General features: G+C 65.6%; 59 protein-coding genes, 2 tRNA genes and 1 pseudogene (2 of these 62 cut by a window edge). 33 read left to right on the top strand and 29 right to left on the bottom strand.

Annotated elements, in window-relative coordinates; translation table 11 throughout:
* Nucleotides 1–2,822: the 3' portion of a SpoVR family protein gene (locus P0204_RS00595; RefSeq protein ID WP_276220907.1), read on the top strand. The gene continues 400 nt to the left of window position 1, outside the view; 2,822 of the gene's 3,222 nt are visible here — the last part of the coding sequence; its start codon lies off the left edge, out of view; it ends in the stop codon at nt 2,820–2,822.
* Nucleotides 2,823–2,885: 63 nt separating this feature from the next.
* Complete coding sequence (locus tag P0204_RS00590; protein WP_276220905.1) at nt 2,886–3,272, top strand: secondary thiamine-phosphate synthase enzyme YjbQ; 387 nt, start codon at nt 2,886–2,888, stop codon at nt 3,270–3,272.
* Between the two features lie 10 nt (nt 3,273–3,282).
* Here P0204_RS00590 and P0204_RS00585 read toward each other — a convergent pair whose 3' ends face one another.
* Nucleotides 3,283–5,262 carry an AMP-dependent synthetase/ligase gene (locus P0204_RS00585; protein ID WP_276220904.1) on the bottom strand — a complete coding sequence of 660 codons (1,980 nt, stop codon included), beginning with the start codon at nt 5,260–5,262 and terminating at the stop codon, nt 3,283–3,285.
* A gap of 74 nt (nt 5,263–5,336) precedes the next feature.
* Nucleotides 5,337–5,735: an Hsp20/alpha crystallin family protein gene (locus tag P0204_RS00580; RefSeq protein ID WP_276220902.1), complete on the bottom strand. Its 399-nt coding sequence runs from the start codon at nt 5,733–5,735 to the stop codon at nt 5,337–5,339.
* A 152-nt stretch (nt 5,736–5,887) separates the two neighbouring features.
* On the opposite strand from P0204_RS00580, the gene P0204_RS00575 reads away from it, so the two are divergent.
* The 5 genes from P0204_RS00575 (at nt 5,888) to P0204_RS00555 (ending at nt 9,987) form a co-directional block, all read left to right on the top strand.
* Entirely contained in the window at nt 5,888–6,733 is an 846-nt protein-coding gene (locus tag P0204_RS00575) for an NOP5/NOP56 family protein (protein ID WP_276220901.1), read from the top strand.
* Entirely contained in the window at nt 6,730–7,356 is a 627-nt protein-coding gene (locus tag P0204_RS00570) for a fibrillarin-like rRNA/tRNA 2'-O-methyltransferase (RefSeq protein ID WP_276220899.1), read from the top strand. Before P0204_RS00575 ends, P0204_RS00570 begins: the two co-directional genes overlap by 4 nt.
* A gap of 52 nt (nt 7,357–7,408) precedes the next feature.
* A complete protein-coding gene (locus P0204_RS00565) occupies nt 7,409–8,491 on the top strand; it encodes a glutamate--cysteine ligase (RefSeq protein WP_276220897.1) in 1,083 nt (360 codons plus the stop codon).
* A 395-nt stretch (nt 8,492–8,886) separates the two neighbouring features.
* On the top strand, nt 8,887–9,441 hold the full coding sequence (locus P0204_RS00560; protein WP_276220896.1) for a winged helix-turn-helix transcriptional regulator: 555 nt from the start codon (nt 8,887–8,889) through the stop codon (nt 9,439–9,441).
* A gap of 63 nt (nt 9,442–9,504) precedes the next feature.
* The gene (locus P0204_RS00555) at nt 9,505–9,987 is read left to right on the top strand and encodes a phosphopantetheine adenylyltransferase (protein ID WP_276220894.1); all 483 of its coding nucleotides are present in this window, start codon (nt 9,505–9,507) and stop codon (nt 9,985–9,987) included.
* A gap of 1 nt (nt 9,988) precedes the next feature.
* On the opposite strand, the gene P0204_RS00550 is transcribed toward P0204_RS00555, so the two are convergent.
* Nucleotides 9,989–10,297: a cyclin family protein gene (locus P0204_RS00550; protein ID WP_276220893.1), complete on the bottom strand. Its 309-nt coding sequence runs from the start codon at nt 10,295–10,297 to the stop codon at nt 9,989–9,991.
* A gap of 90 nt (nt 10,298–10,387) precedes the next feature.
* On the opposite strand from P0204_RS00550, the gene P0204_RS00545 reads away from it, so the two are divergent.
* A tRNA-Leu gene (locus P0204_RS00545) sits at nt 10,388–10,471 on the top strand.
* A gap of 296 nt (nt 10,472–10,767) precedes the next feature.
* On the opposite strand, the gene P0204_RS00540 is transcribed toward P0204_RS00545, so the two are convergent.
* Nucleotides 10,768–11,010, bottom strand: coding sequence for a DUF8028 family protein (locus tag P0204_RS00540; RefSeq protein WP_276220891.1), 243 nt, complete (start codon nt 11,008–11,010; stop codon nt 10,768–10,770).
* A gap of 176 nt (nt 11,011–11,186) precedes the next feature.
* On the bottom strand, nt 11,187–11,600 hold the full coding sequence (locus tag P0204_RS00535) for a DUF8009 family protein (RefSeq protein ID WP_276220889.1): 414 nt from the start codon (nt 11,598–11,600) through the stop codon (nt 11,187–11,189).
* Between the two features lie 145 nt (nt 11,601–11,745).
* Between P0204_RS00535 and P0204_RS00530 the strand changes: the two genes are divergently transcribed.
* The 3 genes from P0204_RS00530 to mce all read left to right on the top strand — a co-directional run bounded on the left by P0204_RS00530 (nt 11,746) and on the right by mce (nt 14,724).
* Nucleotides 11,746–12,321 carry a response regulator transcription factor gene (locus tag P0204_RS00530; RefSeq protein WP_276220887.1) on the top strand — a complete coding sequence of 192 codons (576 nt, stop codon included), beginning with the start codon at nt 11,746–11,748 and terminating at the stop codon, nt 12,319–12,321.
* Between the two features lie 116 nt (nt 12,322–12,437).
* Nucleotides 12,438–14,120: an acyl-CoA mutase large subunit family protein gene (locus P0204_RS00525; protein ID WP_276220885.1), complete on the top strand. Its 1,683-nt coding sequence runs from the start codon at nt 12,438–12,440 to the stop codon at nt 14,118–14,120.
* 214 nt (nt 14,121–14,334) lie between these two features.
* Nucleotides 14,335–14,724, top strand: coding sequence for a methylmalonyl-CoA epimerase (mce, locus tag P0204_RS00520; RefSeq protein ID WP_276220883.1), 390 nt, complete (start codon nt 14,335–14,337; stop codon nt 14,722–14,724).
* A 233-nt stretch (nt 14,725–14,957) separates the two neighbouring features.
* On the opposite strand, the gene P0204_RS00515 is transcribed toward mce, so the two are convergent.
* The 7 genes and pseudogenes from P0204_RS00515 to P0204_RS00485 all read right to left on the bottom strand — a co-directional run bounded on the left by P0204_RS00515 (nt 14,958) and on the right by P0204_RS00485 (nt 20,256).
* Nucleotides 14,958–15,350 (bottom strand): DUF8147 domain-containing protein, encoded by a 393-nt coding sequence (locus tag P0204_RS00515; RefSeq protein ID WP_276220881.1) that lies wholly within the window; start codon nt 15,348–15,350, stop codon nt 14,958–14,960.
* A gap of 180 nt (nt 15,351–15,530) precedes the next feature.
* The gene (locus P0204_RS00510) at nt 15,531–16,169 is read right to left on the bottom strand and encodes an NUDIX domain-containing protein (RefSeq protein WP_276223298.1); all 639 of its coding nucleotides are present in this window, start codon (nt 16,167–16,169) and stop codon (nt 15,531–15,533) included.
* A 172-nt stretch (nt 16,170–16,341) separates the two neighbouring features.
* Nucleotides 16,342–16,467, bottom strand: a pseudogene (locus P0204_RS00505) (Dph6-related ATP pyrophosphatase); the annotation flags it as partial.
* A 127-nt stretch (nt 16,468–16,594) separates the two neighbouring features.
* Nucleotides 16,595–17,314: a diphthine--ammonia ligase gene (locus tag P0204_RS00500; RefSeq protein ID WP_276220879.1), complete on the bottom strand. Its 720-nt coding sequence runs from the start codon at nt 17,312–17,314 to the stop codon at nt 16,595–16,597.
* Nucleotides 17,315–17,349: 35 nt separating this feature from the next.
* Complete coding sequence (locus tag P0204_RS00495; protein ID WP_276220877.1) at nt 17,350–18,474, bottom strand: DUF373 family protein; 1,125 nt, start codon at nt 18,472–18,474, stop codon at nt 17,350–17,352.
* A 40-nt stretch (nt 18,475–18,514) separates the two neighbouring features.
* A complete protein-coding gene (gene sppA / locus P0204_RS00490; protein WP_276220875.1) occupies nt 18,515–19,516 on the bottom strand; it encodes a signal peptide peptidase SppA in 1,002 nt (333 codons plus the stop codon).
* A complete protein-coding gene (locus P0204_RS00485; RefSeq protein ID WP_276220873.1) occupies nt 19,516–20,256 on the bottom strand; it encodes a proteasome assembly chaperone family protein in 741 nt (246 codons plus the stop codon). Before P0204_RS00485 ends, sppA begins: the two co-directional genes overlap by 1 nt.
* An 87-nt stretch (nt 20,257–20,343) precedes the next feature.
* Here P0204_RS00485 and P0204_RS00480 point away from each other — a divergent pair, with 87 nt between their 5' ends.
* Nucleotides 20,344–21,252, top strand: coding sequence for an RsmB/NOP family class I SAM-dependent RNA methyltransferase (locus P0204_RS00480; RefSeq protein WP_276220872.1), 909 nt, complete (start codon nt 20,344–20,346; stop codon nt 21,250–21,252).
* A complete protein-coding gene (locus P0204_RS00475; protein WP_276220870.1) occupies nt 21,249–21,749 on the top strand; it encodes a DUF7122 family protein in 501 nt (166 codons plus the stop codon). The genes P0204_RS00480 and P0204_RS00475 overlap by 4 nt, the downstream gene beginning before the upstream one ends.
* Before the next feature lie 60 nt (nt 21,750–21,809).
* Here P0204_RS00475 and P0204_RS00470 read toward each other — a convergent pair whose 3' ends face one another.
* Together P0204_RS00470 and P0204_RS00465 are read right to left on the bottom strand one after the other, a co-directional pair.
* Nucleotides 21,810–23,357: a DUF790 family protein gene (locus P0204_RS00470; RefSeq protein ID WP_276220868.1), complete on the bottom strand. Its 1,548-nt coding sequence runs from the start codon at nt 23,355–23,357 to the stop codon at nt 21,810–21,812.
* 60 nt (nt 23,358–23,417) lie between these two features.
* Entirely contained in the window at nt 23,418–24,755 is a 1,338-nt protein-coding gene (locus tag P0204_RS00465) for a DEAD/DEAH box helicase family protein (RefSeq protein WP_276220866.1), read from the bottom strand.
* Between the two features lie 93 nt (nt 24,756–24,848).
* Between P0204_RS00465 and P0204_RS00460 the strand changes: the two genes are divergently transcribed.
* Nucleotides 24,849–25,469, top strand: coding sequence for a hypothetical protein (locus tag P0204_RS00460; protein WP_276220865.1), 621 nt, complete (start codon nt 24,849–24,851; stop codon nt 25,467–25,469).
* Between the two features lie 11 nt (nt 25,470–25,480).
* Here P0204_RS00460 and P0204_RS00455 read toward each other — a convergent pair whose 3' ends face one another.
* The gene (locus tag P0204_RS00455; protein WP_276220864.1) at nt 25,481–27,247 is read right to left on the bottom strand and encodes a YndJ family protein; all 1,767 of its coding nucleotides are present in this window, start codon (nt 27,245–27,247) and stop codon (nt 25,481–25,483) included.
* A gap of 5 nt (nt 27,248–27,252) precedes the next feature.
* Entirely contained in the window at nt 27,253–28,155 is a 903-nt protein-coding gene (locus tag P0204_RS00450; RefSeq protein WP_276220861.1) for a DoxX-like family protein, read from the bottom strand.
* A gap of 160 nt (nt 28,156–28,315) precedes the next feature.
* On the opposite strand from P0204_RS00450, the gene P0204_RS00445 reads away from it, so the two are divergent.
* Both P0204_RS00445 and dnaK read left to right on the top strand, forming a co-directional pair.
* Nucleotides 28,316–28,999 (top strand): nucleotide exchange factor GrpE, encoded by a 684-nt coding sequence (locus P0204_RS00445; protein WP_276220860.1) that lies wholly within the window; start codon nt 28,316–28,318, stop codon nt 28,997–28,999.
* A 249-nt stretch (nt 29,000–29,248) separates the two neighbouring features.
* Nucleotides 29,249–31,162 carry a molecular chaperone DnaK gene (gene dnaK, locus P0204_RS00440; RefSeq protein ID WP_276220858.1) on the top strand — a complete coding sequence of 638 codons (1,914 nt, stop codon included), beginning with the start codon at nt 29,249–29,251 and terminating at the stop codon, nt 31,160–31,162.
* Between the two features lie 245 nt (nt 31,163–31,407).
* Here the strand turns inward: dnaK and P0204_RS00435 are convergent, their stop codons facing one another.
* Nucleotides 31,408–31,920 carry a hypothetical protein gene (locus tag P0204_RS00435; RefSeq protein WP_276220856.1) on the bottom strand — a complete coding sequence of 171 codons (513 nt, stop codon included), beginning with the start codon at nt 31,918–31,920 and terminating at the stop codon, nt 31,408–31,410.
* An 87-nt stretch (nt 31,921–32,007) separates the two neighbouring features.
* On the opposite strand from P0204_RS00435, the gene P0204_RS00430 reads away from it, so the two are divergent.
* The gene (locus tag P0204_RS00430) at nt 32,008–32,811 is read left to right on the top strand and encodes a hypothetical protein (protein ID WP_276220853.1); all 804 of its coding nucleotides are present in this window, start codon (nt 32,008–32,010) and stop codon (nt 32,809–32,811) included.
* Nucleotides 32,812–32,870: 59 nt separating this feature from the next.
* Nucleotides 32,871–34,028: a molecular chaperone DnaJ gene (gene dnaJ / locus P0204_RS00425; protein ID WP_276220852.1), complete on the top strand. Its 1,158-nt coding sequence runs from the start codon at nt 32,871–32,873 to the stop codon at nt 34,026–34,028.
* A gap of 28 nt (nt 34,029–34,056) precedes the next feature.
* On the opposite strand, the gene P0204_RS00420 is transcribed toward dnaJ, so the two are convergent.
* Nucleotides 34,057–34,362: a MazG-like family protein gene (locus P0204_RS00420; protein ID WP_276220850.1), complete on the bottom strand. Its 306-nt coding sequence runs from the start codon at nt 34,360–34,362 to the stop codon at nt 34,057–34,059.
* Nucleotides 34,363–34,440: 78 nt separating this feature from the next.
* On the opposite strand from P0204_RS00420, the gene P0204_RS00415 reads away from it, so the two are divergent.
* The gene (locus P0204_RS00415) at nt 34,441–35,196 is read left to right on the top strand and encodes a hypothetical protein (RefSeq protein ID WP_276220848.1); all 756 of its coding nucleotides are present in this window, start codon (nt 34,441–34,443) and stop codon (nt 35,194–35,196) included.
* Here P0204_RS00415 and P0204_RS00410 read toward each other — a convergent pair.
* The 3 genes from P0204_RS00410 to P0204_RS00400 all read right to left on the bottom strand — a co-directional run bounded on the left by P0204_RS00410 (nt 35,188) and on the right by P0204_RS00400 (nt 37,056).
* A complete protein-coding gene (locus P0204_RS00410) occupies nt 35,188–35,373 on the bottom strand; it encodes a DUF7333 family protein (RefSeq protein WP_276220847.1) in 186 nt (61 codons plus the stop codon). The two genes, P0204_RS00415 and P0204_RS00410, sit on opposite strands and share 9 nt — an antisense overlap.
* 59 nt (nt 35,374–35,432) lie before the next feature.
* Entirely contained in the window at nt 35,433–36,176 is a 744-nt protein-coding gene (locus P0204_RS00405; RefSeq protein ID WP_276220845.1) for a hypothetical protein, read from the bottom strand.
* Nucleotides 36,177–36,264: 88 nt separating this feature from the next.
* Nucleotides 36,265–37,056 carry an aldo/keto reductase gene (locus tag P0204_RS00400; RefSeq protein ID WP_276223297.1) on the bottom strand — a complete coding sequence of 264 codons (792 nt, stop codon included), beginning with the start codon at nt 37,054–37,056 and terminating at the stop codon, nt 36,265–36,267.
* A 151-nt stretch (nt 37,057–37,207) separates the two neighbouring features.
* Here P0204_RS00400 and P0204_RS00395 point away from each other — a divergent pair, with 151 nt between their 5' ends.
* Nucleotides 37,208–37,867, top strand: a complete 660-nt coding sequence (locus P0204_RS00395; RefSeq protein WP_276220843.1) for a halocyanin domain-containing protein — start codon at nt 37,208–37,210, stop codon at nt 37,865–37,867.
* On the opposite strand, the gene P0204_RS00390 is transcribed toward P0204_RS00395, so the two are convergent.
* Complete coding sequence (locus tag P0204_RS00390; protein WP_276220841.1) at nt 37,868–38,398, bottom strand: SRPBCC family protein; 531 nt, start codon at nt 38,396–38,398, stop codon at nt 37,868–37,870.
* Between the two features lie 142 nt (nt 38,399–38,540).
* On the opposite strand from P0204_RS00390, the gene P0204_RS00385 reads away from it, so the two are divergent.
* Nucleotides 38,541–38,816 (top strand): MarR family transcriptional regulator, encoded by a 276-nt coding sequence (locus P0204_RS00385; RefSeq protein ID WP_276220840.1) that lies wholly within the window; start codon nt 38,541–38,543, stop codon nt 38,814–38,816.
* 44 nt (nt 38,817–38,860) lie between these two features.
* The gene (locus P0204_RS00380; protein WP_276220839.1) at nt 38,861–39,934 is read left to right on the top strand and encodes a tubulin/FtsZ family protein; all 1,074 of its coding nucleotides are present in this window, start codon (nt 38,861–38,863) and stop codon (nt 39,932–39,934) included.
* Here the strand turns inward: P0204_RS00380 and radB are convergent, their stop codons facing one another.
* Together radB and P0204_RS00370 are read right to left on the bottom strand one after the other, a co-directional pair.
* Nucleotides 39,935–40,651 (bottom strand): DNA repair and recombination protein RadB, encoded by a 717-nt coding sequence (gene radB, locus P0204_RS00375; RefSeq protein WP_276220838.1) that lies wholly within the window; start codon nt 40,649–40,651, stop codon nt 39,935–39,937.
* Between the two features lie 42 nt (nt 40,652–40,693).
* Complete coding sequence (locus P0204_RS00370; RefSeq protein WP_276220836.1) at nt 40,694–41,533, bottom strand: hypothetical protein; 840 nt, start codon at nt 41,531–41,533, stop codon at nt 40,694–40,696.
* 133 nt (nt 41,534–41,666) lie between these two features.
* On the opposite strand from P0204_RS00370, the gene P0204_RS00365 reads away from it, so the two are divergent.
* Nucleotides 41,667–42,404, top strand: a complete 738-nt coding sequence (locus tag P0204_RS00365; protein WP_276223296.1) for a hypothetical protein — start codon at nt 41,667–41,669, stop codon at nt 42,402–42,404.
* Here P0204_RS00365 and larC read toward each other — a convergent pair whose 3' ends face one another.
* Together larC and P0204_RS00355 are read right to left on the bottom strand one after the other, a co-directional pair.
* Nucleotides 42,405–43,634 (bottom strand): nickel pincer cofactor biosynthesis protein LarC, encoded by a 1,230-nt coding sequence (gene larC / locus P0204_RS00360; protein WP_276220834.1) that lies wholly within the window; start codon nt 43,632–43,634, stop codon nt 42,405–42,407.
* Between the two features lie 32 nt (nt 43,635–43,666).
* Complete coding sequence (locus tag P0204_RS00355) at nt 43,667–44,083, bottom strand: universal stress protein (protein WP_276220833.1); 417 nt, start codon at nt 44,081–44,083, stop codon at nt 43,667–43,669.
* 129 nt (nt 44,084–44,212) lie between these two features.
* Here P0204_RS00355 and P0204_RS00350 point away from each other — a divergent pair, with 129 nt between their 5' ends.
* The 3 genes from P0204_RS00350 to P0204_RS00340 all read left to right on the top strand — a co-directional run bounded on the left by P0204_RS00350 (nt 44,213) and on the right by P0204_RS00340 (nt 47,691).
* On the top strand, nt 44,213–44,866 hold the full coding sequence (locus tag P0204_RS00350) for an L-threonylcarbamoyladenylate synthase (RefSeq protein ID WP_276220831.1): 654 nt from the start codon (nt 44,213–44,215) through the stop codon (nt 44,864–44,866).
* 106 nt (nt 44,867–44,972) lie between these two features.
* Nucleotides 44,973–47,201, top strand: a complete 2,229-nt coding sequence (locus P0204_RS00345; protein WP_276220829.1) for a CDC48 family AAA ATPase — start codon at nt 44,973–44,975, stop codon at nt 47,199–47,201.
* 103 nt (nt 47,202–47,304) lie between these two features.
* Complete coding sequence (locus P0204_RS00340) at nt 47,305–47,691, top strand: hypothetical protein (protein ID WP_276220827.1); 387 nt, start codon at nt 47,305–47,307, stop codon at nt 47,689–47,691.
* Nucleotides 47,692–47,744: 53 nt separating this feature from the next.
* On the opposite strand, the gene P0204_RS00335 is transcribed toward P0204_RS00340, so the two are convergent.
* Nucleotides 47,745–48,887, bottom strand: coding sequence for a CBS domain-containing protein (locus P0204_RS00335; protein WP_276220825.1), 1,143 nt, complete (start codon nt 48,885–48,887; stop codon nt 47,745–47,747).
* Between the two features lie 108 nt (nt 48,888–48,995).
* Here P0204_RS00335 and P0204_RS00330 point away from each other — a divergent pair, with 108 nt between their 5' ends.
* Together P0204_RS00330 and P0204_RS00325 are read left to right on the top strand one after the other, a co-directional pair.
* Nucleotides 48,996–49,310, top strand: coding sequence for a lycopene cyclase domain-containing protein (locus P0204_RS00330; RefSeq protein ID WP_276220823.1), 315 nt, complete (start codon nt 48,996–48,998; stop codon nt 49,308–49,310).
* Between the two features lie 178 nt (nt 49,311–49,488).
* Nucleotides 49,489–49,977 (top strand): HTH domain-containing protein, encoded by a 489-nt coding sequence (locus tag P0204_RS00325; RefSeq protein ID WP_276220821.1) that lies wholly within the window; start codon nt 49,489–49,491, stop codon nt 49,975–49,977.
* A 168-nt stretch (nt 49,978–50,145) separates the two neighbouring features.
* On the opposite strand, the gene P0204_RS00320 is transcribed toward P0204_RS00325, so the two are convergent.
* Nucleotides 50,146–50,220 (bottom strand) — tRNA-Val (locus P0204_RS00320).
* 176 nt (nt 50,221–50,396) lie between these two features.
* On the opposite strand from P0204_RS00320, the gene trpD reads away from it, so the two are divergent.
* The 4 genes from trpD to trpG are packed head-to-tail and all read left to right on the top strand — an operon-like array spanning nt 50,397 to nt 54,272.
* Nucleotides 50,397–51,392, top strand: coding sequence for an anthranilate phosphoribosyltransferase (gene trpD / locus P0204_RS00315; protein ID WP_276220819.1), 996 nt, complete (start codon nt 50,397–50,399; stop codon nt 51,390–51,392).
* Complete coding sequence (locus P0204_RS00310) at nt 51,389–52,024, top strand: phosphoribosylanthranilate isomerase (protein WP_276220816.1); 636 nt, start codon at nt 51,389–51,391, stop codon at nt 52,022–52,024. The genes trpD and P0204_RS00310 overlap by 4 nt, the downstream gene beginning before the upstream one ends.
* Nucleotides 52,021–53,637 (top strand): anthranilate synthase component I, encoded by a 1,617-nt coding sequence (trpE, locus tag P0204_RS00305; RefSeq protein WP_276220815.1) that lies wholly within the window; start codon nt 52,021–52,023, stop codon nt 53,635–53,637. The genes P0204_RS00310 and trpE overlap by 4 nt, the downstream gene beginning before the upstream one ends.
* Nucleotides 53,634–54,272, top strand: a complete 639-nt coding sequence (gene trpG / locus P0204_RS00300; protein WP_276220813.1) for an anthranilate synthase component II — start codon at nt 53,634–53,636, stop codon at nt 54,270–54,272. Before trpE ends, trpG begins: the two co-directional genes overlap by 4 nt.
* Before the next feature lie 33 nt (nt 54,273–54,305).
* Here the strand turns inward: trpG and P0204_RS00295 are convergent, their stop codons facing one another.
* Entirely contained in the window at nt 54,306–54,494 is a 189-nt protein-coding gene (locus tag P0204_RS00295; RefSeq protein ID WP_276220811.1) for a DUF8029 family protein, read from the bottom strand.
* Between the two features lie 446 nt (nt 54,495–54,940).
* On the opposite strand from P0204_RS00295, the gene P0204_RS00290 reads away from it, so the two are divergent.
* Nucleotides 54,941–55,411, top strand: the 5' end (the start) of a protein-coding gene (locus P0204_RS00290; RefSeq protein ID WP_276220809.1) for an adenosylcobalamin-dependent ribonucleoside-diphosphate reductase. It continues 2,676 nt past the right edge of the window; the window shows 471 of its 3,147 coding nt (coding positions 1–471); it begins with the start codon at nt 54,941–54,943; its stop codon lies beyond the right edge, outside the window.

The following is a 55,411-nucleotide window of genomic DNA, read 5'->3' as shown; positions in this document are numbered from 1 at the left end:
CGAGCGGTCGCGAGGGCGAGCGGCGAGTCCGCAGCCCCGAGGCCGCGGAGATGCTCTCCCGGCACGCCGATACCATCCGGGAGTACATGCAAGACCCCGAGATCGAGCGCGCGGCGGTCGAGCGGTTCATCGACCACGTCCTCTGTCTGGAGGACAACATCGACCAACACGAGCCGTACGCGCCGGTCGAGACCGGGCCCGAGGAGTTCGAGGAACTGGAGGGCGTCGACGTCGCCGACCAACTCGACGAACTGGACCTCTCGGACGAGGTCAAACGGCAGGTCTTCGACGACGAGTGGCTCGACGCACAGAACGGCGACGAGGACGGCGTCTCCTTCCCCGCCGAACCGGAGAAGGACATTCTCGGGTTCCTGCGTAAACACGGCAACCGCTACGACGAGGACACCGAGAAGGCGACGGAGTTCACCGACTGGCAGCGGGACCTGTTGGAGTTGCTCCGTCGAGAGGCGTACTACTTCGCGCCGCAGAAGATGACAAAGGTTATGAATGAAGGGTGGGCCTGTGTCGCCCCGGACACCCGCGTGTTCACCGAAGACGGTCTCGTCACGATGCGTGATGTCGTCGACAGGCATCCCGATGTCTCCGACGGGGAGACGACCAGATCTGTGTACGATTCAAACGTTATCCGGAACCACGACACGGTGACGATCGAAACACGTCGGGGATTCGAGGTGACTGGGTCGAACAACCATAGAGTCCGTCGGCCAGACGGAGAATGGGTCCGTCTCGACGAATTAGCCGCCGGCGATAAAATCGAAGTCAGTGCCGGAAACGGGCTCTGGCCCGACGAGTACAAGTCTATCGAGTGGACCTCCAGAGAGTACACCACACTCGAAGATGTCGCAGACGAAGCCGGCGTATCAGTCTGGACGGTGATGCGGTACCGGAAGACTGGCTCTGCCGAACGAGCGGATGCCATCGATGCGGCATTGAGTGGATACGACGAGACCGCCGACGCCGAAATCAACCAGCGTCAACCGATCCGTGTCCCGGAGACAGTTACCGAGCAGTTCGGACGGTTCCTCGGTCTCTTGGTCGGCGACGGTCACGTCCCATCTGATTCCCGCCACGTCGGGTTCACATCAGGCAAGGAAGCCAACGCCGAGGAGTTTGCTGGCCTCTGCTCGGAGCTGTTCGGTATCGAGGCGACCGTGGAAGAACAGGACGGTCGCTGGCGTGTCTATGCGTACTCGCTACACCTTCGGGAATTGCTCACCGAGACATTTGGACTACCGACCGGCGTCGCGGCTGCGGAAAAGCGGATTCCGGAACAGGTACTCCAGTCGCCCAAACCAGTCGTCGCCGAGTTCCTCCGTGGGTTGTTCGACGCGGATGGCTACGCTGGCGAGCAAGGCGTGATTCTCTCGACGAAAAGTGATCAACTGTCGAAAACTGTACAGTTGTTGCTCGCGAACTTCGATATACTGTCTCGACGCCGGAAACAGACAGACGGCTGTTATCATATCCATCTCACCGGCGAGTCCGCCTCGACGTTTGCCGAGGAAATTGGGTTCGGCTACCGCGCGAAATCCGATGCCCTCGAACAGTATCTCGACGATCTCGAGTGGTTCGAATCGGAATCCTGGACGGACGAAGTGACGGCCGTGGAAACGGGAATCGGAGATGTCTACGATATCTCCGTGGAAACCACCCACCGCTACGCAGCAAGCGGATTCGTCAACCACAATTCGTACTGGGAGTCGGTGATGATGACCGACGAGAACTTCGCCGGCGACGACGAGTTCGTCCTCTACGCCGACCACATGTCGAAGGTGCTGGGGTCGGGCGGGCTCAACCCCTACAGCCTCGGGCTGGCGATCTGGCAGTACGTCGAGAACACGGAGAACCGCCGGGAAGTGATCGAACGGCTCCTCCGAACCGAGGGTGTCACCTGGCGGAACTTCCACGACGTGGTCGACTTCACGGCGGTCCAGGAGCAGCTCGAACCCCCAGCCTGGTTGACCGACGTGCCGGGCCACATAGCTGAACTGGACCCCGAAGACCACCGCGTCGACGCCGACGGACTGGCGGCCGCTCGGGACGACGAGTTCGACGTCGGGACCTACCCCTGGAAGGTGCTGACCTACGAGGGACTCTGTGAACGCCACTACTCCCTGATCCGGCCCCAGAACCGCGGGTTCGTCTCGAACGTCGGCCAGGAGGAACTGGAACGGGTCTCGCGGTATCTGTTCGAACAGGACCGCTACGACGATATCGAGGCCGCGCTGGCAGACGTCGACTACACGAGCGGCTGGGACCGCATGCGGGAGGTCCGCGAGAGCCACAACGACGTGACCTTCCTCGACGCGTTCCTGACCCAGGAGTTCGTCGACAGCAACGACTACTTCACCTACGAGTACACCCACGCCTCGGGCGATTACCGGGTCACCTCGACCGACCACGAGGACGTCAAGAAGAAGCTGATGTTGCAGTTCACCAACTTCGGCAAGCCGACCATAGTCGTCGAGGACGGCAACTACCGCAACCGCAACGAACTGCTGTTGGCCCACCAGTACAACGGCGTCATGCTCGACATCGAGCAAGCCAGCGACGTGCTCAAACGGGTGTTCGAACTCTGGGGCTACCCGGTGAACCTCCTGACGATCGTCAAGGAGTTCGACGACCACGACGTGGAAGTCGCGAAACGCCGGGACCGTGAACCGGAGCCCGAACCGGTGGGCAAGCGCATCCGCTACGACGGCGAGGCGGTCACCGTCGAGACGACCGACTGGTCGGAGGTCGAGCACCTCACCGCGACCGACATCGACTACGACACGAAACCCGACGACTGGCTGGCCTGAGTCAGTTCGTCCGTGTCGGTTTCCGTGGCAAAGCTACTCACGGGAGCGGTCCCAACAGTCGATATGGGACGCGAACGGTTCACCGTCGAGACCGACGAGCGGACGACCGTGGTTGACATCACAGACCACGTCGCGGACGCGATACCACCAGAGGCGGACGGGACCTGTACCGTCTTCGTCAGACACACCACCGTCGGTGTCACGGTCAACGAGGCCGAATCACGTCTGTTGGGTGACCTCGCGGAGTCACTGGTCGGGTTGATCGACGACGACGGCTGGAAACACGATGCCCTCGACGGAAACGCAGACGCACACGTCCGAGCGATGCTCGTCGGGCCGGACGTGACGGTCCCCGTCACCGAGGGGTCGCTGGATCTCGGGACGTGGCAGTCGGTCCTGCTCGCCGAGTGTGACGGCCCACGCGAGCGGGCGGTGGACGTGCGGTACTGACCGAGCGGCCTCACTCGCTGTAGTCGTCGCCGTAGATCTCCCGGAGTTTGGCCTCGAACTCCGTCCTGATGTTCCGGCGTTTCTTTTTCATCGATGGCGTGAGCAGATCGTTCTCGGCGGTCCACTCCCTGGGAACCAGTTCGAACTGTTTGATCCGCTCGACTTTCTCCAAATCGGCGTTACACTCGTCGACGGCGACCTGGACCCACTCCCTGACTCGGTCGTCGTCGCAGCGCTCGTAGAGGTCGTCGGGGAGGTCGATCCCTTCGGCGTCGGCCCACCGCTGGAGTTCCTCGAAGTTCGGCACGATGAGCGCCCCGACGAACTTCTGGTCGTCGCCGACCACCATCACCTGGTCGACGCGGTCGCTCGTCACGAACAGATCCTCGATAGGCTGTGGTGCCACGTTCTTCCCGGTCGAGAGGACGATGATCTCCTTGATCCGGTCGTGATAGATCAGATAGTCGTCGTCCGTCCGTTCGATGATATCTCCCGTACGGAACCACCGCTTGCCGTCGATCTCGGTGAACGCACGCTCACTGGGACCGGGTTGGTTCCAGTAGCCGTTGGTGACGTTCGGACCGCGGACGAGCAACTCCCCGAGTTCGCCGGTCACGTCGTCGAACTGGCTGGCGTCGACCACTCCAGTGTCGATACGTACCTCGACATCTGCCACTGGGACGCCCAGTGTGCCCGGTCGGATATCCTCCGGGGGGTTGGTCGTGATGACCGGCGACGTCTCCGTGAGCCCGTACCCCTCCAGGATCGTCAGTTCCATCCCGACGAACGTCTCACAGAGGGTCTTCGAGAGGCTCCCGCCGCCGCTGACCATGAACTCGATGTTGCCCCCCATCTTCTCCTTGACCGTGTTGTAGACGAGCGTATCCGCGAGGCCGTGTTTCGCTTCGAGGACGATACCTGGGTCCTCAGTCCGAGCGTACTCTCTGGCGACATCGACCGCCCAGTCGAAGATCCGTTGTTTGATCGGTGACTCGCTGGCCTGTTCGCTCATCCGGTCGAAGATCCGCTCGTAGACCCGCGGAACGCTTGCGCCGGTCGTCGGCTGGATCAGTTGGAGGTCGTCGGCGAGGGTGTCCGGGTGCTCGACGTACCCGACTGTCGCGCCGGAAGCGAACATGAAGAAATGCCCCGCGAGCCGTTCGAAAACGTGTGCGAGCGGGAGAAAAGAGATCGACGTCGAGTCGGAGCCGATCGCCGGGACGTCGGGGTGTTTGTCCGGTCTGGGAGCGAGCCGTTTCCGCGATTGGTTGACGTTCGAACGGAAGTTCCGGTGGGTGAGTTGGACGCCTTTCGGCTGTCCGGTCGTCCCCGACGTGTAGATCAGACTGGCCAGATCACTCGGATCACGATCGGCGAGCCAGGAGCGGTAGGTGGACTCCTCGAAGGTGGCGACCCCACGGTCGTAGAGATCTCTGAGCGTATAGATGTCGTCTCGATCGGACTCGTAGTCGTCGATCAGAACGATACCTTCGAGAGAAAGATTCGATTCCACTTCGAGCACCCGGTCGAGGAGGTCGGCGTTCTCGACGATGACGAACTCGGCGTCAGGGTCGTCGAGTAGGTATTCGACCTGCTTGGCCGACGATTCGGTGTAGACCGTCGTGATTACGCCGCCCGCAGAGAGCACTGCGAAGTCAGCGAGTGCCCACTCCATCCGGGTCGAAGAGAACAGTCCGACACGAGTGTCGTCTCTCACGCCGATATCCCGCAAGCCCGTTGCGACGTGCTTGACGATATCGTGCATCCGCTCGTAACTGATGGCTGCGTATTCGCCGCTCGGCGCCGAAGGGATGACCGCCTCAGTGAGTGATCGGTCGTACGCGCCGCCTTTGTACAGTTGCGCGTTGTCGTCGGCGTTGCGCTGGGCGGTCGCAGCGAACATCTCACCGAGCGTGTCGTCGCCGATAACTTCGTCCGTGTACTCGGTCTCCGCCGTCCGCCACCCTGGCGTCGACTCGGGGCCTACCATACCCCGTAATTCTATGGGAACAGACAAATATATACGGGGATTTCACGGTTCCCCGGTTGTCGAACGTTTCTCGATCACTCGCCGATTTCGATCTTGGTTCCTTCGTGGGAATCGCGTTCGAGGAGGAGTCGGACTTCGAGGACACCGTTGCGGTAGGTCGCCGAAGTGTTTTCGGGGTCGACAGCCGCCCCCAAGGAGACCGTCTCGCGTAGCGACCGGTGCCGCGCGGTGTGTCCGTCGCCAGCCTCGTGGTCGGCAGTGATGTGGAGTCGGTCGTCGTGGAGTCGAACCCCGATCTCGTCCGGTTCGAAGCCGGGCACGTCGGCAAAGACGACGATCGCCTCGTCGGTGCGTTCGACCCGGACACTGTCGCCAAAGCCGCGTCCGACGCCTCGGTCCCCACCGAACATACTGTGGCGCATCTGGTCGACGAATCGGTCCATGTTCTCGAAGGAGTTGTATCGTGGTTCCATGGCAGTACAGAGGGGATTCGAGGAGATAAAGTCGCAGTAACACGTGATAGCAGCGCGCTCTGTCGGATCTCTCGAAGATCGGAGTGTAGCCAAAACGGCCTCGACGGGCCGAAAGGATGACACCTATACGCCGGTGTGTCCAGACGTTACGTATGACAGAGGACACTGACGGCTGGTTCGCCGGGCTGGACCCCGACGACGAGCGGGGCGCCGTCACACGAATCAGGGAGGGCGGGGCCGAGACCACCGCCGACTGGCCGTCCCTGGCCGTCGAATCGGGGTTCGCCACGGACCGCGAGGAGTATTACGAGCGGCTGCAGGCGGCGACGACGGCCGCCGCCAGCGAGGCCGTCCGCGAGCGCGAAGGTGCGGACGATCAGCAGCTCGTCCACGCCGTCAGAGCGATGGCCGACTGCGAGCGGACCGCCAACGAACTCACAGAGCGGGTCAGCGAGTGGGGCGGGAGCCGCTACGGGGAGAGCGGAACCGGGATCGACTACGCCCGCGAGGTCGCGGCTCGGACCCCCGACGACGGGACCGACCGCGCCCTCGTCTCGCTGGCCGAACGGACCGTCGAACTGACCGAGGAAGCCGACTCGTTGCGAGCGTTCATCGAACGGGCCGCTCCCGCCGTCGCCCCGAACCTCTCGATGTTGGCCGGACCGGTGTTGGCCGCACGACTACTCTCGCTGGCCGGCGGGCTCGAAGCACTCGCCAAACAACCAAGCGGCACCGTCCAGGTACTCGGTGCCGAGGACGCACTCTTTGCCCACCTCACGGGCTCGGCCCCGTCGCCCAAACACGGGGTGATCTTCACCCACGAGTACGTTCGTGGGACCCATCCCGAGGAACGAGGGTCGGCCGCGCGGGCGCTGGCGGGGAAGCTCTCGATCGCCGCGCGGATCGACCACTACAGCGGCGACCGGCGGCCCTTCCTACAGGACGAACTGGACGAACGGATCGAACGGATTCGCGGCCGACGGGGTGAGGACCAGTGACACTCCCCGCCGGTATCGAACGACACGACTTCGACGGCGAGACGGGACTGGCGACGCGCGGTTCGCCAGTCTACGGCGAGCCGACCGACGGCGAGTGGCGCCGGTGGGACCCACACCGCTCGAAACTCGGTGCGATGCTGGAACTGGGGATGGACACCGGGCTGGACGGTGACGAGACGGTGCTGTATCTCGGGGCCGCCGCCGGGACCACGGTCAGCCACGTCGCGGACTTCGCCGGGCCGACCTACGCCGTCGAGTTCGCACCACGGCCGCTCCGGGAGTTGCTGTCGGCCGCCGAGGACAGAGACCACCTGTTTCCGCTGTTGAAAGACGCTCGCCGGCCGGAGACCTACGCCCACGTCGTCGAACCGGTCGACGTACTCGTCCAGGACGTGGCGACCCGCGGACAGGCACGGGTCGCCGCACTCAACCGGCAGTTCCTGACCGAGGACGGCCGCCTCCTGGCGGCCATCAAGGCCCGGAGCGAGGATGTCACCGCGGCCCCCGAAGCGGTGTTCGAGGACGTAGTAGCCGAACTCGACGACCACTACGAGATACTGGAGACCGACCGACTCACGCCGTACCACGAGGACCACCTCGGCGTCGTCGCACAGCCCCGATAGCGGTCGTCCAGTGACGGAAAACTTTAGCGCGTCGGTTCCGATTGTCGAGGCGATGGACGAGACGGGGTCGCGCGAGACGTTCACCCACGAGGGGACGCTTGGCATCGAAGAGGAGTTCTACGTCGTCGACGAGTACGGCCGTCCGACCTCGGGGACGGACGAACTCGTCTACGAGTCCGAGCCGCCGGCGGTTCTCGAAGACCGCCTGGACCACGAGCTGTTCAAGTGCGTCATCGAAACACAGACGCCCCGCATCGACGATCCGGGTCGGGCGCGCGAACACCTCTCGACGGTCCGTGACGCACTGGTCGACCACGCCAGCGATCACGGCTTCGGGATCGCCGCGGCGGGGCTGCATCCGCTGGCGAAGTGGCGCGAACTCGAACACGCGGAGAAGCCACGCTACAGAGCCCAGTTAGACCGGATCAAGTACCCACAACACCGGAACACCACGGCCGGGCTCCACATCCACGTCGGCGTCGACGACGCCGACAAGGCCGTCTGGATCGCCAACGAACTCCGCTGGCACCTCCCGCTGATGCTCGCGCTGTCGGCGAACTCACCGTACTGGAACGGCTTCGACACCGGGCTCCAGTCGGCGCGGGCGAAGATCTTCGAGGGGTTACCAAACACCGGGATGCCGACGGCCTTCGAGGATTACGAGGCGTTCGAGCGCTACGAGCGACGGATGATCGAGACCGGAAGCATCGACGACCGGGGAGAACTCTGGTTCGACGTTCGGCCCCACTCGGGACTCGGGACGGTCGAGGTCCGTGCGCCCGACGGACAGGCCGATCCGGATCGGGTGATGGCCTTCGTCGAGTACACGCACGCCCTGGTCGCGGACCTCGGTGCTCGCTACGAGGACGGCGAGTCCGGGACCGCGATGGGCCGAGAACTGTTAGACGAGAGCAAGTGGCGGGCGATCAGGCACGGCCGAGACGCCGAGCTACTGGTGCCGGACGAGGAAGACCCACAAGCAGTCGAGACACTCGTCCAGCGTGAGTCTGACCGCCTCGGCGTCGACGGCCTCCGTCGGCTCGTAGACGCGGAGAGCGGTGCGAGTCAGCAGCGACGGCTCCGGTCGGACAGTGTCGTCGAGTTGTGCCACTCGCTTCGTCTGGACGAACAGTAGAACACCGGCATCTCGGACGTGAGACGGATGCCAGTCACCCCCCAGTGACGTTCCGTCGGTCGTTCGCTCCACCAGCCCTGTGTGCCGGTCCACTGTCACAGTGGCACTCACTGCGGACCGTCTCTGCACCGGTTCCGATACGGCGCAGGACGGTGCCTGTCGTCAGGACGACCAGCGTGCCATGCGACACCCTGTACTATTGACCAAGACAGTAAAATACCACAGGGAGACTCTCAGCGCCGATAGCCAGCCGGGGAAAATGCCGCTATTTATATGTGAGATTACTGGTGGGTATGAGGTGAGCGGGACGGGCCGACCAGTTCGGTCGGGACGGCCCGACTGAGAGGGAGAGGGTTTTTCATCGGCGGCACCTTTTGTCCTCGTAGAGGCAACGCATGACAATCGACGACGAAACACCGGACGAGCGAGACGAAGAAACCGACGACGAAGTACGAAACCGGATCGAACAGGAGGCCGACCGTGCTGTCGAACAGTTCGACGAAGGGCTCGTCGACTTACTCTCCTGGCTACTCGATACGGAGACGCGTTCGCGGATCTACGTCAACCTCCGGAAGAACCCGGGGAGTACGAGCGACGAGGTAGCCGACGGGACCGGGCTCTACCCGAGTACGGTTCGGGAAGCGCTGGCTGCGCTCCACGACGAGGACATCGTGACCCGGGAGAAACGCGAGAGCGACGGCGCGGGGAACAACCCCTATGAGTACAGTGCAATCGCACCGAGCGAACTGGTCAACACAGCTGTCGAGGACGTCCAATCGAGGCTCAATACAGTCTTCAACCTGGACGACTATCTCGATCGGGACGGTGGACCACTGCCGGACACAGGGTCAGCGGATAGTTCCGATCCGGTGACGATCTCGGTCGAGGACGCGGACCCGGACGACGACGAGGACGACGATTCGGACGACGACGACGAAGCGACGCCCTGAGACGTATCCACTCGGAGGGGGAAAGTCGACACGACTAAACCGAGCCACGCCGTCCTCGTCGGTATGAATGTCGCGCTGGGAGGGACGTTCGACCCCATCCACGACGGGCACCGCGCACTGTTCGAACGCGCGTTCGAGCTCGGGGATGTCACTGTCGGACTCACCAGCGACGATCTCGCACCGAAGACCCGACACGACGAGCGCCACATCCGCTCCTACGAGGAGCGGAGAGCGGCGCTGGAGACGGAACTCGCGGCACTCGCCGCCGAGCACGATCGAGACTGGGCCATCCGTGAACTGGCCGAACCCACGGGAATCGCGACCGAACCACAGTTCGACGTGCTCGTCGTCTCCCCGGAGACGGAGACTGGCGGGAAACGGATCAACGAGATTCGCCGGGACCGCGGGCACGACCCACTCGAAATAGAAGTCGTTCCCCACGTCTACGCCGATGACGGCGAGGTGATCTCCTCGACGCGGATCGTCCGCGGGGAGATCGACGAACACGGAAACCCGACCCCCGAACGCGACGGGCGACCCTCGTAACTTACCAGGAGGGGGCGTCCAGTCCCGCCCGTTCGAGGACGTCTTTCCAGCGCTGTTGGATCGTCAACCGGGAGACGTCGGTCGCCTCCGCGACGACGGTCTGGGACCGCTCCTGGCCGGCGACCAGCGCGCCGACGTAGATGCTCGTGGCCATCGTCGCCCGTTTCGACCGCTCCTGGTCGGGCAGCGCGGAGAGAAACAGATCGACAGCGTGTGAGCGTGCCTGGGTTCCGAGCCCGAGCCGGTCGGCGACGGTCTCGATCTCCGAGAGCCACTGCTCGTGTTCGACACGATCGCTCGCTCGATACATACCTGCTGTTTGCCCCCGACGTACCTAAACCGTCGTATCCCGGATCGCAAACGAAGGCTTGATACTCCACTCGGCGATAGCACCTGGTGCGCGCGGGTTGCCGAGCTAGGAAAAGGCGTAGCGCTTAGGACGCTATCCCGTAGGGGTCCGCCGGTTCAAATCCGGTCCCGCGCATGAGCGAACGAAGTGAGCGAAGAGCAGGACCGATTTGAACCCTGGGAGTCGCGCGCAACGTAGTGAGAACGTCTCCCTCCGGTTCAAATCCGGTCCCGCGCATCACCGACTCGAACGGACGTGAGCGTCGTGTTTTGTGGCCGACGGATTCTGAACCCTGGAAGACGAGCACCGCGAGTCTTCCTCCGGTTCAAATCCGGTCCCGCGCATACCATCTCCAAACGAACGTAAAGAGTGGTATCGCTGGCCGACGGTAGAGAGTACGTCAGCGGTGTGTGACACACAGAAGCGGGAGTTCAGGACCGGGAGTAGGAGTGGCCGATGAGCAGCGCGACCGCGTTACAGGTGATGAGGGCCAGGAAGGCCAGACGGGTTGCTGGTGACTCCAGACCGTACGCGAGCAGCGGAAGATAGAGGAACGGAAGTGTGATCGCGGTCCAAAAAGCCAGTCCGCGAACGGGCGTCAGGATCGACTCACGGATGTCCGTAAGCGATGCTTCGGGGAGGGCGAGCCATTCGTTCGTCGATGAGTTCGACATGGGACCTGTACCTGTATACAACGGGGGATTGCATATAACCGCGAGAGAGTTCGAGGGTTTTTGAATCGTTTTACGCGTTCGCGTGCCGTCAGACGACGTTTCACGAAGATCGCAGCGATTCTTAAACGTTTTATCGAGTGCTCTCAGCGGGTATTGGTGAGATTCGACAGTGGCAACTACCGGCCGAGTATGACCAGTGAGACCTCCGTCTCCGTACCGGGGAGGACAGTGGTGTCCCGAACGTGGTCGAGGATCGAGCCACGCCAGTCTTCGACCCGTTGTTCGTGGTACTCGCGGTGACGTTCGACCGAGTACGTCCGATCCGGGTCCCCACGAAGTTCGTCTTCCGTCCCGTCGGGTGTCGGGACCGACGGTGCATCGTCGGCCAGCAGTGTCCAGGGGTCGAGATGGATCGGCTCCGGTTCGGGGTCGGTCTGGACGACGTGCAGACGGGCACGCATCCGGCCACTGAACGGTGGGGTCACACGTAACACCGCGCGCTTCTCCTCGCGCACAGTCGTCTCTGCTGCTGCGACCAGATCTTCGGCGTGGATCGCGAGCGACGAGATCACCGACGGATCGTCAGTCATCGGGCGTCCGTACGGCGTCGAACCACATAACGGGCCGTGTCTTGTCGAGTGAAGTATTCAAACGTGATAATGAATGGCAGGGATTTATACTACCGTCAGACAGTTGTTCGACAAACTGCTCGCTCCGATGTTGGATAGAGACACAGTGCAGACGGACGGTTACGCAGAGACTGTCAGTGTCGTCGTGGTCGACGACGAACAGGACATTGCAGACCTGTACACGACCTGGCTCTCGATCGAATACGACGTCCGGACAGCCTACGATGGAGACGGAGCGCTCGACCGGATCGACGAAGAGGTCGATGTCGTCCTCCTCGACCGCCAGATGCCTGGCAAATCCGGCGACGAAGTGTTGGATCGTATCGACGAGCGCGGTATCGACTGCCGTGTCGTGATGGTCACCGCCGTCGATCCCGACTTCGATATCGTCGAGATGCCGTTCGACGACTACCTCACGAAACCCGTCACACGCGAGGAACTCGAAGGGACAGTCGAGGAAATGCTCACGCGAACCGCGTACGACGAACAGATCCAGGAGTTCTTCGCCGCGGCCTCGAAGAAAGCGACCCTCGAATCCGAGCGGAATCCGGCGGAACTCGACGCCCACGAGGAGTACCACGAGGTGAGCCAGCGCGTCGAGAACCTCCGGGAAGAGGCCAACAGGTCCGTCGAGGAGTTCGACGATTTCGAGTCCGTGTTCAAGGAGTTCCCGAGCGGCTGATCGGCTGTCGTTCGACGATAGCGAAGGTTGTCAGGTTCCGGTTTCCGTTGTCGGCAAACAGCGAGAGACTAGTATGATCGCGAACCCTTAAGCCCGCGCCGTCCAACAGCCTGAGCATGTTTGACCCCGAAGAGCTGGACCGTATCCGCGAGGCGAAAGCCGAGTGGGAAGACAGCGAAGTCCAGCCGACCGTCGACCGGTTCGGCGAACGCAAAGAAACGTTCACCACAGACACAGAGGGGCACGAGGTAGACCGACTGTACACGCCCGCTGACGTCGCCGACCTTGACTACGAGTCAGACCTGGGGTTCCCAGGTCAGGAGCCCTACACCCGGGGTGTCTACTCCACTGGCTATCGTGGCCGGCTGTGGACGATGCGACAGTACGCCGGAATGGGGACCGCCCGCGAGACCAACGAGCGATTCAACTATCTCCTCGATCAGGGCCAGACCGGACTCTCGATGGCCTTCGACCTTCCGACCCAGATGGGGTACGACTCCGACAACGCGATGGCCGCCGGGGAGGTCGGGAAGACCGGCGTCGCCATCGACTCCCTGCGTGACATGGAGACGGTCTTCGACGGCATCCCGCTGGACGAGGTTTCGACCTCTATGACGATCAACGCGCCCGCGTCGGTCCTGCTGGCGATGTACATCGCCGTCGGCGACCGGCAGGGCGTCGACCGCGAACAGTTGCGGGGAACCATCCAGAACGACGTTCTCAAGGAGTACATCGCCCGGAACACGTTCATCTATCCGCCCGAGCCGTCGATGCGGCTCATCACCGATATCTTCGAGTTCTGCGCCACGGAAGTCCCGAACTTCAACACCATCTCGATCTCCGGCTATCACATCCGTGAGGCCGGCTCGACGGCCGCCCAGGAGATCGCGTTCACGCTGGGCAACGGCCTGGAGTACGTCGAAGCGGCCATCGAGGCCGGGCTGGACGTCGACGAGTTCGCGCCACAGCTCTCCTTTTTCTTCGCCTCCTACAACAACATCTTCGAGGAAGTCGCGAAGTTCCGAGCCGCTCGGCGGCTGTGGGCCTCGCTGATGGACGAACGGTTCGACGCCGACAATCCGAAATCGAAACAGCTGAAGTTCCACACCCAGACCGCCGGCTCGACGCTGACCGCCCAGCAGATCGAGAACAACGTGGTCCGCGTCGCTTACCAGGCGCTGGCGGCGGTCCTGGGCGGGACCCAGAGCCTCCATACCAACGGGAAAGACGAGGCGATCGGCCTGCCGACCGAGAAATCCGTGCGGACTGCGCTGCGGACCCAGCAGATCCTCGCTCACGAATCCGGGGCCGCCGACACCATCGATCCACTGGCTGGCAGCTACTACGTCGAGTCGTTGACCGACGAACTGGAGGCCGATGCTCGCGAACTGCTCGCGGAGGTCGACGAGCGCGGCGGGATGCGGGAGGCCATCGAGAGCCAGTGGGTCCAGCGACAGATCCAGGACGTTGCCTTCGAGCGCCAGCAGGAACAGGAGGCCGGCGACCGGATCATCGTCGGCGTCAACGAGTACAGAGTCGAAGAGGAGGGCGACCAGGACATCGAAGAGGTCGACGAGGCACTGGAGGGGGCACAGAAGGAGAACGTCGCCCAACTGCGGGCGGACCGCGACGACGAGGCCGTCGAGGCGGCACTGACGGCACTGGAGGAGGCCGCACAGGGCGAGGAGAACCTGATGCCGTACCTCGTCGACGCCGTCAAAGCCTACGCCACGACCGGCGAGGTCTGTGACGTGCTGCGGGACGTCTTCGGCGAGTACCAGCCCGGTTCGTCGATGTGAGGAGTCGGCCCGCGGACGCTCGATTCAGCCGATATCGTTCCGTGTTCACTTCGGTGTCTGAACGAGAATCCCATCGAACGAGGCCGCCGTACGATCACGGACGGGGTTTCAACGAGGGCGGTCGACAGTGACGACGAGCGGTCGCCGACTGGACCGGCTCCGCGAGGAGTGACGCGCCAGCCGGAACTAAGTACCGCCCGGGAGAACGCCGACCATGCGCTTCGATCACGCCGGTGTCGCAACCGACGACGCCGCCACACTCGCCGAGTTGTATGCCGCTGCTTTCGACGCACCCATCGCCCACGAAGAGACGTTCGACGGGCTGTCAGTGACGTTTCTCGACCTCGGGAACGGCTACTTCGAACTCTTAGAACCCCTGCCGGACGCCGAGGGCGCGATCCCGCAGTACCTCGACCGTAACGGACCCGGAATCCACCACGTCGCACTAGCGACCGACGACATCGAGGCGGCGATCGCAGCCGCGGTCGAAAAAGGTATCGACCCGATCGACGAGGAGCCACGACCGGGTGCGTGGGGCCACGACGTAGCCTTCCTCCACCCCGGGACGACCGGCGGCGTCCTCGTCGAGTTCGTCCAACACTAACGGCCCGAAGCTGATTGTCGTAGCCCTGTGCCGATACGCGCCACCTCAAGCGTCGGCGTGATCCAGGAACATAATTGACTACTGACAATCACGATGCGTCCGTTACAGAACGGTCCACCGGGTGTTGCTTTGCACCTATCGTACCTCTTGCCACGAGTGATACCTATCGGGCTGCTGTCGTGCGACCGGGTGTGCGGTGGATTATCAACGGTGACGATCGTTCGGGAACATACTCAAGCAGATTCGGTCAGTTTTCCGGACCCCTTACTTGCCATCAATAAAGCGACAAGAACTGCGAGGGCGACACTCACACTGATCTGAACGGCGAACGTGAATACGTCATCAGCAAACGGTACGTTGACGTATCGAATCCCCGCGATTGTGACGAACGCGACACCGAAAGTTGCGTAGGCGACGAGGCCCAATGCAGCAATCCCGGAGATTCGGTCGGCAGACACACTGACAACCCCACCTGCAAGCAGACCGGCGATGAAGCCGACGAGGACACCGAGGATACCGATTCCAGGGGCTTCACCGGCTCCCAACAGTTCGATCGTCGTAGCACCTGCCAGCAGGAACGTACTGAGAGCAGTGCCCAGTCCAAGGGTAATTGTACGAGGGTTCATCAGTGAAACTTCGTGTGTAGCTGTCATAAACGTACAGACGGAGTGGGGGCAAAACGATTCCTTATGCTACGTAAGCCCCGGTATGGACTGTACACGACGAGAGGAGCCATTGAACACCACTACACACCCGATCGCACGACTGGAATGTGATCGGTGTACGTCGTTTAAATTGTTACTGTACTACTCGCCGCCGTCGACGAACCGCTGCCAGATCTGTTCGGCCCCTTCGGTCAACTGCTTCGGGGGCTCGGCAAACCAAGCGGCGCCGGTGAGTTCCGACTCGTCGACGTCCAGCGATCCCTTCCTGTACTCGGCCTGAAAGTAGACGTCCAGCGTATGGACCGAACCGTCGGCGTCACTATCCGGGTAGTACTTGCGGTGGAAGACCTCCTCGACACCGGTGATCGTACACCGGACACCGGTCTGTTCGTGGACGCGCCGGACTGCCGCTTCCTGGAGGGACTCGTACTGTCCACCGTTGCCGTCACCCGGCAGCGCCCACAGGTCCGCACCGCGACCCAGCACCATCAGGACCCGGTCGCGGGTATCGTGGGCGGCCTGTTCCGGAATATTCTCGCTCAGGCCGGGCAGCGAATCACCGTCGCGGGTGACGAAGACGACGCTGTTGCCGTCGTATCCGGTCCCTTTCGTCGCCGAGTAGACCTCACTGTACTCCTCGGGCGAGAGTTCGAACGTCTCCTCGGTGACGGGGACATCGTCGTAAGAGGCTTCCAGCCGGTCGATCCGACCCTTGACGTTCTGTTCGTTGATCTTGTCGGCGATGTCGACATCGGTCTCCGTCTGTTCGGGGACCTCCATCGACTCCAGTTCCTCGCGCGTCTCCTCGTCGACCTCGTCCCAGTTGATCGTGAACCCACCGCTTCCTGAGGTCCCGTCGTCCTCTGTCATACGTTGGTGGTGCCCGCCGAGGCGGATAAACGACGCGGTGACCGCTCGATCACACGCGACCAGCGTCTCCGACGCTGCTATCTCATTCCAGCCACGCGTCCTCGATCCGGAGCGTCCCGCGGGTGCCGTCCCACTCCGTCTCGTATTCCAGTTCGATCCGACGGTCCATGTGCGGGCCGTCCGTCACCAGCGTCTCGAACTCCCCACCGTACCTTTTTCGTCGTCGGGTGTCCTCGTGCGCTCGACGAGCGCACTGCGGGAACCGCTCCTCGAAAAATCTACGCTAAAAAGCCGGTCACTCGTTCGTGACACTCACTCGTGACCGGTGAGTGAACTCATTCCAGCCACGCGTCCTCGATCCGGAGCGTCCCGCGAGTGCCGTCCCATTCCGTCTCGTATTCCAGTTCGATCCGACGGTCCATGTGCGGGCCGTCCGTCACCAGCGTCTCGAACTCGCCGCCTTCACCGAGGATATGGACGCCGTACTCGTCGTTGAGGGCTTCGAGGTCGTCCAGCGCGTCGGCGTCCAGCGTCCGGCCGAGCCAGGACTCGTCCAAGCCGTAGGCGGCCACGCGGATGAGACGGATCTCGAAGCCGGCGTCGAGCATCGCCTCGGCGAGCGTTCGGGGGTCTTCCTGCCACAGCGGGGCGAACACCTGCGCTTCTAGGCGTTCGGCCATCGCCTCGATCCGCGTGGTCTGGTACTCGCTCTCGACAGCACCGGCGGTCACACCGGTAATCCCCCCATCGAGTTCCGAATCGAGCTCTCGGAGTGCTGCCTCCAGCGGTTCGAGTTCCTCGTCGCCCTGAACGCCGGCGTCGGGGACGTCGTCGGCACCGAAGTCCTCCGGCTCGACCTCCAAGAGTGGAATCCCCACGCTCTCGGCGGCGAGAGTTGCCAACTGTGTCGCCGGGACGTGATACATGTACGAGTCCCCCTCGGGGTGGACCGTCACGAGCCGTTCGACCGGGTAGCCGCGTTCGAGCGCCCGGTAGAGCGCCCACGAGGAGTCCTTGCCGCCGGAGAACAGCGAGACCCACGCGCCGTCTGTCATGGGAACGGGTAGCCGTCGACGGGGTAAATCGCTGTCTATTCGGCCAGTTCGCTCTCGATGTCGGTCCGACTGACGTAGGTAGCGACCCGCACGCCGAGCAGGCTGATGAGGATACCCGCGAGGATGAACACCGCCAGTCGGGTCCCGGCCTCCATCGTGAACCCCTGAACGACGACGATCCCGAGATCGGTCCGCGTGACACGAAACGCGTCGAAGACTCCGCCCCGTTCGAGGAAGTACGCGGAGAACCCGCGGACGACGAGGCCGACAGCGACGGCACCGAAAGGAAGGTTGACGTAGGCGCTACGGACCCCCTCTCGCTGGATGAGTTCGTCCAGCAGTCGACCCAGCGAGGCCGCCAGGGCGGCCGCGGTGAGCCAGGGGACGCTGTCGAAGGCAAAGCGGTTGACCAACACGAACGTCGCCGGGTCTTCGATGTCCGAGACGCCGAGGGCGCCGGCAAACAGCCCCACGAGCGAGAGGCCGACGGCGACGACGTAGGTCACCAGCGACACCTGGCCCGAGTACAGCGCCTCGCGGATCTCGCCGGGAAGTCGCGAGAGGTACGTGTCGATCCCCAGTCCCTTGTAGATGAGAAATACGCCGGCGGCGGCGGCGATCGCACCGATAGCGATGGTCGTGCTGTTGGCGACGATCAGCAGGATCGGGAAGGCGACCATCGCCAGCCCGAGCGGGACCAGCACCGTCTTCCGGAGTTCCTCGTCGGCCAGGAACTGCTTGAGCAGGTAGTACGTCGACTCGATGTCCCTGGCCTGTCGGACCACGACCCGGTCGACGGCGTCGACCTGGACCCGGCTCTCGATGATGGGGACGAGTTGCTCGTCGTCGGCGCTGTCCACGACGACGATCGCGGAGTCGGGGCCGTACGTCTCGACGAGATCCTCGACCTGTGTGGCGATGTGTCGGTCGGTGCCGACGGTATCTGTCCCGCCGCCGACGACGACAAGCAGCGGCTCGCTCCCCTCGGCTTCGAGTTCGTCGGCGACGCGCACCCCCTCGAGCAGGCAGTTGACGCGACTGTCTTCCGGGTCCTCGACGCCGGTTTCGGTGATGAGTGGCTCGACAGACGACCGGCCGACGACCGGGTACTCCGTCGAGACGGGACTATCCCGGTCGATACACACCACCAGCGTTGTCACAAACTGCCAGACGCACCCGTGAAATAAAAAACCCTCGCGGTCACCGACGGAACGAGACGCCGTCGATGTCGCCCGTGTCGTCGAACGCGCTCGCGACGCCGGCCCCGAGCGAGAAGGCGACACGCTGGGCACCGCCACGGAGCCGCCCGGCCAACCCCTGTTCGGGCGTGAACTCGCGGACGGCCGCCTCCTCGCCGAGTCGGTCCCCCAGCGCAGCCTCGACTGCTTGCCTGGTCCCGATCTCGTCGACGAGTCCGCGGTCTGCGGCCTCCTCGCCGAGGAAGATGCGTGCCTCCGTCTCCCGGAGCGTCTCGCTGTCCATCTCGCGGCCCTCGGCGACGGTCTCGACGAACTGGTCGTAGTAGTCGTCGACGATTCCCTGGAGGTACTCCCGGTCGTCCTCGCTCAGTTCTTTCAGCGGCGTCCCGGCGTCCTTGTACTCGCCGGCGGTGAACTGTTCGTAGGACAGTCCCACGCGGTCGGCCAGTTCCTTGGCGTTGACACGCGAGCCGATGACGCCGATCGAGCCGACGATCGACCCCTCGCGAGCCCACAGTTCGTCACAGCCGGCCGCGATGTCGTAGCCGCCGCTGGCACAGACGTCCGTCGCGTAGGCGACCGTCGGCCCGTCGAAGCGTTCGGCCGCCAGCCGGATATCCTCGCTGGGGACGATCTGGCCGCCGGGCGTGTTGAGCTTCAACAGCAGCGCCTCGGCACCCTTGGCCTCGTCGGCCTGTTCGATCTGTTCGACGATGTCGTCGGCGCTGGCGCCGGTCGGCGGCGTCGTGATCCCGCCACCTCCATCACGAGTGATCGGCCCCTCGACGGCGACTTCGGCGACGTTGTACGACGGGAACAGCGTCTCGCCGACGTTGCCCGCGAGTTTGAGCGCGCCGAGTACCGTCGCGATGACCAACAAGATGCCGAGTAGATCGGCCACGTCCGCCGAGAACCGGACGAACAGGAGCCAGCCCAGGACGGCAGCGACGAGGGCCGCGACGAGTGCGATCCCGAGCCGCGCGAGCCCAGACGTCGAGACCATTACTGGTACATCCCCAGCGGCCGCGCGCTCGTGCTGTCGTCCTCGGAGGCCTCGAGCTGTTCGGCCAGCCGCTGTTTGGCTTCCGCGATCTGGTCCGCCTGTTCGACGAGCGCCTCCGTATCGACCTGGAAGTCGCCGAGCGGGCCGATAGCCGTCTGGAGGACCGCCCGCGCCGCAGCGGGGTCCGGGAACTGCCGGTCGGCCTCGACGACGAGACCGACACCCGTCAGACCGGTCCGCTGGGCCTCGTGGATGAGCGCACCGGTCGGCCCAGTGATGGCACCGGCTTGACTGGGATGCTCGATGTCCGCGTCGGTCAGCATGCTCGCCCCGTCACCGGTCGAGATCCCGTAGACAGCGGGTGGTTCCCCGTCCTGTTCGGCGGCCATCCCACTGAGAAACAGCGGCGTCACGTCGTTGGCGTCGAACCAACTGACGAGACAGCCGGCGAACTCGGTGGCACCCGACGGCGAGACGGGCGCGTCGCTCTGGAGGACCAGCAGGTCCTCGTCGGCGTCGGCATAGATGCGGACGGGCGGCCTGACGGTCGGATCTCCCTCCGCGTAGACAGCGATCTCCGGGAGCCCGTCGCAGTGACAGGCTGCGTAGTACTCCATATCGTAGACGTCGACGAGATGGTCGGCAGCGATCTTTCCGACGAGGCCGAGCCCGGGAAGTCCCTCGACCAGTGTCGGCTCGTCGAGGTCGATATCGTCCCGGTGGACCTGGATATGTGCCATACCCGAGTTATCGGCTGCCGTCGGCTTGAAAGCCGGGGCTACCGCCCTTCGAAACCCACAAGCGACCCGCCGGCGAACCGGGGGGCAATGGAACCACTGGGACGGTATCGCCCGATCGTCGACGACTTCGACGCGTTCCGGGCGGCCTGCGAGCGGCCGCTCCCGTCGGCGATCAGGGTCAACACGATCAAAGCGACCGTCGATCGGGTCACCGCCGCGCTGGAGGCGGCGGGGATCGCCGCCGACCCGGTCGACTGGCACGACCGCCTGTTCGTTCTCCCGGAGGCGTCTGCCGGCGGTAACTGGCCGTACTTCCACGGCTGGACCCACGGCCAGGAGGAGGTCTCGGCGATCCCGGCGACGGTACTGGACCCACAGCCGGGGGAGCGGGTCTGGGACGCCTGTGCGGCCCCGGGGAGCAAGACCACACAGCTAGCGGCGCTGATGGACGACCGCGGCGAGATCGTCGCGACCGACAACAACCTCGGACGGATCTCGGCGCTGCGGACCAACACCGAGCGCCTGGGTGTGACGAACGTGGCTGTCACCCACGAGGACGGCCGAAACCACTCGCTGAAGCCCTTCGGCGACGCCGGCTACGACCGGGCGCTCGTCGACGTGCCCTGCTCCTGTGAGGGGACGATCCGGAAGAACCCCGACGCGCTCGAAGACTGGTCGCTCTCCCACGTCGAGGGCGTCGCCGGCGTCCAGAAGGGGATCCTCACCCGTGCCGTCCAGGTGACCGAGCCCGGGGGGACCGTCGTCTACTCGACCTGTACGTTCGCCCCCGAGGAGAACGAGGCCGTCGTAGACCACGTGTTGGAGGTGGAGGACTGCGAACTCGTCGACTACGATCTCCCGCTGACACACCGTGACGGGATCACCGAGTGGGACGGGGCGTCGTTCGACTCCTCCGTCACTCGGGCCAAGCGGATCTACCCCCACCACAACGACACGGGCGGGTTCTTCTGTGCGAAACTGGAGGTGACTGGATGAGCAACGACAGCACGAAGTTCACACGGCTGCCGGCGACCGACGCCGAGCGAGACGACCCCGAGCGGGCCACCCGGGAGGCGGTCGTCGAGTTCTGGACCGACCGCTTCGGCGTCCCCGCGGCGGCCTTCGCCGATCACACGTTCTGGGAACGGGGGGCCGGGAAGATCTGGCTCTACCGTGGCGAACCGCCGTCGCCGGTCGATATCGAGGGGCTGGGGATGACGTTCCTGCGGACCCGCCAGGAACACTGGAAGCCGACGCTGGAGGCGGTCCAGCGGTTCGGCGGCCGCGCCACGGAGAACGTCGTCCACCTCGACCGGGCGCAGGCGGCGACGTTCGTCGCCGGTGACGATCAGGAACTGGACTGGGACGGCGACTGGGGCTACCTGATCGTCACGCACGACCTGGCCGGCGAGTCCGAACCGGTCGGTGTCGGGCTCTACGTCTACGGCGAACTCCGCTCGCAGGTCCCGAAAGGGCGGCGGCGGGACCTCTGAGCGGGGCCGTCTCCGGGGCTGGAATCGCTCCCCCGCCACCGTGAACGTCCCGGAGACCGGTCAGTCCGTCTCCCGCTCCCGGACCGTCCCGCCACTGAGTCCGTCCCACTCGACCCGGTATCCCAGTCGCGAGAGGACGGCGCTGTCGTCGTCGATGCCGTGGTCGTCCAGTATCGCCTGGACCTCGGCGAGGGTCTGCCCGGCCTCGATCCGCTCGTCGACTCTGTCCAGGACGGCCGGCCGGACGAGCGTCCGGCCGACTAGTTCGTGGGCCGGGAACGATTTGTCCTCGATAGCGTCCTCGCTGACACCGCGTTCGTCCGCCAGGGCAGCGAGCGAGACCACGTCCGCGTCGGGTTCCAGCGAGTCCGGGAGTGAGTCGGCGCTCTCGGCGACCAACTCCGCCTCGAACGGCCGGAGGGCATCCCTGACGTCTTTCACGCGGACGCTCCCGCTGTAAGGGATCGCACGGTGGGCCTGTGCGTCGATGGCGTCGCCGACCCCCAGCGAGTCGTCGACCGCCACGAGCAGTTCGACGTCTTCGAGCGCGGCGAGGCGCGACAGCTTCTTCCGGACGTACTCAGGCGTCCAGAACCCCATGATCTCGAAGTAGACACGAAACGCCGACTCGTCGGGTGCCGTCTTCCGGACGCCGCCCTCGTGGCCGGGTCGCCAGTCGAACGCGAAGTCGGGGACGACGACGTGTTCGCCGGCCTCCAGTGGCTCCGGCTCGCGGATCAGTTCCCAGTCCAGCTCCAGCGCCTCGAACCGGGCCGCGAAGTCGGCCTCGACACCGCTGTCGTAGGTCACCTCGCTGACCGGCTCGACCCCGGGAACGGTCACGTCGGCCGCCGAGAGGTGGAGCTCCCGCTCGGTCCCGCGGTCGTCGATAGTCGCCGTCAGTTCCCACTCCGCGGTCGCTGCGACCGTCCGGAGGAGCCGGGCGAACCGCGTCCCGTAGCGTCGCGTGTTCGAGAACAGCGCGTCGGGGCCGGTGACGACGACCTCACGGCCGGACGGCGTCGAGACGATCTCGTACAGCAACTGGAGCCGTTTGACCGCCGAGACGAGCGTCGCCGGCTCCGAGGAGCGGACCCGGACCTCCGTGGCGTCGAACAGCGCCGTCTGGGCCAGCGAGAGGTTGTACTGCGTCCGTAGTTCCGACGGACTCCACCGGGGATCGAACGCCGCCATGACCTGCCGACTGTCACGGTCGGCATAGAGGGCGTCTTCGAGGACCGACGGGGCGACGCCGAAGTGGTCGCCGGCCCTCTCCAGGGCGGTCTGTCGCTCCGAGTCGTCGACGACCCCGACGGATTCGGCGGCCTCGAAGACACGGCGGCGGACCCGCCGCGGTTCGACCGGCGACTGCGTCTCGAAGGTCGCGTCCCGCTCCAGTAGCTTCGCGAACCCGCGAACCAGTTTGAAGTCGTCGGCGTCCCGCTCCAGGTCGGTGAGCGCCGCGTCGAGGGCCGCCCGCCTCTCGCCGACGTGACCCTGATACACCCCGAGAACACGTGCAGCCAGGTCGTCGACCCCCGCGTCGACGAACTGCGGGTGGTAGCCACCGCCAGCCCGGGAGACCCGGAGCAGTTCCTTCGTCAGCACGCCGGGGGAGACGGCCCGGCGATACAAATCAGCTCCGTCGATCCGGGGCGCTCCACCGCGTCACCGCCGGCGTGCGGCGACGTTCTCCTCGGCGGTCTCCTCGGTGACCAGTTCGTACAGCAGTGCGCGCGAGCCGTCGTCGGTCGGTCTGAGGATCCGCCCGAGCCGTTGAGTGAACTCCCGTTCGGAGCCGCTCCCCGAGAGCACCACCGCGACGTTCGCGTCGGGCACGTCCACTCCCTCGTCGAGGACGTTCGCGGTGACGACCCGGGAGTAGTCGCCCTCCCGGAACCGATCGAGGATCTCGCGGCGCTCGCCGGCGCTCGTCTCGTGGGTGATCGCCGGCAGCAGGAACCGCTCGGAGAGCCGATAGACCAGATCGGTGTAGGCGGTGAAGACGATGATCCGGTCCTCCCGGTGGCGGTCGAGGAGCGTCCCGAGCCGATCGACCTTCCGCTGGGCGTTCATCATCACCTCGCGTGCCCGCTGCTTGGCCAGCAGCGCCTCCCGAGCGCGCGGGTCGGTTCCCGACCGCTTGACGAGTTCCTGGTAGTCGCTCCCCGACTCCATACGGATATTCGACTGTGCGAGGTAGTCGGTAAACGTCGATTGAGCGGCCTCGTAGCGCTCCCGTTCCGCAGGTGTCAACGACACTTCGATCCGTTTGATGTCGTAGTCGGCGAGGTGCTCGCCCGCCAGGTCGTCGACGCCGATGCGGTGGACGACCGGCCCGACGAGATCCTCGATCACCTCGTGTGCGCCGTCGGGTCGTTCGAAGGTCGCTGTCAATCCCAGTCTGGCCGGGGCCGCCAGGAGCCGCGCGATGTCGCGGTACCCCTCACCGCCGAGGTGGTGGACTTCGTCGAAGACGACGAGACCGAACTGGTCGCCGATCTCGTCGGCCCTGAGATAGGCAGAGTCGTAGGTCGCGACCGTGACGGGTTCGAGGCGTTGCTCGCCCCCGCCCAGTCGACCGATCGGTACGTCGAACTCCCGGTCGAGTTCCCGCTCCCACTGGTCCAGGAGATCGATCGTCGGGACGACCACGAGCGTCGGCGTCCCCAGGGCGACCGCCGCGGCGATACCGACGACTGTCTTCCCACTGCCGGTCGGGAGTTCGAGACACCCCCTGTCGCCGGCGTCGTGCCAGGCGTCCAGTGCCGTCCGCTGGTACGCTCGGAGGTCGTAGGTCGTCGAGAGCGACAGATCGGGGAGCGACAGCACTCGATCCGTGTACGTGACTCCGGCCTCGTCGAGTGCCTGTCGCAGGTCGGCGTACCGGTAGGCGGGGGCACGCCCACTTTTCGACCGCTCGTCGGCCTGTACGCCAGGGAGATCGGCCGGATAGTCACCCTGCAGACGGACGGTCCCGCTGTCGTAACTGAGCGTCAACGACACGTCGGGGACTCCGTGAGGCGGCGGCTTGAACGCTGCGGCACCGACGGCTGTTGGGAGAGTAACACGTATCTACGTCCATAGGTAACTGCTAGCATGGCACGATGGGTCGATCCCGACGAGACCGACCCGGAGACCTGGCGGGGGCGAGCCACCGATGGGCCGGCACGGGGCGGAAGCGAGTGCTTCTCGATCCTCCAGCGCGCGCGGAAGACGCCGCTACCGTATCAGTACGAAGAGGACGTCCACCACGGCGAGGAACTGCGCGAGCAGTTTCAGCGTCGAGCGTACACCGATGCCCGAGTGGTCTACAACGGTGGTGTCGACGTCGAGCGACGGATCAAACTCCTCTCGAGAGGCGTTCTCTGGGGCGGTCCCGACACGAACCAGCGATTCCAGGCACAGTATCGGCGGGTCGGTCCGCCGACAGAGTCGATCCCGTTCGAGGAGTACACCGTCTGGTCCCGCTTCCAGTACGGAGTGATCGAACGCACCGACGACGGCGTTACCTTCGTCGCAGACGACAGCGAGCCCGAAGAACAGGTCCGATCGCTCGACTGGGACGAACTCTACGAACCGGTGCGGCAGCGGCTCGTCGAACTAGAACTCGTCCGGAACCCCCCGTTCGCCAGATATCGCCTGCGAGAACTCGACGAGTGGGACGACTACCGCGCGCAACTGCGATACGACACCGACGCCTTCGGGTTCAGACCGTGAACGTGGCCCTGCTACTGTGCCGTGGGTCCCAGCATCAGTGATTCGTCGGTCGGCTGGATACCGTAGGTCAGCGTGAACAGCCTGAGACCGAGGGCTTCGACACGGTGTGTCGCGTGGACGCCGTCGCCGTCGGGGACGACGACGAGCCGTTCGTTGAGCGGGAGCCGCAGGCCGACCCCGCCGACGACGAGATACAGCCCCGCGTCGTCGGCGTTTCCCGGCGTTGGGAACGACGAGAGCACCAGTCCGTCGCCGTCGCTGCCGCCGTTTTCGAGGCGGAGGAGTCCGGTCAGGTTCCCGCCCGGGAGCGGAAACGCCACGCGGAGAAACGCCGTGTCGTCGGCGACAGAGCGATCGTAGACGCCGACGTAGGTCATCCGCCGGGCGTCGTCGACACGGTCGGCGTTCGATCGTATCCACGCCCGCTGATCGGCCCGTCCCTCGCCGGTGTCGACCCCGACGACACGGCCCCGGAGGACCGCGTCGCCGCCGATGGCCTGCCGTGGCACCGAGAGCTGTCCCACCCGGACCGCGAGCGGCCGGTAGAGCGCTGCGAGCGTTCGCCACGGCGTGTCCCAGGCCGGGTCGACGGAGAGTTCGTAGCTCCCGGAGTGCTCGTAGAAGCGTGTGACCGCCGGTGCCACCGCATCGGGATCGAACCCGGCACGTGCGTACTCGTCGACGGTCGTGACCATCCCAGTCACGGCCGCGTCTGTCGTCATTCCCCTGCGGTCCAGGAACTCCGGGCCGATACGCCAGCCACCGTGGAGGCGACTGAACGCGACGCCGGGCTGGCGGGAGCGAGTGCCGGGGATCGCCAGTCGCCAGCCCACCAACGCCGGGAGGGCGAACGCGTAGGCGTTGAGCTGGCCGTGGTAGGTGACCATCAGGTCGAACGACGCGGCGTTGATACCGAGGTAGGTCCCGCCCGTCGCCCGCGCGAGCCCGTAGAGGACCGCAAACCCCATCGAGACCGTCACTGCGACGGAGGCCACACCGAGTAGCAGTCGCTGAGCGCCGTTCTCCCGGCGAGGAACCACACCGACGAGAACCGAGAGCGAGAACACGGCGACAGCGACGGTAAAAGCGGCGACACCAGCGAACTCCACGACGGCCGCGAACGGGAGATCGAGCGCGGCCGCAGTGATCCCGATGCCGATGATACCCGGGCCGATCACGACGATACCGGTCGTCGCCCGGAGCAGCCGACCGCGGTATCCACCGGGAGCGTCCCGGCCGGCAAGCCCCGCCAGCACCGGCAGGGCGGAGCCGGCGTAGTGGAAGTGGACGATGGTCAGCGTGACGATGAGTGGCTCGAAGACGAGCGCGGTCCCCGAGCGGTCGAACAGCAACGCGACGCCTCCGACGACGATGTAGAGCAAGCCGGCGTCGACCGCCAGTTCTTCGACCGGCCAGGGGCCGCGTCCGAGGAGTCGCCAGGCGCCAAAGCCCGCGACGAGCACGGTCGCAAGCGCCCAGGGCACCGCCACGAGCGTCGCCGTCGTCCCCGCCGGGAGCGTCAGCGAGACCACGCCGGCGACGGCCGCCACCGGCTGGCCGACCACGGCTGCCCGGTACCAGCCCGACCGGGTCCCGTCGCGTCGCGGCGTGTCTGCGAGTCGAAGCGCGAGCGGAACGAGAACGAGCATCGCCAGTGCGACGATATCGCGGATCGGGCCGAACACGCCGGCGAGCACGACCGCGAGCCAGCCGGCTGCCCCGAAAACGGCACTGGCGTCGGCCAGCGCTGGGAGCCGATCACGCTCCGGGACCCCCATCCCGGTCACTCCTCCGGAGGCGTCCGCAGGCAGTTCCGCGCCGTGGGGAGATCGCCCGCGAGCGAGCCGGCGACGACCCCGAGCGCGGCCATCCCGATGGTCGTCACGACGGGGTTGTACGGGCCGAGCGCGACCGCTGGGTCCGCGATAACTGCTCCGGCGGTCAGGCCGACCGGGGCGAGACCGGCGAGATACGCCAGCCACGCCGAGCGCCAGCGCCACAGCAGCGCGACCCCGACGGCCAGTTCGAGGACGCCCAGTGCGATGACGGCCTCCTGGGCCATCGCCCCGAGGCCCAGCCGACGGAAGGGAGCGAGTTCGGCCGGGTGTCCGACGAGCAGTTTCGGGACGAGACCCTGGTAGCCCCAGATCAGTACGAGTCCCACGCGAGCGACTGCGTGGGCGAGCAGCGCCCGATAGCTGGTCTCCGGCGGCGTCCCGTCTTCGACCCAGCGGGCCAGCACGTCGAAACTGAGCGCAGTGGCCCACCCCAACAGCGGGCGGAACGCGACCCGGTCGACCAGACGGCCGAGTGCTCCCCAGCGAGTGTCGTAGTTGTACTCCGTCAGAAACCGAACTCCGTCGTCGGTCTCGACGTACCGCCAGAACCCCCGTCCCTCGGTGATGAGCGAGCGAGCCTGCTCGCTGGCAAAGGAGAGGACCGAGGTGGTCTCTTCGCCGTCCTCGTTCGTGGCGACTGACTCGCCGGTCCCCTCGACGGCGAGTCCGAAACCGATCCCCGTCCGATAGGTGAACCGCTGTGGGTCGCCTTCCTCGCGGGGAAGGTAATCGATCTCAGAGAACCGCAGGTCCCACCGCTCGTGTTCGTCCGGCTCCTGTGTCCGCTCCCAGACCGCGTCCAGTGACCCGTCGACACGGCGCTCGACGTAGATCGCGTCGTCGCTCATCGGGATCCCTCGCTCGCCGAGCCACGACAGTCCGGGATCACGGAACCGGCCGACGGAGGCTGCATATATCTCGTCTGTCACCCCCTCGATATATAGTTCCCCGTGGCGCGACTGGTCGTGTTTCTGAATCCTTTTACCCGCTCGTGCCGTTGGATCGTCCATGACCGAGCAGGACGCTGCCGAGGACGAGACGGAACCCGAGGACGGATCGGGTGACGCGCCCGCTGGCGACCTCGAAGAGGCCCCCGAGGGTGTCGATACGGACGAGATCGACCTGACCGACGTCGTCGGCGAGGACGGGGAGTTCGAAGTCGACGACGACCTCCGCGAGCGTGTCGAAACGGCCGGCGCGGACGATATCGCCCGCGAACTGGCTGCTCTGCGTGCTCGGACAGAACAGCTCGAAGCCGATCGCGATTCGTTGGAAGCGGAACGAGACGAACTGGAGTCGAAGCTCAAGCGCAAGCAAGCGGACTTCCAGAACTTCAAAAAGCGGATGGAGAAGCGCCAGGAAGAGGAGAAACAACGGGCCACCGAGGATCTCGTCACCCGCCTGTTCGGCGTCCGGGACAACCTCAAGCGGGCGCTCGAACAGGACGAGGACGCCGACATCCGCGACGGCGTCGAGGCGACGCTGCGCCAGCTCGACGACGCCTTCGACGCGGAAGGCGTCGACGTGATCGAGCCTGACCCGGGACAGGATGTCGACCCGACACAGCATCAAGTACTCGCCCGTGTCGAGAGCGACGAGGCCGCCGGCACGATCGCCGAGGTCCATCGGCCGGGGTACGAGATGGCCGAGAAGGTGTTGCGAGAGGCGCAGGTTACCGTCAGTGAAGAGTAGGTGACGGTTCCCTTCGGGCACCGTCTCCGGACAGCCGAGCGGTGACCGTGGGACTGCGAGGCGGCGGCAGCGGGACGCCGATCCGCGTTCGTGCCGAGCGGGAACCAGTCGAATTGCGGTACGTGTTATACGCTCCGGTCGCTACTCGACGACTCCTCGAATTCTGTACACAGAAGGGTACTCCGCGGCGTTCTCTGACCGACCCATCTAGCAACTTTTAACCGGCCCAATCCGGTAGAAGAGGGTAAGATGGCGAGCAACAAGATTCTGGGTATCGACCTCGGGACCACGAACAGCGCGTTCGCGGTCATGGAAGGTAACGACCCCGAAATTATCGTCAACGCCGAGGGCGAACGCACGACACCCTCCGTCGTCGCGTTCGACGACGGCGAGCGGCTTGTCGGCAAGCCCGCGAAGAACCAGGCGGTCAAGAACCCCGAGCAGACCATCCAGTCGATCAAGCGCCACATGGGCGAGGACGACTACACGGTCACGCTCGACGGCGAGGAGTACACGCCCGAGCAGGTCTCGGCGATGATCCTCCAGAAGATCAAACGGGACGCCGAGGAGTATCTCGGCGACGAGATCGAGAAGGCGGTCATCACGGTCCCCGCCTACTTCAACGATCGACAGCGGCAGGCGACCAAGGACGCCGGCGAGATCGCCGGCTTCGAGGTCGAGCGCATCGTCAACGAGCCCACGGCCGCGGCGATGGCCTACGGGCTCGACGACGAGTCAGACCAGACGGTGCTGGTCTACGACCTCGGTGGGGGGACCTTCGACGTCTCTATCCTCGATCTCGGCGGCGGCGTCTACGAGGTCGTCGCCACGAACGGGGACAACAGCCTCGGCGGCGACGACTGGGACGAGGCGATCATCGACTACCTGGCCGACGAGTTCGAAGACGAACACGGGATCGACCTCCGTGAGGACCGTCAGGCCCTCCAGCGGCTGACCGAGGCCGCCGAGGAGGCCAAGATCGAACTCTCCTCGCGCAAGGAGACCCGGATCAACGAGCCGTTCATCGCGACGACCGACGACGGCCCGCTCGACCTGGAGAGCAAGCTCAGCCGTGCGAAGTTCGAGTCCCTGACCGAGGACCTCATCCAGCGGACCGTCGGCCCGACGGAGCAGGCGCTTTCCGACGCCGGCTACGACAAGGGCGACATCGACGAGGTCATCCTCGTCGGTGGCTCCACCCGGATGCCACAGGTCCAGGAGAAAGTCGAGGAGATGACCGGCCAGTCCCCGAAGAAGAACGTCAACCCGGACGAGGCCGTCTCGCTGGGCGCGGCGATCCAGGGTGGTGTCCTCTCGGGCGACGTCGACGATATCGTCCTGCTCGACGTGACGCCGCTCTCGCTCGGTGTCGAGGTCAAGGGTGGCCTCTTCGAGCGACTCATCGACAAGAACACGACGATCCCGACCGAGGAGTCCAAGATCTTCACGACCGCCCAGGACAACCAGACGCAGGTCCAGATCCGCGTCTTCCAGGGCGAACGTGAGATCGCCGAGGAGAACGAACTGCTCGGCGCGTTCTCGCTGCAGGGCATCCCGCCGGCCCCCGCCGGCACCCCGCAGATCGAAGTGACGTTCAACATCGACGAGAACGGCATCGTCAACGTCGAAGCCGAGGACAAGGGCTCGGGCAACCGCGAGGACATCACCATCGAAGGCGGTGCCGGCCTCTCGGACGAGCAGATCGAAGAGATGCAGGAAGAAGCCGAAGAGCACCAGGAAGAGGACCAGCAGCGCCGCGAGCGCATCGAGGCCCGCAACGAAGCCGAGGCGTCGATCCGCCGCGCCGAGACCCTCATCGAGGAGAACGAGGAAGAGATCGACGAGGACCTCCAGAGCGACATCGAGGAGAAGATCGAGGACGTCCAGGAGGTCCTCGAAGACGAGGACGCCACGAAGGAGGACTACGAGGAGGTCACCGAGGAACTCTCCGAGGAACTCCAGGAGATCGGCAAGCAGATGTACGAAGGCCAGGCCCAGCAGGCCGCCGGCGGTGCGGCAGGCGGTGCCGCTGGGGCAGGGCCGGGCGGCGCTGCCGGTCCCGGCGGCGCGGGTCCTGGCGGTGCAGCAGGCGGTGCGGCCGGCCAGGGCGAGGAGTACGTCGACGCCGACTTCGAGGACGTCGACGAAGACGACGAGGAGTAACTGACACTCCCCGTCGTCCGGTGCAACAGCCCATCGGACGCAGTGCTGTTCGTTCTCGCCGTCGTTCTGTTCGCGAAGCCGAACCTGCCGAGGAGCCGAGCCGAAAGCGGAGGCTGCTCCGATAGCCGGCGGATACCGGATCGGTTAGCGGGAGACATGCCGGCAGCGTTCGGCTGGACATGCGCGGGTCGACGATACGCCGGGAGAGAGGGTCGCTGATTCCACTCCAGTGAGCTGACGGGGGGTCAGCCGTCGTCGGTCAGCGTCACCTCGCCGACGGTGACGGATCGCGCGTCGGGAGCACCGAGTGGCCGACCGGTCCAGACTACGGCGACAGTGTCACCGGCTTCGAGGTAGAATCCGACAGAGGCGTCACCGTCGAGGTAGTCACCGTCCCCGTCGCTGTCGACACGTGGGTCGTCGACGGTGAACGAATCCCCTTGTTCGACCGGTAGCTGGGAGTCGTCGGCCCAGACCACGGTCGTCGTGGCGTTTCTGTCGGCGTCAGCCACGACGACAGCGAGCCTGTGGGTACTGGTCCCGGTCAACCGGTCGCCGCCGGCGTGAGTGAGCGTCACCGATCCGGACTCGGCGTCGAACGCGGTTTCGACGGTGATATCGGGCGCCGAGGTCCGGAGGTCGGCGCCGGGACCGACGGCCAATACGGCGAGGCCAGCGATGGCCAGTCCCGCCAGCGTCCAGATGGCCAGCCGCTCAGCAGTGATCCCACCCCGGTCAGCCGACGGTCGCCGTGTCATCGTTCGGTACTCCGCAGGCTCCGAAATAAGCCCCGCGGTCCCAGGAGGCGACGTGACACTTAGGTGACTGGGTCGAGACGGGCCGGTATGGTCGGGGGCGAACGGACGAGACGTGCGGTGTTGGCGGGTATCGGCGGGCTTGCCCTCGCCGGGGTCGCCGAGTCCGTCTCGAACCCGAGAAGCGACGTAGAGTTCGACTGGCCGCTGGGCGACACGCCGGACTCGGTAGGCCGGACCCCGACACCGGCCCCACAGGGGACACCCGTGACTCCCGCGCCGACCGACGGCGGAGGGGCGGGGACCACGGGATCGGGCGGCTGTCTGTCCGCGTTCGAATCGGGCTTCGAGCGGCCCCTCGACGATCGGTTCCAGTCGTCCGGATACAGCGTCGAACGGACGACGGAACAGGCCCGTTCCGGCGACTACGGCGTCTTGCTACGCGCACGGAGTAGTGACTTCGAGTCGGTACTCCGGTCGCGGGCGCGGTTCTGCGGGGAGGTATCGGCGTCAGTGGCTGGCCGGTACGTCATCGAAGGCGGTGGCGGAGCGAGTTTTAGCCTGGCGTTGGTCGATCCCGACTCCTTCGCGAAGGTCGCGGTCGGACCGATGCAGTCGGGAAACGCCGTCAAGATACAGGAGTGGGTCGGAGAGAGCGGGTCAGTGACCGGGTGGACGTCCCTCCCCCGGACGGTCGGGACCGACTGGTCGTCGCTAACTCTGTCCGTGTCGGCGGAGGTGGTGACTGCGACCGTCGACGGCGCGACCGGGACGTACGAGACGACGGCCGACTGGACGGACCGGCCCGTTCAACTCCAGTTGCGGACGAAGACGACGACAACCGGTCCGGACGTCGCCGCGGCGTTCGACGAGTTCCGAGTCAGAACGGGGTAGACGGTCCGTCCCGGACCCGTTCTTTTCAAGTACGTCAACCGTATATCCCACAACAACGAATGAGCCAGGACTTCTACGAGATACTGGGCGTCTCGCAGGACGCCTCTGAAGACGAGATCAAGGAGGCGTATCGGGAGAAAGCCAGAGAGTACCATCCGGATGTCAGCGACGACCCCAACGCCGAGGAGAAGTTCAAGCAGGCCAAGAAGGCAAAGGAGGTCCTGACCGACGAGGAGAAACGCCAGATGTACGACCAGATGGGTCACGAACGCTTCGAGCAGGCCGAAAAGCGCGGCGGTGCCGGCGGCGCCGGTGGGGCCGGCGGCCGCGGCGGGATGGGCGGGGACCCGTTCGGCGGTGCCGGCGGCTTCGACATGCAGGACATCTTCGATCAGTTCTTCGGCGGCGGTGGCGGCCGCGGCGGCGGGAACCGCCCGCGCCAGGGCCAGGACCTCCAGACGCGCATGGAGATCGACCTCGAAGAGGCCTACGAGGGCGCGACGAAGCAACTGACCGTCACCCGGCCCGAGCAGTGTGAGGACTGCAACGGGAACGGACACCCCCCAGGGACTGACTCGGAGACCTGTCCGGAGTGTAACGGCCAGGGCCAGACCACGCGCGTCCAGCAGACCCCGATGGGACGGGTCCAGCAGACGGCGACCTGCCGGCGCTGTGAGGGCGACGGCACGCTGTACGACGAGACGTGTTCGACCTGTGGCGGCAACGGCGTCGTCAACAACGAGGCCAGTCTGGAAGTCGAGATCCCGGCAGGGATCGCCGACGGCCAGACGATGCGGATGGAACGAGAGGGCGCGCCGGGCGAACGCGGCGGTCCCAACGGCGATCTGCTCATCGAGGTCACCGTCCGCGACCACCCCGACTTCGAACGCGATGGCGACGACCTCTCGTATCAACACCCGATCTCGTTCCCCCAGGCTGTCTTCGGGGACACGATCACGGTGCCGACGCTGGACGGCGAGGTCGAGGTCGACGTTCCCAGCGGGACCCAGAGCGGCGAGGTGTTCCGTCTGGAGGGCAAGGGGATGCCCCGTCTGCGCCGACGGGGCCAGGGTGACCTCTACGTCCAGGTCCAGGTCGTCACCCCGGATTCGCTCAACGGCGAACAGAGGGAGGCCCTCGAACAGTTCGCCGAGGCCGGCGGCGAGGAGGTCGAGGTCGAGGAAGGGTTCTTCGAGAAACTGAAGAACTCACTGTAGCGCTCTGGCAGGTCAGGTCCTGTCTCGGTTACTCTCCGCTGGCCGGCGTCTCCGCGTCGTCGAGGCGCGATTCGTATTTCGCCAGCGCCGTCTCCAACGCCTCGCCGGCGTCGACGTCCAGTTCCGAACACAGCGCAAGCAGCGCGAACAGCGTGTCCCCGAGTTCGTCTTCGGCGGCGGTCGCGCGTCCGGGGTCGCTCCCGTAGGCCGTCGACTCGTTGAGTTCCTTGGCGACCTCGCCCAGTTCCGAGGCCAGATCGAGCAGTCGGTAAGCTGGCGGTGCCGAGAGGTCGTGGTCGTCGACGAAGGCGGCGACTCGGTCCTGTTCGTCCATAGCGGAACGGATCGGGGCTGTCCTATCGGCGTTGCGGTTTCCGGCCGGTTTTTGGCCGAGCGGTTCCTACCCGAATCCATGCAGACACTCGGAGACCTCGTCGCCGCGGCCCGCGAACGCGAGGGCGTCCTGTTCACTGCTCCCGAGCGGAGTGCTCCCTACAGCTACACCGACTTCGGGACGAACGTCTGGAAGGGCGGGAACCTCCTTCGCCACTACGGTGTCCGCGAGGGGATGCGGGTGGCCGTCGTCGTGGGACCCAAGAACCCGACCGAGGGGGACGAACCCGGCTATCTCCGGGAGGCCCCCGACGCCGTGTTGGCGTTTCTCGCCGCGGCGCTGGACGGTGCCGTCGTCGACGTGGACCCGCCCGGTGCCGTCGACGCGACCGCGCTCGTCGCACCGGCGGCGTGGCTCGACCGCTACGAACTCGGCCCGGGAACGAAGGCGCTGGCGTACGGCGGCCCCAGCGACGACCCGACAGTCGCCCAGTTCGAGCGGGAGTTGTGGAGCGAGAACCCGTTGGCCCCGCCAGCCGAGTTAGCCCCCGACGATCCGGTGCTGGCAGCCGACGAGACCTACACCCACGGAGCGTTGCTCGCGGCCAGCGAACGCGTCGCGGCCGACTCCGACATCGACGAGGGGACGACGGTCGCGCTGCGGGCGCCGATCACGACCGCGGGCGCGCTCGTCGCCGGCGTGCTCGCGCCGATGCGGGCCGGCGGAACGGTCATGCTGGGGCGGGACAGCGACGAGGTCGCGGACGTGGCCGTCGCTGTCGACGAGTCGGTCCCGGAAGAACGCGTGATTCGGCCCGCCGACGTCTCAGTGTGAAGCGCGGAACTCGCCGTTTTTCATCCCGAGGAAGAACGCGACGACCGAGAAGACGATCATCGAGGGCAGGACCATCATAAAGACTGTTGTGGGGGTCATCACGGTCGTGAGAGCGACAGTCGCGACGGCGACGATCACGACGAGTGGAACCACCGAGCGCGTGAAGTCGAATTGCATGACAGGCGGCGGTTAGGTCCACAGACCCGTAACTGTCGTGGTCGGTCCCCTGTTCGGGTTCAGTCCTTCGGTCGGACCAGATCCGCGAGCGTCACCAACAGTCCCAGTAGCCACCCCAGCGGGACCGAGATACCCAGCCAGATGAGGACGTAGGCCAGGCCCTGGCGCTCGAAGTTCTCGATGAAGAACTGCGAGACTGTGTGTTGCCGACCCAGCACGTCGAACAGGAGCCACCGCGAGAGCGTATCACTGGCAGAGAGTGCGACCTGTGGGGCGGCCGTCGAGTACAGCGCCGCGACGACCGGCGGAAGAAAGATAGCCGTCACCGCGAACGGGTAGGAGAACAGGACCGTCGTCACTCGACCACCGACCGAGCGGGTACCCACGGCGAGCGCGGCCGAGACGGTCGCCACACCGCCGGCAGCCGCGACGGCAGCCAGTTCGCCGGCCGAGAGTTCGAACTGGAACCGGGCCAACGCCGTCAACCCGCCCCAGGCGAGGACCGAGAGGAGGACGACGCCGACGAGGCCGATGCGGGTCGCGGTCCCGTCGATCCGCCGGGCCTGATAGCGGACGACGACGCCGAACAGCACCAGCGGATACACCAGTGCGATGACCGGGACACCCAGTCCCGACCAGAGCCGGTACAACACCATCCCGAACTGCGAATCGGGGGTCCAGGTACCGAGCACCGTATCGCCAGCGTCGCGCTGTCGCGGGTAGAGCAGCTCCATCCACGTCTCGTGTAACCGTTTCAGATCGATACGGATGCCCCCGACGACCCCCTGACTCCCGACGGACATACGCGGTGGTTTCGCTCCACCGTGGTTAAAGTTTTGAGGCCCCGCGTCTCCGGTTAGACGGCCGACAGACGGTCGGTTCGTTCCGGTTTTAGTTCCAGGCGTCCGGGCTGAAATCCGGGTTGATCCGCCGGTCGGTCACCTCGATGTCGTCGATCCGGTCGATCTCCGCGTCGGTCAACGTCAGCCCGAGGCTCCCGAAGTTGTCCACGATGTGGTCCCGACCCGTGGCTTTCGGGATCGCGGTCACGCCCTTCTCGCGGAGCCAGGCGAGGCTGACCTGGGCCTCGCTGGCGTCGTGAGCGGCTGCGATGTCGGCGAGTACGTCGTGGCCGAACACCTCCCCGCGGGCCAGCGGCGAGTAAGCGACCATTTCGTAGCCGTGTTCGTCGGCGTGCGCGCGGAGTTCCTCTTGCTGGAGGAACGGATGCATCTCGACCTGGTTCGCGAACACCGGGGCATCCAGGTGGTCCATCGCCGTCTCGACGTGGTTGGGTTCGAAGTTCGAGACGCCCACCCGATCGATCGCGCCGCGGTCGTGGAGTTCGTCGAACGCGGCCAGCGTCGACTCGGGATCGTACGTGTTCGCGGGCCAGTGGACGTAGAGCAGATCGACGCTCTCGACACCCAGGTCGTCGAGACTCTCCTCGACCGTCGAGAGCACGTCGTCGTAGGCGAGGTTCGTGATCCAGACCTTCGTCGCGAGGAAGACGTCCTCCCGGTCGACGTCGGCCGCGGCGATCCCGTCGCCGACGGCGGCCTCGTTCCCGTAGGCCTGTGCAGTGTCGACGTGTCGGTATCCCACGTCGAGAGCGGTCCTGATGCTGTCGGCGCACTGACTGGGGTCGTCGTTCTGCCAGGTTCCCAGTCCGAGCATCGGCATCTCCTCTGAGCGCACTGCTGTGTCGGTTGTGTGGTCCTGCTGAGTCATCACCACAGTTATGCGATGGCCCTGAAAAACAGTTGCGAAACCGGCCGGCGGGAGCGACTCGAAACCGACATATTCAGGACGGGGACCCCCTAACAGTCCGCGTATGACAGACGGTAGTGCAGACGTGTCCCGCCGGGCCTTCCTGCAGACGGCCGCAGGGGCGACGACAGTGTCGGCCGCTGCAGGCACCGCTGTGGCACAGGAAGAGGGAACCGACAGCGGCGGTGGCGGCGGCGGGCCGCCGGACTTCGGCGGCTTCCTCGACCAGGTCGGGAACTTCGACGGGTCGGTCACCGACGCGACCGGGCAGGATTCGGCGACAGTCGAGGTCGGCGTCGAAGCCAACGGTGGCGCGTACGGCTTCGGCCCGGCGGCGATCCACGTCGACAACGGCGCGACCGTCCAGTGGGAGTGGACCGGCAACGGCGGCGGACACAACGTCGTCTCCGCCGAGGGTGGCCCGCTCGACTCCGGCTCTGCAGTTGCCCAGAGCGGCGTCAACTACGAGTACACCTTCGAGGAGGACGGCATCTACCCGTACATCTGTGTCCCACACCAGTCCCTGCAGATGAAAGGTGCCGTCGTCGTCGGGACGGACTACCCGACCCAGAGCACCGGCGGTGGCGGCGGTTCCTCCGGACCGCCGGAGGTCCCCGGCAGCGCGAAGATGCTCGGTGTCGCCACCTCGTCGGTGCTGGTCGCGACGCTCGGGATGGCGTACATCTTCATGCGCTACGGCGGGAACTACGAGACCCCGGAGTAGTCAGACCGAACTCGGTCCGGTGTGGATCTCCAGCTCCACGTCCCGGCGCTGTCCTTCGATATCCGCGACGACACGTTCGACGATCCGCTGTGCCTCGTTCTCGATGAGCGGTTTCACCTTCTCGATGACCCACTCCATCGACACCAGCCGTGGCAGGTCGACGGCGTCCGAGGACGCCGAGTCCGGGTCGAACGCGATCCGGAGGACGACGCGGGATGCGTCCTCGACGTCCGCCGGCGCGTCTTCGGGGTCGGGATCGACCGCCCAGTAGCCGTCGGCGTCGATGTCTTTGACGATGCGCCAGTCGATACGGGTCGGTCGCTCGACACCGGTCACCTCCGAGCGGGCGGTGTAGGAGAGTTTCCACCACGAGAACACGAGGTCGTATTGCGTGCCCGGGGTCCCGTCGCCGTCCTGCTCGACGCGGTCGATGTACTCCGAGTACCGTGCGTAGCCCGGAAAGTCCAGGAGGAACTCGTAGATCTCCTCCGCCGGCACGTAGACGACCGTGCTGACCTCGACTTCGTCCACACCATATACAGCGAGGCTCTCGCTCGTAAACTTTCGGGGGGCTTCGGCTCGCTGCTTTGGAGATTATATTGCCGGTAGATTCTTGTGAGGCATAAACTGGAACAGTAAATATTATCATCTTGTATCCGATAGGGACGGTATCATGAGTGCACCAGACGCTACACAGGTAGAGGTCGCCGAAGAGACCGAACAGGCAGGCTGGGACGCCGTCAGTGATCTTCCGCCGAGCGCGAAGCTCGTCGCGAAGGTCTTGGAGTACAACGGGACGCTGACCCAGAGTCAAGTCGCCGAGGAGACGATGCTGCCGCCCCGGACGGTCAGGTACGCGCTCAACCGGCTCGAAGACGCCGGCGTCGTCCACTCGCGGTTCTCCTTCTCGGACGCCCGCAAACGCATCTACACGCTCGCGTTCGAGTGAGCGGATGGACAACGTTGATTAGTTGGCCTGCCGACTAGTCGCGTATGAAAGTCGCCCTGATAGGCGTCGGCCAGGCCGGCGGGAAACTCAGCCAGGCCCTCGCCGAATTCGACCACCAGATGGGATTCGACGCCGTCTGTGGCGCGCTCGCGGTCAACACTGCGCGTGCCGACCTCCAGAACCTCGACATCGACACGATGTTGATCGGCCAGGACCGCGTGAAAGGCCACGGCGTCGGCGGAGACAACGAACTCGGCGCACAGATCATGCAGGAGAACGCGACCGAGGTCATGGACGACCTCGGCGGCCGCCTGACGACCGAGGCGGAGGCGATCATGATCGTCGCCGGCCTGGGTGGCGGTACTGGTTCCGGCGGCGCACCGATGCTCGCCCGCGAACTCAAACGCATCTACGACATCCCCGTCTACGTCCTCGGCGTCCTCCCCGGCCAGGACGAGGGCGGGCTCTACCAGGCCAACGCCGGCCGCTCCCTGAAGACCGCTGTCCGGGAGGCCGACTCCCTCCTACTCGTGGACAACGACGCCTGGCGGGCCAGCGGCGACAGCGTCGCCGCAGGCTACGAGCGCATCAACGACGCGATCGCCCAGCGGGTCGGCATACTACTGGCGGCCGGCGAGGCCGTCGAAGGCGTCGGGGAGAGCGTCGTCGACTCCTCGGAGATCATCAACACGCTCCGTGGCGGCGGTATCTCCGCACTCGGCTACGCCAGCGCGCCGGCCAGCGAGGAGACGACCGCGAACGTCAACACGATCACGAGCGTCACCCGCTCTGCGCTGCTGACGAGCATGAGTCTGCCCGACGCCGTCGCGGCCGAATCGGCACTGGTAGTGATCGCCGGCGACCCCGACCGACTCACCCGGAAGGGCGTCGAGCGCGCGCGCCGCTGGGTCGAAGACGAGACCGGTAGCATGGAAGTCCGCGGTGGGGACTTCCCGATGGACTCCGAGAAGATCGCGGCGCTCGTGCTCGTCTCGGGCGTCGAGCGGTCCTCCCGCGTCGACGAGTTCATGGATCGGGCCGACGAGGCGGCCTCGCAGGAGGCAAACACCACCGACATCGAGGAGTACGCCACCGACGACCTGGATAGCCTGATATAACTACCGCAGCGACTCCGGAGTCGCATCGTCGGTTCCGACCAGTCCCGCGTCGGTGATGCGGAACTGCGCCGTCTCGCCGGCGGGCTTGGCCCGGTGTTTCTCCAGGGTCGCCCGGCGGTTCCCACCACGGAACCGTTCGAGTCGGACGATCGCACCGGACCAGTGGTTCAGCGTGTGGCCACCAAGCGCCGTCGTGCGGTCGCTGTCGGGGTCGGTAAAGACCTGGTTCGTAAACAGCACCGCGAGGTCGTGTTTGCGGGCCAGCGAGAGGAGGTGTGTGATCTGGCGGGCGACGTCCCGGAGCGTCTCCCCGCCGTCCTCGTCGTCCCGTCGGAGCCGATAGAAGCCCGTCGCGCTGTCGAGGACGATCAGTTCGACCTCGTCGGCGAACTCGGCGGCGTCCTGGACCGCCTCGCTTTGCTCGTCGTAGTCGAGCGCTTCGGAGACGATCAGTCGCCCGGCCAGGTCGTCGACGGTCTGGTCGGTTCCGCTGGACCTGCCGGCCGCGATCTGTTCCATCCGGTCGGCCGACAGCCCCTCGGTGTCGATGTACAGCGCGACGTCACCGCCGGCAGCGACCTCCAGCGCGGCCGACAGCCCGAGGTTCGTCTTCCCGGCGGCCGACGGACCGTACACCTGCGTGACGGCACCCCGCTCTAACCCCCCATCCAGTAACTCGTCGACCGGCGCACAGCCGGTCGAGACGTGGTCGCTCACGCCCGTCCGTTGGTCGCGTCCCGATAAAAACGCTCGCAACACTCAGTCCCGCCGAGGGAGAAACCGGTCGATGGTTTCGACGACGGCCTCGGGGTCGTCAAGTTGTTCGCGCGCGAACCGCATGTCGAGATCCCAGCGGCGGCGGAGTACGATACCCCCGTCGGTGCTGCTGTAGCCGTCGAAGCGGTCCCAGGTAGCGACCGTCTTCCCGAACGGGATCGACCGCTCGATGCCGGCGTCGCTGAGCGTGTAGGTGTGGGCCTGCGTTCTGTTGAACGGCATCGTCGCCACCGGGAGCAGGAACTGGCCCACCGACCAGAGCCACGTGCCGTGTTCGAACCAGAACACCGCAGCCATGCTCACACAACCGAGCGCGAACACCGGGAGCATCGCCAGGAGCAGTCGGTTCCGCGCACGGTCGGGCCAACCGGCGGTGAACGACTCGTACTCGCTCGCACCGGCCAGGAGCGTCTCGGTGTAGCGCGAGCGGGCGACGAAGCCCATCGCCAGGCCCGGGACGACCGCAGCGAGTAGCCCGAAGAAGAATCCCACGAGCGCGAGCACGCCGAACTCGGGGGCGAAGAGGAGCGAGCCGAGCGCGTAGCCGCCCGCCAACAGCGGCGGGAGCCAGCGGGCGCGTGAACCGCCCAACGCGACCGCGAGGCCGGTCCGGCGCCACGTCGCGAGCCAGCCGAGACCGGTGACGACAGCGATCGCCAGGAGCGCGACGACGTAGAGGGCTGCGTCGTCACCGACACCGCCCCAGACAGCGGTCGCCGTAACCACTGGTGCGACGGCAAGCAACGCGAGATACAGCCCCACGGCGAAGGCGAACGTGCCGTCGGTACTGCGATCGGCCCGCTGGGCCGCGATCGTCGACATTGCCGGGAACCACTCACAATAGATATAAAAATCGGTCGACTGGTTCGGCGGTCCAGAACCGACGGTCGAGCCCTCGGGGACGGTCGCCCCCGGACGCCGGCACGCGTAAGTGAGTCGCCGGCCAACTACGGTCGTGATCGTCGTCGCGACCGCGGACTTCGAGGTGTACCACGGCGTCGTCAACGAGCTTCGGGACCGTGGGACCGAGTTCACGACTATCGAGCCCGGCGACGAGTGGCCCGAGGACGCCGCGGTCGCGGTCATCGCAGCCGGCGAACACGTCGAACTCCCCGACGGGGTTCCGGTCGTCCAGGCGGACCCCGAGGAGCCACGGCGAGCGGTCGAGGCGGTCATGGCGACGCTCCGCGGGGAAGGCGGGCGGACGGTCGTCGGGATCGACCCCGGCGAGCGGCCCGGTGTCGCCGTCCTCCACGGCGAGACGGTCGTCGCAGCGTTCCAGGTCCCCGCCGCGAAAGCGGCCGAGGTCGTCGCTCGGGAGGTCGAAGACGCCGTCGAACCCGTAGTCCGTATCGGGGACGGCGCGCGGCTCGTGGGCTCGCGGCTGATCGACGATATCGAGGACGTCCCGATCGAACTCGTCGACGAGACGGGGACCACGCCGTATCTCGGTACCGGTGCCCGCGGGATGGGTGACGTGCTGGCTGCGGTCAACATCGCTCGGCTAGAGGGCGAGGAGATCCAGAGCCGCGACATCGACCCGACGGCGGGCGAACTCCAGCGGATCAAGGACCGCTCACGGAAGGAGAGCGACACCAACCGCGCGATCGGCGACGCGCTCGCTCGACGGGTCGCTGTCGGCGAGTTGACCGTCGAGGAAGCGCTGGAACGACACCGCGAGGACGAGTCCTGACTACTCCTGGAACGCTCGCTCGGCGCGCTCGCTCACTGCCCGGACTGACAGCCCGGTCGCCTCGGCGACTGCGACGGCGTCGTCGAACTCCGCGCTTACGTCGTAGACCGCGCCGTCGCTGTCGCTTGCGACTTTCACGTCGACAGTGTACTCCTCGCCGTCGACCTCGACGGTCGCGGTGACGATCTCCCGGTCCGCCACCCAGCGGTGGCCGGCACCGTGTTCGCGGACGCCCAGCGTCCCCGTCTCCTCGGCGAGACGGCGGGCCACCCGCTGGGCGTCCTCGGGCTTGCAGACGACCTTCACGAGGTGCCCCGGACGGGACTTCTTCATCGTCGTTGGCAGGATCGAGACGTCCCGTGCGCCGGCCGCCGTCAGCGACCGCTGGAGATCGCCGAGCACTTCCGGGGCCACGTCGTCGACGTTGGTCTCCAGGACGGTGATCTCGTCCCGCCGGAGTCGTCCCCCGTCGTCGCCGACGGTCGCCCGGAGGACGTTGGGGCGGTCGTCGAGAGCACGTCCGCCCGCACCGTAGCCCGACGATTCCACCCGGAGTGTGGGTAGCGTCGCGACACCGTCCGCGAGATGCGCGAGGAGGGCAGCACCGGTCGGCGTCAGGAGTTCCGCGTCGACCGGGCCGCCCTGGAGCGACCAGTCGGCCCGCTCGGCGATCTCGACGACCGCCGGCGTCGGAACCGGATAGGTGCCGTGGCTCATCTCGACGGTCCCCCCGCCGGCCGACACCGGCGTCGTCACGACACGCTGTACGTCGAGATCCGCGAGCAACAGAGAGGTCCCGACCACGTCGGCGATGGCGTCGTCGGCACCGACCTCGTGGAAGTGTGTCTCGGCCAGGTCGGTCCCGTGGACGGCCGCCTCGGCCGCTCCGAGGATCTCGAAGACGGCGAGCGCATCTCCCTCGACAGCCGACGGGAGCCCCATCCCCCGGACGATGTCGACGACCTCCCGATAGCTCCGGTGTGGGCCGTGGCCCTCCGCGTGGCTGTGGCCGTGGTCGGTATCGTCGTGGTGGTCGTCCCCGTCGGTCCGGAGGACGTCGACGCTGGTCGCGCTGATCCCCCCGCGGTCGACCGTCGAGACAGCGTACTCGACGGAGAGTGTGGACTCGACCGGATCGAGGACGGACCGGTCGGCACCGGTCGCGAGCAGCGCGCCCAACAACATGTCGCCGGCGGCTCCCGTCCGGCCGTCGAAAGCGAGTGTTCGCATACCGGAACGTAACCCCGGTCGGTAAAAAGCCCTCAGGAACGCCGGACGATGTGTACGTCGTAGCTGTCGCCGGCCGCGGCTTCCCCGACCGGGACGACGATGTTGTCGGTGTCGTCGCTGCCCAGGAAGACGACGGTCGCGTCGACGTCACGGGCGACTCGTTTCACCATCTCGGAGAACTCGCTGGCGGACTGTGCGCTCACATCGTCGTAACGCAGTTCCGCGTCGTCGGTCGTCTCCTCGATCTTTCGCTGGAGGTCGTTGGCGGCGTTCTCGACGGCGAAGTCCTCGTGTGGATCGACGCGCCGGCGTCGCTCGACGTAGTCCGAGCCCGTGGGGACGAAACTGACCGCGACGACGTCGGTGTCCATGGCGGCGGCGTAGGTGACCGCACGGTCGAGTGCTGCCTTTGCGAGCGGCGATCCGTCGAACGGGACTAGAAAGACCATATCCCCGGTATCGCATCCAGCCTTATCAATCACGGCGATGGCGGCAGTCGTCGGTGGCTTTCGACGTGTCCGTGTGTGACCGTGACAACCGACCGCAACGGACATCACCATCGGTCTCGGACCGGGGGTATGACCGCACCAGTCCTGGAGCCAACAGCGGAGGGCGTCGAGACTGCCGCGGCCTGTATCGCGGACGGCGGTGTCGTCGTCGCGCCGAGCGATACGAACATGGCGCTGACCGTCGATCCCGACGACGCCGACGCGATCGAACGTGTCTACGGGATCAAGGACCGACCCACACACAAGCCGTTGACGCTGTTCGTCCGCGACCCGGACGACTGGCGGACGTTCGGCACGCATCCGGACCCCGAAGTCGTCGACGCGCTGATCGAGGCGTTCTGGCCCGGCCCGCTGAATCTCGTCGTCGAACAGGCCGACAGCGGACAGCACGAGCGGCTCTCGATGGACGGGACGGTCTCGATCGGCTGTCTCTCGAACCCAGTGTGGCGTGACTTGGCGGCGGCCGTCGACGGTCCACTGGCGATGACCTCGGCGAACGAGTCCGGGACCGTCGACGACGACACCCTCATCACGGTCGACCGGGCGCTCGACCACGTCGGTGACGCTGTCGACTACGTGTTGGCCGGTGATCCACAGGGGACGACGCGTGCGTCGGCGATCCTCTCGCTGGCAGCGGGCGACGACGGCGAAGCGACGATGCTTCGACGGGGGGATATCGACGCCGAAGCGATCGAGAGCGCCACGCCGTTGCGCGTCGACTGACCTGTGGTATCACGCCACATAAAAACTCGTCGCCACGCGATCTGTCCGCCGGTAGCATAAAGCATATCTCCCGGGATACCCGAGTTCTCTCTACCTTCACTCTACTATGAACGAAGTCCAACTGGAAGTGGCGAAAGCGTACCCGAACGACTCGGGGCGCGGGATCGCCCGGCTCGACCCCGATACGCTGTTGCATCTCAAGCTCTCACCCGGTGACATCATCGAGATCGAAGGCAGCGACACGACTGCGGCCAAGGTGTGGCGCGCCGACCGGCAGGACTGGAACACCGACACCGTCCGCATCGACGGCTTCACGCGCCAGAACGCCGACGTGGGCATCGGCGAGCGCGTGACCATCCGGAAGGCCGACGCCGAGAAGGCCGACAAACTCGTGTTGGCACCGCCCGAGGAGGCGTCGGTCCAGTTCGGCTCCGACGCCGCGGGGATGGTCAAACGCCAGATCCTCAAGCGCCCGGTCGTCGAACGCGACATCGTCCCGGTGATGTCCTCGACGAACCATCCGTTCATGCGCTCACCGGGCCAGGCCATCCCGCTGATCGCCGTCGAGACCGAGCCCGACGGCGTCTGCCTCATCACCGAGGACACCGAGGTGGAGCTGCGCGAGGAGCCGATCAGCGGCTTCGAGAAGACCGGCGGCGGGATCACGTACGAGGACATCGGCGGCCTCCAGAACGAGATCCAACGGGTGCGAGAGATGGTCGAACTGCCGATGAAGCATCCCCAGATCTTCAAGAAACTCGGCATCGAGCCACCCCAGGGGGTGCTGTTACACGGCCCGCCCGGGACCGGCAAGACCTTGCTCGCGAAGGCCGTCGCCAACGAGACCTCCGCCAGTTTCTTCTCTATCGCCGGGCCGGAGATCATCTCGAAGTACTACGGGGAGAGCGAACAACAGTTGCGCGAGATCTTCGAGGACGCGAGCGAAGAATCACCCTCGATCATCTTCATCGACGAACTGGACTCCATCGCGCCAAAACGCGAGGACGTCACCGGCGAGGTCGAGCGCCGGGTCGTCGCCCAGTTGCTGACGATGATGGACGGCCTCGAATCGCGGGGCCAGGTCATCGTCATCGCCGCGACCAACCGTGTCGACAGCGTCGATCCGGCGCTCCGTCGCCCGGGCCGGTTCGACCGGGAAATCGAGATCGGCGTCCCCGACGAAGTCGGCCGCGAGGAGATCCTCCAGATCCACACCCGCGGAATGCCGCTCTCGGACGACGTCAACCTCGCGAAGATGGCGACCGAGACCCACGGCTTCGTCGGTGCCGACATCGAGAGCCTCACGAAGGAGGCCGCGATGAAGGCCCTGCGCCGGTACCTCCCGGAGATCGACTTGGACGAGGAGGACATCCCGCCGAGTCTCATCGACCGGATGATCATCAAACGCGAGGACTTCAAGGGTGCGCTCAACGAGGTGAGTCCCAGCGCCATGCGGGAGGTGCTGGTGGAACTCCCCAAGATGTCCTGGGACAGCGTCGGCGGCCTGGAAGACGCCAAACAGGAGGTCCAGGAGGCCGTCGAGTGGCCGATGAACTCCCCGGAGAAGTTCGAGCGGATGGGGGTCACGCCACCGTCCGGCGTCCTGCTGTACGGTCCACCGGGCACCGGGAAGACGCTGATGGCGAAAGCCGTCGCCAACGAGACCGACGCCAACTTCATCAGCGTGCGCGGTCCGCAACTGCTCAGCAAGTGGGTCGGGGAAAGCGAGAAGGCGATCCGCCAGACCTTCCGGAAGGCCCGGCAGGTCGCACCGACGGTGATCTTCTTCGACGAGTTGGATTCGCTCGCACCCGGCCGCGGCGGCGACATGGGCTCGAACGTCTCCGAGCGAGTGGTCAACCAACTGCTGACCGAACTCGACGGCCTCGAAGAGATGGAAGACGTCATGGTCATCGGCGCGACCAACCGCCCGGACATGATCGACCCGGCGCTGATCCGCTCGGGCCGGTTCGACCGGCTGGTGATGATCGGCGAACCCGACATCGAGGGCCGTGAACAGATCCTCAAGATCCACACGGACGACACGCCGCTCTCGCCGGACGTGAGCCTGCGTGAGCTGGCCGAGATCAGCGACGGGTTCGTCGGTTCGGACCTCGAATCGATCGCCCGCGAGGCCGCCATCGAGGCCCTGCGCGAGGCCGACGACGCCGAGGAGGTCGAGATGCGTCACTTCCGGCAGGCGATGGACAACGTCCGCCCGACCGTCACCGACGAGATCCGCGAGTACTACGAGCAGATGCAGGAGGACTTCAAAGGCGGCGGTTCCAGTCCCCAGAAGCGCCAGGGCGGCAGCGGCCGTATCGGCTTCCAGTAGCGCCGCTTCGAGCGGTGGCGACTGTCCGCTTCGTCTCCCCGATCTTCGAGATGCCTACACTGTTAGGTTGTATTGGTATTACCGTGTACGGCCACCATCAGGTATGTCCAGCACGATTCCGGACCCGGAGCAGTACGAATGGACCTTTGAACAGCGTGGCAACGTCGGTATCTGGTTCATGGCGGGGTGGCGTGGCTTCGCCGACGAAGACCTGGAAGCAGCCAGTGAACACTACAGAGAGCGGGGCAAACGCACCGACATCGACGCGACACTGGCTGTCTTCGGTGACGGGACCAACCTCGCCAGGGAGACCCAGGAGTACATGGGCGAGGAGTGGTCAACCAACGGCGAGTACACGGACGTCGACAAGATCGGCTTCGTCTCGGACGGGACGACTGCGATGGCGGTGAAATCTCAGGTCGCGGTCCCGGACACGGAGATCGAGAGTTTCAAAGACCTCGACGCGGCCGTCGAGTGGGCACGGAACTGAGAACGGGAGTTCGAGCCCACAGCGGCTGTTTGACCGCGTTTGTACTCTGTGAGCTACAGTTCGCCGAGCTTCCGAAGTAGCTGTCCGCGGTATTCCTCGTCGGCTTGGACGCCCTTCAGTTCGAGGACGTTGCGTTCGAGTTTGTCGAGCGCGACGTTGAACGCCGTCTCGGCGCCGTACCCCTCGCCGGAGCCGGCAGCCTGGCCCTTGTTAGTCCGGAGGCGGATCTGACACTGGATGAGCGGGGTGCCCCGGAGTTTCTCCTTGTGTTCGTGGAGACGGACGTGGGCGTGTTGGACCTGCATCGCCTGATACTTGTCCGCGACCTTCTCGATGGACTGTCGGATGTCCTCGCGGCTGATCGTGTTCAGGAGCTTGATGTTGGTGATCTGGACGTCCATGTGGTCCTCTTCGGTGAAGGTCAGCGCCCGGAGGACATCGGTCTTAGTGACGATGCCTGCGACCTTGCTGTCGTCGTCGGCGGGGGTGACCACGAGGCCCGCGTAGTCGTGTTCCAGCATCCGGGCGACGGCGTCCCGAACGGACTCGTCGAGGTCGGCGGTCGCGACCGGGCTGGACATCACGTCGTAGACTGGCAGATCGAGAATGCGTTCGATCTCGCCCGAGCGGTCGCCTCTGGTCGCCTTGTTCATATCGCGGACGACGACGTCGACGATGTCGTGGCGGGTCGCCATCCCCGTCAACTGATCGTCCTCGTCCAGGACGGGTAGCCGGGAGATACCGTTCTTCCGGAGGAGGTTGACGACCTGCCCGACGTTGGTATCTTCCGAGACCGTGACGACGTCTTTCGTGTAGATCTGCTCGACGGTCAGCGCGTCGAGGTTTTCGAGGACCGCTTCGAGGATCGCGTCTTCGGTGACGATCCCCCACAGGGAGTCCCCCTCGAAGACCGGTGCGAGTTTGGTCCCGCCTTCGACGAGCACTCGGGCGACCTTCCGCACGTCGTCGGTCCGCTTGACCTTGGGCGCGGAGCTCGTCATCGCCCCCGCTTTCGCGTTGTCCTCGACGTGGGACTGGACCAACTGTTTCTGCGTGATGACGCCAGCGTACTCACCGTTCTCGGTGACGATGATGCCCTTGGGATTCTCCCGCTCGAAGATCGACCGGACCTTCCCGAGGCGCTTGTTGGCGTCGACCTCGACAAACTCTCTGGTGGCGATGTCAGCAATGTCCATCGTGCTTCACACCGCGGAAGTTCGACGTGTAGGGTTATCAAGCTTGGTTTGGTTCCCGGCAAAGGAAACCTCGGACAGGTTTTAGAACCCGTGCTACGTCCATCGGATATGCTTCCCGACATCGGCGTTTTCGGCCCCTACACGTACCTCGTCACCGAGTTCCTCTGGGGGACAGTCGCGCTGGTGTTGCTATACCGGGCGGATGCGCTCAGGATGGCGGCCCGGACCATCGTCGCTCTCTATCCGATCGCCTACGTCTGGGACTGGTATACGCTCACAGTCGGGGTCTTCGCGATCCGCCTGCGGACGGGCGTGGATCTCCTTGGCATTCCGATCGAGGAACACATCTTCATCGTGGTCGTTCCGGCGCTGGTCGTCGGCCTGCACGAGACGCTTCACCGTCGAGACAGTCACGAAATATAATGTACCCGACACCGGAATTTCCGCTGGAAGATCAGCCGGATCGTACCCACAACGATGGTAAACCGATCCACGAAACCACCCGACATCGCCGGCTCAAAGGAATATATACAGTTCCGTGCTGTGTATACAGTACCCACGGTATCTATTTGTAGCTCCGTCTGTATGATTCGTAACAGACATGACCGAGGACACCCTCCCCCACGTCGAACTGTTCGTCCGATCGATGCTCCCCGACGGCGCAAACGAGCGCCAGGAAGCCGTACTCGATCGCCTCGAACGCCTCGATCGCGAGGACGAGATCGCGGACTACAACGTCGTCGTCTGGGGCAAACAGATCGCTCCGGAGTCGGCCGCCGCACGCACGCCGGAAGGGAAGTACATCCTGAACCGGGTCGCGGAGTTCAAACAGTGGGCGCTCTCGAACAACGTCTCGCTCGAATCGTTCTACCAGACTACCGACGTTGAGTCCGAGGTCACCGAGGAGGCCTACACCGCGATGGTCCTCCCGGTCATGGGGCTGGCCGAGTACCGCGAGGCCGAACTCTCACACGTCGCACCCTGCACCGAGGGTGACGTCGTCCATACGATCATGGACCGACTCGACGCGATCGAGGACGGCCGCGAGAGCGAGATCAGCCGCGATAGTGCCGACGTGAGTATCGTCTGAGAGACCTCCTGGTCGGGTTCAAGCGGCGAGAGAGCCGACGCTCGCCGGGCGCGCACCTCCTCGATGGGTCGGGTTCGTCGTAGTGATTCTCGATAGCCGTCGCCAGTCCGCGGGAGGACATCTTCACAGACGGTTTCGTCGCTCCCGAGTCGGTCGCGACAGAAAGTATGGGTTCGGGCGGATTTGAACCGCCGGCCTCCTCCATGTCAAGGAGGTGTCATAACCGACCTAGACCACGAACCCTCGCTGCCTCGTACACTTCCTTCTTGCCGGGGGGTATAATTGAAGGTTTCGGATTCGGTATCCGCACGTCGTCTGTTGATTCGACCCACACGGGACCGGAATCGGCCCGGCCCGACAACGTTAAGTCAGTGTACGGATTTGTACATCACAACACGAAATAGTTCATTGGTGATTCCATGCAGGAGTACATCGAACGCGTCACAGACGGTGAGGACCTGACACAGGACGAGGCTCGTGAGGTCGCGGGGCTGGTCTTCGAGGAAGCGACGGACGCCCAGATCGGTGCGTTGCTGACTGCGCTCCGGGCGAAAGGCGAGACGGAAGCCGAGATCGCCGGCTTCGCCCAGGGGATGCGTGACGCCGCACGCACCATCGAGCCACAGCGGGAGACGCTCGTCGACACCTGCGGGACCGGTGGGGACGACTACGACACGATCAACGTCTCGACGACGAGCGCCATCGTCGCGGCGGGGGCCGGCGTCCCCATCGCCAAACACGGGAACTACTCGGTGTCCTCCTCGTCGGGCAGCGCCGACGTACTGGAGGTGGCTGGCGTCGACGTGGAAGCCGAACCGCCGGCCGTCGAGGACGCGATCGAAGCCGAGGGGATCGGGTTCATGCTCGCGCCGGTGTTCCACCCGGCGATGAAAGCCGTCATCGGCCCGCGCAAGGAACTGGGGATGCGGACCGTCTTCAACATCCTCGGCCCGCTGACGAACCCGGCCGGGGCGGACGCACAGGTCCTGGGCGTCTACGACCCCGATCTCGTCCCGATCGTCGCGGAGGCGCTCGCACGGATGGAGGTCGAACGAGCCCTGGTCGTCCACGGCGACGGTCTGGACGAGATCGGCATTCACGGCGAGACGACGGTCGCGGAGGTCACCGGCGACCGGATCGAGGAGTACACGATGGTGCCCGAGGACATCGGGCTGGAGACCGCCGACATCGAGGCCGTCTCGGGCGGCACACCCGAGGAGAACGCCGAGGACCTCCGGGGGATCGTCGAGGGGACCGTCGACGGACCGAAACGGGACATCATCCTCGCGAACGCTGGCGCTGCCATCTACGTCGCCGGCGTCGCCGACAGCCACACCGAGGGCGTCGAACTGGCCCGACAGGCAATCGAGTCGGGCGACGCGGCGGCAAAGCTGGAGGACCTGGTCGGGGTATGACGCGGGTCAAGATCTGTGGCGTGACCTCGGCCGAAGACCGCGAGGCCGTCGTCGCGGCCGGGGCCGACGCCGTCGGCGTCATCCACGGCGTCCCGGTCGAGACGCCCCGCGAAGTCGACGAAGGCACCGCCGAACGTCTCGTCGGGGGCGTCCCGCCGTTCGTGACGAGCGTGCTGGTGACGATGCCGGCGACGGTCCAGGAGGCCGTCCGCCGTGTCGACGCAGTCGAACCCGACACCGTCCAGGTCCACGAGGGGCTCTCCCCGACGGAACTGGGGGCACTGCGGCGCCGGATCGCACAGCAGGTCGTCGCCGTCGTCGACGCCGCGGCCGACGACCTCGGGGCCTACGCGGCACAGGCCGACGCGCTGCTGGTCGACTCCGTCGACGAGTCGGGCGCGGGCGGAACCGGTGAGACGCACGACTGGGAGCGGACGCGGGATCTGGTCGCCTCCCTGGACGTGCCGGTCGTGCTGGCCGGCGGACTGACCCCCGAGAACGTCGCCGAGGCCGTCGAGACGGTCCGCCCGTTCGCCGTCGACGTCGCAAGCGGCGTCGAAGAGCGTGGCGGCGTGAAAAACCACGACGCAGTATCGCGATTCGTCGCCAACGCCGCGGGGGGAGCCGCGTGACGCTGGACCGCTCGCGCGAGCAGTTCGTCGCCGACGCGGAGGCCGACCGGCCGGTGGTGGTCCGCGCCGCCGCGGAACTAGACGTCGACGTGGACCCGTTGACCGCCTACGCGGCGCTGACCGGCCGGACGACCGACGTCGACGCCGGCGACTACACGTTCCTGCTCGAGAGCGCCGAAAAGGTCGCTTCCAGCGATCCGGACGGCGCCTTCGCCCCGGAGACCGACGACCGGCACGCGCGGTTCTCGTTCGTCGGGTACGACCCCCGTGCCGTCGTCACGGTCACCGGCGACGACAGTGAGGTCGAGGTCTTCGACGACCGATACGCCGACCTCGTGACGACCGACGGCGGCGACGTCGTCGACGACCTCCGAGCGGCGATGCCCGACGTCGAACTGCGTGGCTTCCCGGAGATGGACCGCCAACACCTCGACGGCGGGCTCGTCGGCTTTCTGGCCTACGACGCGGTCTACGACCTCTGGCTCGACGAGGTCGGGCTAGACCGGCCGGACTCCCGTTTCCCGGACGCGCAGTTCGTGCTGACGACGGCGACGGTGCGGTTCGACCATGTCGAGGACAGTGTCGAACTGGTGTTCACGCCGGTCGTCCGCGAGGAGGAGGACGCGGGCGCTCGCTACGACGAACTCACCGCCGAAGCCGACCGCGTCGAGTCGGTACTCTCGGACCTGGAGCCGCTGGTTACCGGCGGGTTCACCCAAGTCGACGAGGTCGCGGGTCCACAGGACGAGTACGAGGACGCCGTCGAACGGGCCAAGGAGTACGTTCTCTCTGGCGACATCTACCAGGGGGTCGTCTCCCGGACCCGCGAACTGTACGGGGACGTCGACCCGCTGGGACTGTACGAATCGCTACGCTCGGTCAACCCGTCACCGTACATGTATCTCCTCGGGTACGACGACCACTCGATCGTCGGGGCGAGTCCGGAGACGCTGGTCTCCGTGGCCGGCGACCGCGTCGTCTCGAACCCCATCGCGGGCACTTGCCCGCGGGGGAACTCACCGGTCGAGGATCGCCGCCTCGCCGGCGAGATGCTGGCCGACGACAAGGAACGGGCCGAACACACGATGCTCGTCGATCTGGCGCGCAACGACGTTCGCCGGGTTTCTGAGCCCGGCTCCGTTCGGGTTGACGAGTTCATGAACGTTCTCAAGTACAGCCACGTCCAGCACATCGAGTCGACGGTGACCGGCACGCTCGACGACGAAGCCGACGCCTTCGACGCCGCGCGGGCGACGTTCCCCGCGGGCACGCTCTCGGGCGCGCCCAAGATCCGCGCCATGGAGATCATCGACGAACTGGAACCGTCGTCCCGCGGTCCCTACGGCGGCGGCGTGGGCTACTTCGACTGGGGCGGGGACACCGACTTCGCGATCGTCATCCGCTCGGCCACTGTCGAGACTGGTGCGCCACTGCCCGCCGGCGAGGGAACCGCCGACCGCGTGACCGTCCAGGCCGGGGCCGGGATCGTCGCCGACTCCGACCCCACCAGCGAGTACGAGGAGACCGAACAGAAGATGGACGGCGTCCTGGTTGCACTGGACGAGATCAGGACCGACGAGCGAGCCGAGATAGCTCCGGAGGGGGAGCGATGAGTTCCGCCCGACCAGCCGGCGAGGACGCCGTCCCCGAGAACATGCGCGTGCTGTTCGTCGACAACTTCGACTCCTTTACCTACAACCTCGTCGAGTACGTCTCCGAGCACGCCGAGACCGAGGTCGTCCGCAACACGGCCTCGCTGGCAGAGATCGAGGCGTTCGACCCGGACGCCATCGTCCTCTCACCGGGACCGGGCCACCCGAAGAACGACCGCGACGTGGGCGTGACGCTTCCCGTCCTCCGGGAGGTCAGTCCCGAGGTGCCGACACTGGGGGTCTGTCTCGGGTTAGAGTCGGCGGTGTACGCCTACGGCGGGAGCGTCGGTCGCGCTCCCGCCCCCATCCACGGGAAGGCCTCGTCGATCGACCACGACGGGGAGGGCGTCTTCCGGGGCCTCGAACAGGGGTTCCAGGGTGGGCGCTACCACTCGCTGATCGCCGAGTCGGTCCCCAAAGAGTTCGTCGTCTCGGCGACCACAACCGAGCCGACCCCGGACGGGGAGACCGAACTCGTGATGGGTGTTCGCCACCGCGAGTACCCGATCGAAGCGGTCCAGTTCCACCCGGAGTCGGTCCTGACTGCCGTGGGCCACGACGTCATCCGGAACTTCCTGCGCTCGGCCGACGACTGAACCGCCGACCTGTCGGTTCCCGACGGTCTGCCCTCAGAAGAACTGGAACCCCAGAACGCCCAGGATCCAGACGGTCGCGACGACGATGATCGCGACGACGACGAGTCGCCAGGCGACCTTCATCACGACTCGGCCGACGAGCAACACCAGCGCGATAGCGACGAGGCCGGCCAGCAGCGCCGGGAGGCCGGGAAGACTCCCGAGTTGTAGGACGGAGAGCATACTAGTACGAGACCGTTCTGGCACAAATACTTCGTGGCTGTTCCGGTGTCTCCCGGTACGATTGCTCACTGCTCCCCGCCAGTTTCGGGGGGGAGTGATCGCTATCTCCAGTCGAAACCCCCGTTCGTTTCTACTGGATGTTCCAGTTCCGTCTCGTGGTTGGGGGAGGTCCGGTTTCACTTTCACCGTGGTCTGGACAGTATTAAGAAGCGACCGCCGTTGCTAGTGGTCGTACACGACGGCGAGACGAGCCGCGCTGTTGCATTGCCCGACGACCACCGTAGTTACGACTCTCGTACAGCTACGGAATCCGACAGAATCCGCAGACAGAAGCGTTATACGACATCCATGAGTACAGATGTGCCGCCAGAAATGACAGGAATTGGGTCAGCCGTAGATCGGGGTATCGACCGACAGACGACCGCTGTCGGGGAGACGATGGACAGATGAGCGACGCGGAACTCTCCGCCGACGAGATCTCGCTGCCGATCAAGCGCACCGAGGGGGAGACACTCGCCGATCGACTCACCGACAACGCGTATCACAACATCCTGCCGGCCCGGTATCTCCGGAAGGACGCCGACGGCGACCTCGTCGAACAACAGGAGGATCTCTTCGAACGGGTCGCGAAGAACATCGCGCTGGCCGAGGCGGTGTTCGAGGCCCGCAAGCAGGACACCGACGTGACGGTGACGCCGGACCAGCTCAAACCCGACCATCCTCGACGCGACGAACTCGCCGACGAGGTCTTCGGGAAGGGTACCAGCGTCGACGACGACGTCGAGACGACGCTCTCGGAGTACAACGTCAACAAGTTCGCCTACGACACTGTCGTTCCGGAACTCCCCGACGACGTTCGCGAGCACGTCGAAGAGACGGCCACGGAGTTCCAGGAGTCGATGGAGCGACTCTCCTTT

This window comes from Haloarcula halophila (genome assembly GCF_029278565.1).
GTDB classification, from domain to species: domain Archaea; phylum Halobacteriota; class Halobacteria; order Halobacteriales; family Haloarculaceae; genus Haloarcula; species Haloarcula halophila.
This window is presented reverse-complemented; position numbering and strand designations above follow the sequence as displayed.

Coding starts and splice junctions, on each gene's coding strand:
- P0204_RS00590 (WP_276220905.1), top strand. CDS start 2,886: ATGGGACGCGAACGGTTCACCGTCGAGACCGACGAGCGGACGACCGTG.
- P0204_RS00585 (WP_276220904.1), bottom strand. CDS start 5,262: ATGGTAGGCCCCGAGTCGACGCCAGGGTGGCGGACGGCGGAGACCGAG.
- P0204_RS00580 (WP_276220902.1), bottom strand. CDS start 5,735: ATGGAACCACGATACAACTCCTTCGAGAACATGGACCGATTCGTCGAC.
- P0204_RS00575 (WP_276220901.1), top strand. CDS start 5,888: ATGACAGAGGACACTGACGGCTGGTTCGCCGGGCTGGACCCCGACGAC.
- P0204_RS00565 (WP_276220897.1), top strand. CDS start 7,409: ATGGACGAGACGGGGTCGCGCGAGACGTTCACCCACGAGGGGACGCTT.
- P0204_RS00560 (WP_276220896.1), top strand. CDS start 8,887: ATGACAATCGACGACGAAACACCGGACGAGCGAGACGAAGAAACCGAC.
- P0204_RS00555 (WP_276220894.1), top strand. CDS start 9,505: ATGAATGTCGCGCTGGGAGGGACGTTCGACCCCATCCACGACGGGCAC.
- P0204_RS00550 (WP_276220893.1), bottom strand. CDS start 10,297: ATGTATCGAGCGAGCGATCGTGTCGAACACGAGCAGTGGCTCTCGGAG.
- P0204_RS00540 (WP_276220891.1), bottom strand. CDS start 11,010: ATGTCGAACTCATCGACGAACGAATGGCTCGCCCTCCCCGAAGCATCG.
- P0204_RS00535 (WP_276220889.1), bottom strand. CDS start 11,600: ATGACTGACGATCCGTCGGTGATCTCGTCGCTCGCGATCCACGCCGAA.
- P0204_RS00525 (WP_276220885.1), top strand. CDS start 12,438: ATGTTTGACCCCGAAGAGCTGGACCGTATCCGCGAGGCGAAAGCCGAG.
- mce (WP_276220883.1), top strand. CDS start 14,335: ATGCGCTTCGATCACGCCGGTGTCGCAACCGACGACGCCGCCACACTC.
- P0204_RS00515 (WP_276220881.1), bottom strand. CDS start 15,350: ATGAACCCTCGTACAATTACCCTTGGACTGGGCACTGCTCTCAGTACG.
- P0204_RS00510 (WP_276223298.1), bottom strand. CDS start 16,169: ATGGAGGTCCCCGAACAGACGGAGACCGATGTCGACATCGCCGACAAG.
- P0204_RS00500 (WP_276220879.1), bottom strand. CDS start 17,314: ATGACAGACGGCGCGTGGGTCTCGCTGTTCTCCGGCGGCAAGGACTCC.
- sppA (WP_276220875.1), bottom strand. CDS start 19,516: ATGGTCTCGACGTCTGGGCTCGCGCGGCTCGGGATCGCACTCGTCGCG.
- P0204_RS00485 (WP_276220873.1), bottom strand. CDS start 20,256: ATGGCACATATCCAGGTCCACCGGGACGATATCGACCTCGACGAGCCG.
- P0204_RS00480 (WP_276220872.1), top strand. CDS start 20,344: ATGGAACCACTGGGACGGTATCGCCCGATCGTCGACGACTTCGACGCG.
- P0204_RS00475 (WP_276220870.1), top strand. CDS start 21,249: ATGAGCAACGACAGCACGAAGTTCACACGGCTGCCGGCGACCGACGCC.
- P0204_RS00460 (WP_276220865.1), top strand. CDS start 24,849: ATGGCACGATGGGTCGATCCCGACGAGACCGACCCGGAGACCTGGCGG.
- P0204_RS00455 (WP_276220864.1), bottom strand. CDS start 27,247: ATGGGGGTCCCGGAGCGTGATCGGCTCCCAGCGCTGGCCGACGCCAGT.
- P0204_RS00450 (WP_276220861.1), bottom strand. CDS start 28,155: ATGAGCGACGACGCGATCTACGTCGAGCGCCGTGTCGACGGGTCACTG.
- P0204_RS00445 (WP_276220860.1), top strand. CDS start 28,316: ATGACCGAGCAGGACGCTGCCGAGGACGAGACGGAACCCGAGGACGGA.
- dnaK (WP_276220858.1), top strand. CDS start 29,249: ATGGCGAGCAACAAGATTCTGGGTATCGACCTCGGGACCACGAACAGC.
- P0204_RS00435 (WP_276220856.1), bottom strand. CDS start 31,920: ATGACACGGCGACCGTCGGCTGACCGGGGTGGGATCACTGCTGAGCGG.
- P0204_RS00430 (WP_276220853.1), top strand. CDS start 32,008: ATGGTCGGGGGCGAACGGACGAGACGTGCGGTGTTGGCGGGTATCGGC.
- dnaJ (WP_276220852.1), top strand. CDS start 32,871: ATGAGCCAGGACTTCTACGAGATACTGGGCGTCTCGCAGGACGCCTCT.
- P0204_RS00420 (WP_276220850.1), bottom strand. CDS start 34,362: ATGGACGAACAGGACCGAGTCGCCGCCTTCGTCGACGACCACGACCTC.
- P0204_RS00415 (WP_276220848.1), top strand. CDS start 34,441: ATGCAGACACTCGGAGACCTCGTCGCCGCGGCCCGCGAACGCGAGGGC.
- P0204_RS00410 (WP_276220847.1), bottom strand. CDS start 35,373: ATGCAATTCGACTTCACGCGCTCGGTGGTTCCACTCGTCGTGATCGTC.
- P0204_RS00405 (WP_276220845.1), bottom strand. CDS start 36,176: ATGTCCGTCGGGAGTCAGGGGGTCGTCGGGGGCATCCGTATCGATCTG.
- P0204_RS00400 (WP_276223297.1), bottom strand. CDS start 37,056: ATGCCGATGCTCGGACTGGGAACCTGGCAGAACGACGACCCCAGTCAG.
- P0204_RS00395 (WP_276220843.1), top strand. CDS start 37,208: ATGACAGACGGTAGTGCAGACGTGTCCCGCCGGGCCTTCCTGCAGACG.
- P0204_RS00385 (WP_276220840.1), top strand. CDS start 38,541: ATGAGTGCACCAGACGCTACACAGGTAGAGGTCGCCGAAGAGACCGAA.
- P0204_RS00380 (WP_276220839.1), top strand. CDS start 38,861: ATGAAAGTCGCCCTGATAGGCGTCGGCCAGGCCGGCGGGAAACTCAGC.
- P0204_RS00370 (WP_276220836.1), bottom strand. CDS start 41,533: ATGTCGACGATCGCGGCCCAGCGGGCCGATCGCAGTACCGACGGCACG.
- larC (WP_276220834.1), bottom strand. CDS start 43,634: ATGCGAACACTCGCTTTCGACGGCCGGACGGGAGCCGCCGGCGACATG.
- P0204_RS00355 (WP_276220833.1), bottom strand. CDS start 44,083: ATGGTCTTTCTAGTCCCGTTCGACGGATCGCCGCTCGCAAAGGCAGCA.
- P0204_RS00350 (WP_276220831.1), top strand. CDS start 44,213: ATGACCGCACCAGTCCTGGAGCCAACAGCGGAGGGCGTCGAGACTGCC.
- P0204_RS00345 (WP_276220829.1), top strand. CDS start 44,973: ATGAACGAAGTCCAACTGGAAGTGGCGAAAGCGTACCCGAACGACTCG.
- P0204_RS00340 (WP_276220827.1), top strand. CDS start 47,305: ATGTCCAGCACGATTCCGGACCCGGAGCAGTACGAATGGACCTTTGAA.
- P0204_RS00335 (WP_276220825.1), bottom strand. CDS start 48,887: ATGGACATTGCTGACATCGCCACCAGAGAGTTTGTCGAGGTCGACGCC.
- P0204_RS00330 (WP_276220823.1), top strand. CDS start 48,996: ATGCTTCCCGACATCGGCGTTTTCGGCCCCTACACGTACCTCGTCACC.
- P0204_RS00325 (WP_276220821.1), top strand. CDS start 49,489: ATGACCGAGGACACCCTCCCCCACGTCGAACTGTTCGTCCGATCGATG.
- trpD (WP_276220819.1), top strand. CDS start 50,397: ATGCAGGAGTACATCGAACGCGTCACAGACGGTGAGGACCTGACACAG.
- P0204_RS00310 (WP_276220816.1), top strand. CDS start 51,389: ATGACGCGGGTCAAGATCTGTGGCGTGACCTCGGCCGAAGACCGCGAG.
- trpG (WP_276220813.1), top strand. CDS start 53,634: ATGAGTTCCGCCCGACCAGCCGGCGAGGACGCCGTCCCCGAGAACATG.
- P0204_RS00295 (WP_276220811.1), bottom strand. CDS start 54,494: ATGCTCTCCGTCCTACAACTCGGGAGTCTTCCCGGCCTCCCGGCGCTG.